Source organism: Devosia sp. Root635 (genome assembly GCF_001427605.1).
In the GTDB taxonomy this organism is placed as follows: Bacteria; Pseudomonadota; Alphaproteobacteria; order Rhizobiales; family Devosiaceae; genus Devosia.
In genome coordinates this window covers 56,496-112,963 of sequence record NZ_LMGZ01000005.1, presented here as the reverse complement: position 1 = coordinate 112,963, position 56,468 = coordinate 56,496, and the positions used below count along the sequence as shown (strand labels likewise).

General features: G+C 64.9%; 51 protein-coding genes and 1 tRNA gene (1 of these 52 only partly in view). 25 read left to right on the top strand and 27 right to left on the bottom strand.

Annotated elements, in window-relative coordinates:
• Positions 1-136: 136 nt before the first annotated feature.
• The 3 genes from ASD80_RS04220 (at position 137) to ASD80_RS04210 (ending at position 2,097) form a co-directional block, all read left to right on the top strand.
• Positions 137-1,369, top strand: coding sequence for an MFS transporter (locus ASD80_RS04220; RefSeq protein WP_200950225.1), 1,233 nt, complete (start codon positions 137-139; stop codon positions 1,367-1,369).
• Positions 1,370-1,462: 93 nt separating this feature from the next.
• Complete coding sequence (locus ASD80_RS04215) at positions 1,463-1,762, top strand: AbrB/MazE/SpoVT family DNA-binding domain-containing protein (protein WP_056229423.1); 300 nt, start codon at positions 1,463-1,465, stop codon at positions 1,760-1,762.
• A gap of 2 nt (positions 1,763-1,764) precedes the next feature.
• A complete protein-coding gene (locus ASD80_RS04210; RefSeq protein ID WP_056229422.1) occupies positions 1,765-2,097 on the top strand; it encodes a type II toxin-antitoxin system PemK/MazF family toxin in 333 nt (110 codons plus the stop codon).
• Between the two features lie 19 nt (positions 2,098-2,116).
• Here the strand turns inward: ASD80_RS04210 and rsmA are convergent, their stop codons facing one another.
• The 6 genes from rsmA to ASD80_RS04180 all read right to left on the bottom strand — a co-directional run bounded on the left by rsmA (position 2,117) and on the right by ASD80_RS04180 (position 9,428).
• Positions 2,117-2,959, bottom strand: coding sequence for a 16S rRNA (adenine(1518)-N(6)/adenine(1519)-N(6))-dimethyltransferase RsmA (rsmA, locus tag ASD80_RS04205; protein ID WP_056229419.1), 843 nt, complete (start codon positions 2,957-2,959; stop codon positions 2,117-2,119).
• Positions 2,956-3,954 (bottom strand): 4-hydroxythreonine-4-phosphate dehydrogenase PdxA, encoded by a 999-nt coding sequence (pdxA, locus tag ASD80_RS04200; RefSeq protein WP_056229416.1) that lies wholly within the window; start codon positions 3,952-3,954, stop codon positions 2,956-2,958. The genes rsmA and pdxA overlap by 4 nt, the downstream gene beginning before the upstream one ends.
• A gap of 51 nt (positions 3,955-4,005) precedes the next feature.
• On the bottom strand, positions 4,006-4,905 hold the full coding sequence (locus ASD80_RS04195; RefSeq protein WP_162247311.1) for a SurA N-terminal domain-containing protein: 900 nt from the start codon (positions 4,903-4,905) through the stop codon (positions 4,006-4,008).
• A 97-nt stretch (positions 4,906-5,002) separates the two neighbouring features.
• Positions 5,003-7,270 (bottom strand): LPS-assembly protein LptD, encoded by a 2,268-nt coding sequence (locus ASD80_RS04190; protein WP_056229410.1) that lies wholly within the window; start codon positions 7,268-7,270, stop codon positions 5,003-5,005.
• Between the two features lie 20 nt (positions 7,271-7,290).
• The gene (locus tag ASD80_RS04185; protein ID WP_056229407.1) at positions 7,291-8,361 is read right to left on the bottom strand and encodes an LptF/LptG family permease; all 1,071 of its coding nucleotides are present in this window, start codon (positions 8,359-8,361) and stop codon (positions 7,291-7,293) included.
• Complete coding sequence (locus ASD80_RS04180) at positions 8,358-9,428, bottom strand: LptF/LptG family permease (RefSeq protein ID WP_162247310.1); 1,071 nt, start codon at positions 9,426-9,428, stop codon at positions 8,358-8,360. Before ASD80_RS04180 ends, ASD80_RS04185 begins: the two co-directional genes overlap by 4 nt.
• Before the next feature lie 489 nt (positions 9,429-9,917).
• On the opposite strand from ASD80_RS04180, the gene ASD80_RS04175 reads away from it, so the two are divergent.
• Both ASD80_RS04175 and ASD80_RS04170 read left to right on the top strand, forming a co-directional pair.
• Complete coding sequence (locus ASD80_RS04175; protein ID WP_056229402.1) at positions 9,918-11,399, top strand: leucyl aminopeptidase; 1,482 nt, start codon at positions 9,918-9,920, stop codon at positions 11,397-11,399.
• Positions 11,400-11,581: 182 nt separating this feature from the next.
• A complete protein-coding gene (locus ASD80_RS04170; RefSeq protein ID WP_056229399.1) occupies positions 11,582-12,028 on the top strand; it encodes a DNA polymerase III subunit chi in 447 nt (148 codons plus the stop codon).
• Positions 12,029-12,034: 6 nt separating this feature from the next.
• Here ASD80_RS04170 and ASD80_RS04165 read toward each other — a convergent pair whose 3' ends face one another.
• From ASD80_RS04165 to ASD80_RS04150, 4 genes are all read right to left on the bottom strand, one after another.
• Positions 12,035-12,955 (bottom strand): ABC transporter substrate-binding protein, encoded by a 921-nt coding sequence (locus ASD80_RS04165; protein ID WP_056229396.1) that lies wholly within the window; start codon positions 12,953-12,955, stop codon positions 12,035-12,037.
• A gap of 80 nt (positions 12,956-13,035) precedes the next feature.
• The gene (locus tag ASD80_RS04160; RefSeq protein WP_056229394.1) at positions 13,036-13,896 is read right to left on the bottom strand and encodes a DUF4344 domain-containing metallopeptidase; all 861 of its coding nucleotides are present in this window, start codon (positions 13,894-13,896) and stop codon (positions 13,036-13,038) included.
• Positions 13,897-13,982: 86 nt separating this feature from the next.
• Entirely contained in the window at positions 13,983-14,414 is a 432-nt protein-coding gene (locus ASD80_RS04155) for a cupin domain-containing protein (RefSeq protein WP_056229391.1), read from the bottom strand.
• Positions 14,411-16,273 (bottom strand): ABC-F family ATP-binding cassette domain-containing protein, encoded by a 1,863-nt coding sequence (locus ASD80_RS04150; RefSeq protein ID WP_056229389.1) that lies wholly within the window; start codon positions 16,271-16,273, stop codon positions 14,411-14,413. Before ASD80_RS04150 ends, ASD80_RS04155 begins: the two co-directional genes overlap by 4 nt.
• 344 nt (positions 16,274-16,617) lie before the next feature.
• Here ASD80_RS04150 and ndk point away from each other — a divergent pair, with 344 nt between their 5' ends.
• The 3 genes from ndk (at position 16,618) to ASD80_RS04135 (ending at position 20,160) form a co-directional block, all read left to right on the top strand.
• The gene (gene ndk / locus ASD80_RS04145) at positions 16,618-17,040 is read left to right on the top strand and encodes a nucleoside-diphosphate kinase (RefSeq protein WP_056229386.1); all 423 of its coding nucleotides are present in this window, start codon (positions 16,618-16,620) and stop codon (positions 17,038-17,040) included.
• Between the two features lie 369 nt (positions 17,041-17,409).
• On the top strand, positions 17,410-19,356 hold the full coding sequence (locus ASD80_RS04140) for a DEAD/DEAH box helicase (RefSeq protein WP_082555039.1): 1,947 nt from the start codon (positions 17,410-17,412) through the stop codon (positions 19,354-19,356).
• Between the two features lie 3 nt (positions 19,357-19,359).
• A complete protein-coding gene (locus ASD80_RS04135; protein WP_056229383.1) occupies positions 19,360-20,160 on the top strand; it encodes a hypothetical protein in 801 nt (266 codons plus the stop codon).
• Here the strand turns inward: ASD80_RS04135 and ASD80_RS04130 are convergent.
• Both ASD80_RS04130 and ASD80_RS04125 read right to left on the bottom strand, forming a co-directional pair.
• Positions 20,157-21,377 (bottom strand): MFS transporter, encoded by a 1,221-nt coding sequence (locus ASD80_RS04130; RefSeq protein WP_056229380.1) that lies wholly within the window; start codon positions 21,375-21,377, stop codon positions 20,157-20,159. The two genes, ASD80_RS04135 and ASD80_RS04130, sit on opposite strands and share 4 nt — an antisense overlap.
• 94 nt (positions 21,378-21,471) lie before the next feature.
• Complete coding sequence (locus tag ASD80_RS04125; protein ID WP_200950223.1) at positions 21,472-22,086, bottom strand: MarR family winged helix-turn-helix transcriptional regulator; 615 nt, start codon at positions 22,084-22,086, stop codon at positions 21,472-21,474.
• Positions 22,087-22,218: 132 nt separating this feature from the next.
• Between ASD80_RS04125 and ASD80_RS04120 the strand changes: the two genes are divergently transcribed.
• The 4 genes from ASD80_RS04120 to ASD80_RS04105 all read left to right on the top strand — a co-directional run bounded on the left by ASD80_RS04120 (position 22,219) and on the right by ASD80_RS04105 (position 27,934).
• Entirely contained in the window at positions 22,219-23,772 is a 1,554-nt protein-coding gene (locus ASD80_RS04120) for an MDR family MFS transporter (protein WP_056229378.1), read from the top strand.
• 145 nt (positions 23,773-23,917) lie between these two features.
• Positions 23,918-24,232, top strand: a complete 315-nt coding sequence (gene sugE, locus ASD80_RS04115; RefSeq protein WP_056229374.1) for a quaternary ammonium compound efflux SMR transporter SugE — start codon at positions 23,918-23,920, stop codon at positions 24,230-24,232.
• Between the two features lie 383 nt (positions 24,233-24,615).
• The gene (locus ASD80_RS04110; RefSeq protein ID WP_156460321.1) at positions 24,616-25,242 is read left to right on the top strand and encodes a hypothetical protein; all 627 of its coding nucleotides are present in this window, start codon (positions 24,616-24,618) and stop codon (positions 25,240-25,242) included.
• Between the two features lie 598 nt (positions 25,243-25,840).
• The gene (locus ASD80_RS04105; protein ID WP_056229368.1) at positions 25,841-27,934 is read left to right on the top strand and encodes a molybdopterin-dependent oxidoreductase; all 2,094 of its coding nucleotides are present in this window, start codon (positions 25,841-25,843) and stop codon (positions 27,932-27,934) included.
• A 134-nt stretch (positions 27,935-28,068) separates the two neighbouring features.
• Here ASD80_RS04105 and ASD80_RS04100 read toward each other — a convergent pair whose 3' ends face one another.
• Positions 28,069-28,839 (bottom strand): sulfite exporter TauE/SafE family protein, encoded by a 771-nt coding sequence (locus tag ASD80_RS04100; RefSeq protein WP_056229366.1) that lies wholly within the window; start codon positions 28,837-28,839, stop codon positions 28,069-28,071.
• Between the two features lie 423 nt (positions 28,840-29,262).
• Between ASD80_RS04100 and ASD80_RS04095 the strand changes: the two genes are divergently transcribed.
• Positions 29,263-29,703, top strand: a complete 441-nt coding sequence (locus tag ASD80_RS04095; RefSeq protein ID WP_056229364.1) for a glyoxalase superfamily protein — start codon at positions 29,263-29,265, stop codon at positions 29,701-29,703.
• A 162-nt stretch (positions 29,704-29,865) separates the two neighbouring features.
• Positions 29,866-30,564 carry a glutathione S-transferase family protein gene (locus ASD80_RS04090; RefSeq protein WP_056229361.1) on the top strand — a complete coding sequence of 233 codons (699 nt, stop codon included), beginning with the start codon at positions 29,866-29,868 and terminating at the stop codon, positions 30,562-30,564.
• A 184-nt stretch (positions 30,565-30,748) separates the two neighbouring features.
• Here ASD80_RS04090 and ASD80_RS04085 read toward each other — a convergent pair whose 3' ends face one another.
• Entirely contained in the window at positions 30,749-31,261 is a 513-nt protein-coding gene (locus tag ASD80_RS04085; protein ID WP_162247309.1) for a DUF2147 domain-containing protein, read from the bottom strand.
• A 192-nt stretch (positions 31,262-31,453) separates the two neighbouring features.
• Here ASD80_RS04085 and ASD80_RS04080 point away from each other — a divergent pair.
• Positions 31,454-31,544 (top strand) — tRNA-Ser (locus tag ASD80_RS04080).
• 111 nt (positions 31,545-31,655) lie between these two features.
• Here the strand turns inward: ASD80_RS04080 and ASD80_RS04075 are convergent.
• The 7 genes from ASD80_RS04075 to ASD80_RS04045 form a co-directional block, all read right to left on the bottom strand.
• A complete protein-coding gene (locus ASD80_RS04075) occupies positions 31,656-32,582 on the bottom strand; it encodes an N-acetylglucosamine kinase (protein WP_082555037.1) in 927 nt (308 codons plus the stop codon).
• A gap of 8 nt (positions 32,583-32,590) precedes the next feature.
• Positions 32,591-33,256: an N-acetylmannosamine-6-phosphate 2-epimerase gene (locus tag ASD80_RS04070; protein WP_056229354.1), complete on the bottom strand. Its 666-nt coding sequence runs from the start codon at positions 33,254-33,256 to the stop codon at positions 32,591-32,593.
• The gene (locus ASD80_RS04065) at positions 33,253-34,116 is read right to left on the bottom strand and encodes a carbohydrate ABC transporter permease (protein WP_056229351.1); all 864 of its coding nucleotides are present in this window, start codon (positions 34,114-34,116) and stop codon (positions 33,253-33,255) included. Before ASD80_RS04065 ends, ASD80_RS04070 begins: the two co-directional genes overlap by 4 nt.
• The gene (locus tag ASD80_RS04060) at positions 34,113-35,033 is read right to left on the bottom strand and encodes a carbohydrate ABC transporter permease (protein ID WP_056229347.1); all 921 of its coding nucleotides are present in this window, start codon (positions 35,031-35,033) and stop codon (positions 34,113-34,115) included. The genes ASD80_RS04065 and ASD80_RS04060 overlap by 4 nt, the downstream gene beginning before the upstream one ends.
• A gap of 73 nt (positions 35,034-35,106) precedes the next feature.
• Positions 35,107-36,348, bottom strand: coding sequence for an extracellular solute-binding protein (locus tag ASD80_RS04055; protein WP_056229345.1), 1,242 nt, complete (start codon positions 36,346-36,348; stop codon positions 35,107-35,109).
• 30 nt (positions 36,349-36,378) lie between these two features.
• Complete coding sequence (locus ASD80_RS04050) at positions 36,379-37,455, bottom strand: ABC transporter ATP-binding protein (RefSeq protein ID WP_056229342.1); 1,077 nt, start codon at positions 37,453-37,455, stop codon at positions 36,379-36,381.
• 335 nt (positions 37,456-37,790) lie between these two features.
• Positions 37,791-38,639, bottom strand: a complete 849-nt coding sequence (locus ASD80_RS04045; RefSeq protein WP_056229339.1) for a MurR/RpiR family transcriptional regulator — start codon at positions 38,637-38,639, stop codon at positions 37,791-37,793.
• 215 nt (positions 38,640-38,854) lie between these two features.
• Between ASD80_RS04045 and murQ the strand changes: the two genes are divergently transcribed.
• From murQ to ASD80_RS04000, 9 genes are all read left to right on the top strand, one after another.
• Positions 38,855-39,790: an N-acetylmuramic acid 6-phosphate etherase gene (gene murQ / locus ASD80_RS04040; protein ID WP_056229336.1), complete on the top strand. Its 936-nt coding sequence runs from the start codon at positions 38,855-38,857 to the stop codon at positions 39,788-39,790.
• The gene (locus ASD80_RS04035) at positions 39,791-40,279 is read left to right on the top strand and encodes a GNAT family N-acetyltransferase (RefSeq protein WP_200950227.1); all 489 of its coding nucleotides are present in this window, start codon (positions 39,791-39,793) and stop codon (positions 40,277-40,279) included.
• Positions 40,279-41,301: a glycoside hydrolase family 3 N-terminal domain-containing protein gene (locus ASD80_RS04030; protein WP_056229442.1), complete on the top strand. Its 1,023-nt coding sequence runs from the start codon at positions 40,279-40,281 to the stop codon at positions 41,299-41,301. The genes ASD80_RS04035 and ASD80_RS04030 overlap by 1 nt, the downstream gene beginning before the upstream one ends.
• Positions 41,302-41,334: 33 nt before the next feature.
• The gene (locus tag ASD80_RS04025) at positions 41,335-42,990 is read left to right on the top strand and encodes an ABC transporter substrate-binding protein (RefSeq protein WP_056229331.1); all 1,656 of its coding nucleotides are present in this window, start codon (positions 41,335-41,337) and stop codon (positions 42,988-42,990) included.
• Positions 42,991-43,175: 185 nt separating this feature from the next.
• Positions 43,176-44,153 carry an ABC transporter permease gene (locus ASD80_RS04020; protein ID WP_056229329.1) on the top strand — a complete coding sequence of 326 codons (978 nt, stop codon included), beginning with the start codon at positions 43,176-43,178 and terminating at the stop codon, positions 44,151-44,153.
• A gap of 3 nt (positions 44,154-44,156) precedes the next feature.
• Positions 44,157-45,044 (top strand): ABC transporter permease, encoded by an 888-nt coding sequence (locus ASD80_RS04015; protein WP_056229326.1) that lies wholly within the window; start codon positions 44,157-44,159, stop codon positions 45,042-45,044.
• Positions 45,041-45,859: an ABC transporter ATP-binding protein gene (locus tag ASD80_RS04010; RefSeq protein WP_056229323.1), complete on the top strand. Its 819-nt coding sequence runs from the start codon at positions 45,041-45,043 to the stop codon at positions 45,857-45,859. The genes ASD80_RS04015 and ASD80_RS04010 overlap by 4 nt, the downstream gene beginning before the upstream one ends.
• On the top strand, positions 45,856-46,767 hold the full coding sequence (locus ASD80_RS04005) for an ABC transporter ATP-binding protein (RefSeq protein ID WP_056229319.1): 912 nt from the start codon (positions 45,856-45,858) through the stop codon (positions 46,765-46,767). Before ASD80_RS04010 ends, ASD80_RS04005 begins: the two co-directional genes overlap by 4 nt.
• Positions 46,768-46,771: 4 nt before the next feature.
• Positions 46,772-47,191, top strand: a complete 420-nt coding sequence (locus tag ASD80_RS04000; RefSeq protein ID WP_056229317.1) for a GNAT family N-acetyltransferase — start codon at positions 46,772-46,774, stop codon at positions 47,189-47,191.
• A 261-nt stretch (positions 47,192-47,452) separates the two neighbouring features.
• Here the strand turns inward: ASD80_RS04000 and ASD80_RS03995 are convergent, their stop codons facing one another.
• From ASD80_RS03995 to ASD80_RS03970, 6 genes are read right to left on the bottom strand one after another with little or no spacing between them, the layout of a single operon-like run.
• Positions 47,453-48,568 (bottom strand): anhydro-N-acetylmuramic acid kinase, encoded by a 1,116-nt coding sequence (locus ASD80_RS03995; protein ID WP_056229313.1) that lies wholly within the window; start codon positions 48,566-48,568, stop codon positions 47,453-47,455.
• 10 nt (positions 48,569-48,578) lie between these two features.
• The gene (locus tag ASD80_RS03990) at positions 48,579-49,580 is read right to left on the bottom strand and encodes a serine hydrolase domain-containing protein (RefSeq protein ID WP_056229311.1); all 1,002 of its coding nucleotides are present in this window, start codon (positions 49,578-49,580) and stop codon (positions 48,579-48,581) included.
• Positions 49,581-49,582: 2 nt separating this feature from the next.
• Complete coding sequence (locus tag ASD80_RS03985; protein ID WP_056229308.1) at positions 49,583-51,307, bottom strand: ABC transporter ATP-binding protein; 1,725 nt, start codon at positions 51,305-51,307, stop codon at positions 49,583-49,585.
• Positions 51,304-52,143 carry an ABC transporter permease gene (locus ASD80_RS03980; protein WP_056229307.1) on the bottom strand — a complete coding sequence of 280 codons (840 nt, stop codon included), beginning with the start codon at positions 52,141-52,143 and terminating at the stop codon, positions 51,304-51,306. The genes ASD80_RS03985 and ASD80_RS03980 overlap by 4 nt, the downstream gene beginning before the upstream one ends.
• Entirely contained in the window at positions 52,143-53,102 is a 960-nt protein-coding gene (locus ASD80_RS03975; protein WP_056229304.1) for an ABC transporter permease, read from the bottom strand. Before ASD80_RS03975 ends, ASD80_RS03980 begins: the two co-directional genes overlap by 1 nt.
• A gap of 50 nt (positions 53,103-53,152) precedes the next feature.
• Positions 53,153-54,667, bottom strand: a complete 1,515-nt coding sequence (locus ASD80_RS03970; RefSeq protein WP_056229302.1) for an ABC transporter substrate-binding protein — start codon at positions 54,665-54,667, stop codon at positions 53,153-53,155.
• 403 nt (positions 54,668-55,070) lie between these two features.
• Here ASD80_RS03970 and ASD80_RS03965 point away from each other — a divergent pair, with 403 nt between their 5' ends.
• Positions 55,071-56,468 carry the 5' portion of a Na/Pi cotransporter family protein gene (locus ASD80_RS03965; protein WP_056229299.1) on the top strand. 276 nt of this gene lie beyond the right edge of the window, so the window shows 1,398 of its 1,674 coding nt (coding positions 1-1,398); it begins with the start codon at positions 55,071-55,073; its stop codon lies beyond the right edge, outside the window.

Here is a 56,468-nt window from a genome sequence, read left to right as displayed (position 1 = left end):
CTGCCCGAGGACGGTCGATGTCTGCCCGGGAGCGCGGATGCGACCGCCTCCCGGGACATCTTAATCAGATTTCGTCGATACAAGCCCGAGGGTGACGCGTGGTGGAGCTGGTGATGTTCGTGAAAAGATGCCATCCATGACCACCCCGCCCGCCATCCGTCGCGGCACGCCCGAATTCCTCCGCGCCAATATCGCCTTCTTCCTCTGCGCCTTTTCCGTCTTCGCCTCGCTCTATTCGGTGCAGCCCCTGCTGCCCATGTTCGCGCAATATTGGGTGCGCGACGCCGGCACCGCCTCGCTGGCCCTCTCGGCCACCACCGCCACCATGGCCGTGGCCCTCATCCCCGCCAGCCTGCTGGCCGACCGCCTCGGCCGCCATCGCCTGATCGTCGGCGCGCTGCTCATCACCGCCATTCTCGGCATGCTGCTGCCCTTCACCCAGGTCTGGTGGCAGCTCATCACCCTGCGTACCCTGATGGGGCTGACCCTGGCGGGCATTCCCGCCGTGGCCATGGTCTACCTCTCCGAGGAAATGGCTCCGGAGGCCCTGGGCTATTCCATGGGCCTCTATATCGGTGGCACCGCCATTGGCGGCATGGCCGGGCGCGTCATTTCCGGCGTCCTGTCCGATGTCCTCGGCTGGCGCCTCGGCACCGGCATCCTGGCCGGGCTGATCCTTCTCGCCGCCATCGCCGTCGCCATCCTGCTGCCCAGGCCGCGCCACTTCGCCCGCGACCCCATCGGCCTTGCCACCCTCTGGCAGCGCTGCCGCGCCAGCTTCGACGATGCCGCTCTCCCCTGGCTTTTCGCCAGCGCCTTCCTGCTCATGGGCGGCTTCGTGACGCTCTACAACTATGCCGGCTTCCGCCTGGCTTTGCCGCCCTTCCTGCTCAGCCACTCGGCTATCGCCACCATCTTTCTCGTTTACCTCTTGGGCAGCGTCAGCTCCACCTGGGCCGGTTCCCTCTCGCAACGGTTGGGCCGGCGAAAGGTGTTCTGGGCGCTGGTGGCGCTCATGGGCGCCGGCATGGCCGTCACCATGGTCGACAGTACCATCATCGTCATTCTGGGCCTCGCCATTGCCACCATGGGCTTTTTCGCCGCCCACGGCATAGCCAGCGCCTGGGTCACCCGCCGCGCCCGCATCGGCAAGGCGCAAGCCTCGGCCATCTATCTTGTCTCCTACTATCTCGGCGCCTCGATCCTCGGCACGCTGGGCGGCTACGCCTGGACCGCCTGGGCCTGGCCCGGCGTCATGCTGGTCAGCGGCGGCGCGGCCCTGCTGGCGCTCCTCGTGGCCATCAGACTCGTCTTCGTGCCGGCGCTGCCGGTGCCGGAACATCCGCCGGAGCCGCCAGCGGGGGTGTAGTCGGCCCAGGTTTCAGCACGCTGCTGAGCTGTGGCCTTGTCGCCCTGACAATGCGATGTTACATAATAGTTCAACATTTTAGGATTGAATGTCATGGCGAAAACCATACGTGCGGCGCTATCTCCAGGCATTTTGAGCCATACGCGGCTCAAGAAGTCGGGCGGATCGCTGGTTATGACCGTGCCTGCAGCGGCGCGTGACACGTTGCATCTGCATGAAGGCCAGGAATTGACAGTCAAGGTCGAAGACCAAAAGCTCGTTTTGGAACCAGCAGTGCGGCGCCCGAAATACACGCTTGAGGAACTGCTGGCTCATTGCGATTTCGACGCCCCCCTTAGTGAGGAAGAACGCGCCTGGCTTGACGCTCCCCCCGTTGGCCGGGAACTCCTGTAGGAATGGAACGAGGGGAGATATGGCATTGCGATTTGTCACCGGCCGCCGGCCGCGAGCAGCAGGGTCCGCACTATGTGCTGATCGTGTCGCCTCGGGCCTTTAACAAGGGCGGTGTCCCTCTGGTCTGCCCGATAACCACTATCGGGAATTATAGCCGCATGAGGGGCTTTGCCGTGAACCTCTCTGGTGCCGGTACTGGCGTAACCGGCGTTATCCAGGTGGACCAGTTGAGTGCATTGGACATGATAGCACGCAAGGGCAAGCCCTCGGGCGACATGGTTCCGGACTTCATCATGGAAGATGTCTTGGCGAAGATTGCCACGATAGCGCAATAGGCTGGGATGGAAGCGGGGGTTACCGCAATCCCGGCAGCGCCCGCGCCATGGCCAGGAACGCCTCCACCGGCAATTCCTCGGCCCGCTCATCCCCCCTGAGCCCGCCCGCCGCCAACAACCCCTCCACCGGTACACCCGCCGCCTTGAGGCTCTGCCGTACCATCTTGCGCCGCTGCCCGAAGGCCGCACGGGTAATGTGCTCCAGGTTCTTCACCGTCACGTCGTCGCCCACCGCCTTGGGCACCAGATGCACCACCGCCGAGGTCACGTTCGGCGGCGGCACGAAGGCCTGGCGGCCCACATTGAAGGCAATCCGCGCCTCCGTCCGCCACCCCGCCAGCACGCCGAGCCGCCCATAGGGGTCTTCCCCCGGCCTGGCACAAATCCGCTCGGCCACTTCCCGCTGGAACATCAGCGTCAGGCTCTCAAAAAAACTCGGCCACGGGTCCAGCGTCAGCCAGCCCGTGAGCAGCGGTGTCGCGATATTATAGGGCAGGTTGGCGATGATCCGCGTCGGCCCGTCCGCCAGCAGCCGATAGTCCATCTCCATGGCATCGCCGCTGATCACGGTCAGCCGCCCCGGATAGGCCGCGGCGATCTGCGCCAGCGCCGGCAGCGCCCGCGCGTCGCGCTCGATGGCGATCACCTCGCGCGCGCCTTCCGCCAGCAGGGCCCGCGTCAGCCCGCCCGGTCCCGGACCCACCTCGATGACGCGCACACCCTCCAGCGAGCCCGCCACGCGGGCAATACGCGCCGTCAGGTTCAGGTCGAGCAGGAAATTCTGCCCCAGCTCCTTTTTGGCGCGCAGGCCATGCTCCGCGATCACCTCGCGCAAAGGCGGCAGCTTGTCGATCTGGCTCATCGCGCCGCCGTCATCGCATCGGCCACTCTGATGGCCGCGAGGAAGCTGGCGGGCGAGGCGCGGCCCGTGCCGGCCAGGTCGAGGGCCGTGCCATGGTCCGGCGAGGTCCGCACGATGGGCAGGCCCAGCGTCACGTTGACGGCCTCCTCGAACGCCACCGTCTTGATCGGGATCAGCGCCTGGTCGTGATACATCGCCACCACGGCGTCATAGCGCGCCCAATGGGTCGGGTAGAACAGCGTATCGGCGGGCAGGGGGCCTTCCACCCCGATCCCCTCGAATTGCAGTTGCGCCACCGCCGGCCCGACGATTTCCAGTTCCTCACGCCCGATGGCGCCGCCTTCTCCCGCATGCGGATTGAGCCCGGCCATCCCGATCTGCGGGTTGGCGATGCCGAAGCGGTGCCTGAGGTCATGCGCTACCACGCGTACCGTCTCGACGATCAGCGCCTTGGTCAGCAGCTCGGGCACATCCCTGATCGGCACATGGATGGTCACCGGTACGGCGCGCAGCCCGCCATGCGCCAGCATCATCACCGGCAGATGCGGCTTGCCGCCATTGGCGCACAATTCGGCGAGGAATTCGGTATGGCCGGGATGCCTGAACCCGGCATGGTAGAGCGCGCCCTTGTGGATAGGCGCCGTCACCAGCCCGCGACAGGCGCCGGCCAGCGTCGCCTCCACCGCCGCTTCGATGGAACGGATCACCGCCCCCCCCGAGACCGGCGAGATTTGTCCCGGATGATCGGGCATCAGCCCGTCTACCGCCACCACCGGCAGCGCCGAGCCGAAAGCGTCATTGGCGCCATCCGGGCCGGCCACGGCAATGTCGATCGCCAGGCCCAGCCGCTCGGCGCGTTGCCTCAGAAATTCAGGATGCCCGAAGACGCAGATGGGCGGCAGGTCCAGTTCGGCCCGCCGGGCATGGAGCGCCAGGATGATGTCGGGGCCGACCCCCGCGGGTTCGCCCATGCTGATGGCCAGCGGCTTGTCCATCTCGGCCCCCAGGCAAGAAGATTTCGGGCCCGCCTCGGCAGGCCCGAAGGCTTAGTTGAAGACGATCTTGGCGCGGGCGCGCAGGTTTGCCAGATAGTTCTGGACCTCGCCTTCGAGCGCCTCATTGCCTTGTGCGGCCCGCAGGTCACCCTTGACGAAGGTCAGGTCCTCGGCCTGCGTCTTCTCGCACACGGCGAGCATGGACACGCCCGATTCAACCACGCGCGGCTTGGTGATGCCGCCCACATTGAGCCCCGCCAGTTCCTTGGCGATGGCTTCCGGCAATTGCGTGGCATGGCGCCGGCCCACATCGATCACCGCCGCATCGGTATAGGCGAGCGACAGGTCGACGGCGGTATCGCAGCCGGCAAACTTGGACCGGTAATTGTTGGCCTGGCCCGAGCGTCCGCTCGAGCCCGCGCCCACGAAGATGATTTCCTTGAGGATATAGTCGAAGTTCTGGAAGGCCTGCATCTGGCTCTCGGCCTGCTGGTCCAGGGCCAGGTCGGAGATTTGCACCTGCGGCATGATGGCCTGCTCGGTCACCGCGTTCCAGGCGATGGCGGCGCGCAGCCGGTCCTTGAGTGTCTCGATGCTGACACCGCCCTGCTGCAGCATGCCCACCAGCTTGTCCTGGCTGACATTCATGTTGCGCGAGATTTGCAGCAGCGCCTCGTCGATCTGCGCATTGGAGACCGTCACGCCGAGCCGCTTGGCTTCCTCGATCTGCAGGGCCTCGTTGATCAACTGTTCGGTGGCGCCTCTTGTGCCGGTGCCGTTGCCTTCCAGCGCGAACAGCTTTACCCGCGCGGCCACCTGCAGGTCGGTGATTGGCGTGCCGTTGACGGTGACGCGTACACTCTGCGCCATCGTCGGCAGCGCCGCGGCCACGCTCAGGACCACGCCCATGATCACGGCGCCGGCAGCACGCCCCCAAACAGTCTTGGCCATCGTCATTATCCGCCTCGCGTCAATCCACCCGCCCTCAATGCGGCGGGAATGGCGCGCTGTCAATTGCCCGATGATTGAGGCCAAAATCGGTTGGCGCCTAGAAGTCCGGCAGCGGGATGCCGCCTTGGTAGCCGACATCGAGCCCGGCCGGCGCCTTCAGGCGGAAGGTCGCCGTCAGCCGCGTGTCATCGGGTGAGGTATGGGTCGGGCCGGTGCGCGTGGCATTGGCCCCGATCACCAGGTACCCGTCGTCATAGACCACGCCGCCGCCCACCTGCAGCCAGGTATTGGCCGTGAGGTCCCAATAGCTGCTGGCCTTGATCGACCAGTATTCCGCCAGCGGAACCGTAAGCTCCCCGCCGATTTCGTGCTGCGGCACCAGCATGCCCTGGCCCGGATTGGCGGCGCGATAGGTATAGTCGAACGTCGCGCCCCAGCCGTCGTCATGGCTGTAGCTGGCGCCCAGCCCGGCGCGCGCCACCTGCATCGCGCCCGTATCCACCTGCAGCTTGCCGCCGAATTTCAGCCCCGGCGTGAACGAGCCATAGGCCCCCAGCACCGCATAGGATGCCGCCATGTCCATGCCCGATCCTACTGCCGTCTGCGCCTGGCCCGGCGTGGCAAAGGCATTGGCGCCCGCCAGCTGGAACGATTGCCCGGCAATCACCTCGATATAGCCGCCGTCGGCGAAATTGGCCTGGTAGCGCCCGCCAACCGTGGCGCGCAGCCCGGTTTCCTGCCGGTCGCTGCCCGAAAAGCGGTTGTAGCTGAACAAATTCGTGTCATCGAAGACAAAGCTCTGCGCATCGTCATTGGTGATGCCGACACTGGTCGTGTTCGAGCCGCGATACACCACCTGCGCGATCGGCTCGATCAGATGCACCGTCGAGCCATCGCTGGCCGCCAGCGGAAAACGCACATCCATGGCCGCGATCGGCGTGGCGCTCCACAGGGTCGTCGCGCCGGGCAGCAGGGCGCTGGTGCCGTCGTAATAGGCCAGGTCCGCCCGCCCGCCCAGATAGGGCGTCGCCACGAACCCGCCAGCGCCGATCCATTGCGTCTGCCAGCCTGCCGTGAGGCTCAGATGCTGCTTGTAGCCTTCATAGCCCCACACCCGGGGTGCAGCGCCGGCATCGGCGCCCCGCTGCACGCCCAGCAGCCGCCCGCTGATCTCGATCCGGCCATTGCCGGGTCCCAGATCCTCGATATGCTCGAAGCGCACCACCGGCAGGGTCTTGCCCTGCTGGTCCTGCGCCGCCGCGGTCACGTTGCCGAGCTGATTGAATTGCTGCACGCGCGCATCGATGAACGTGTCGTTGGTCAGATGCGTCGCATAGACTTGGTTGACCGTCGATTTGCCCAGCGTGAGCCGGTAATCGGTGAGATAGGCCGCGTCGGTAAAGGCGGTATAGCTCCAGCCGACCGTCCAGTCCCGCACCGGCCTGAACTCGCCCGAGGTCTGGATGGCGCCGCGCCAGTCGAGGTCGCCCACCGTGCCGGCATAGGCCGCCCGATCCAACTGGTAGAGCCCCGATGCCTTGATCTGGAACGAGCCGGCATCGAACCGCTGGATCCATTCGGCGCCCATCAGGAAGCCCTGCCGGCTCATCACCGTCGGCGTCAGGATGATATCGGTCCAGCGGCTCGAATAGGCGTAGTAGGGCACTTCCAGCTTGTGCCCGGTCAATTCGCCATAGTCGTAGCTGGGCATCCGCATGTTGGCGAGCGCGGTTTCGCTGGTATCGGGCAGCCACAGGAAGGGCAGCCACGCCACCGGAATTCCCAATAGGGCCAGCGTCGGCTGCTCCAGATGAAGCGAGCCGTCTTCGGAATTGTAGGTGATGCGCGACGCGCTGACCGACCAGCCGATCCGCCGTCCGGCATGGTCGATGCAGTCGCCGCAGGGCGCGTAGGTCGCGTCTTCCATCAGCGTGCGCAGGGCCGTGTCATAGTCGACGCTGTCCGCCGTGATCCGCGCCCCGTCATAGGTGGTGATGGTCAGCGAATTCATGAAGGCCTGCTTCATGCCGCCGGTAACATCGAGATCGGCCATCTCCGCGACATTCCCGGCCGGATCGGTCACGCTGACATGGCCGACGAATTTGAGCGCCTTGCTGTTCCGGTCATAGACCAGGTTGTCCCCGGTCAGCGTATAGCCACCCTGGCTCAGCACCACGTCGCCATTGGCGGTGATGATGTTGGCATTGCTGTCGAAAGTCAGCATATTGGCTTCCACCGCGGCGGGTGCCGAGGCGTCGACCGGGGCATTGAAGAAGTTTCGCGGCACGATGCCCTGGGCGAAAGCGCCGGAGCTGACGCCAAGCGCCAGCAACGCGCTGGCCCAGGCCAGGCGGCGCGGCGACATCCCCCTTTTCGCCCTCATACTCACGCGCGTCCGTCTTCCTTGTGCAGCAACACCGTCACGCCGATGACGATGGCCACAAACGCCGGTCCGACTGCCGCGAACGTGGGATCGAGAACGCCGGTCGACCCGGCACGGTCGGCCATCTCGGTAATCACGAATACAACGAACCCGAGCACGATCCCGTAAAGGACCGCCGGACCATAATTAGAGCCTCTTCGATAACCTGCGGTAAACGCAAAAGCAATGAACAGCGACCCCGTCAGCACCAGTGGCAAAGCCAGCAGCTTGATCAGCCGCATGGTCGCGGCGGTGCGGATGCCGGCGTCCGAAACCCCCGATTGCAGCAGCCTTGCCAGCTCGAAAAAGGTCATGTCCTCGGTCGATGCCAGCTTGAGCCCCAGCTCGGCCGGTGACGAACTGGTTGGCACCCGATAGTCGAACACGGTCTCGGCCGGCTTGTCCGGGCTGCGCACGATGGCGGAAGCAAACACCCATTCGCCGTTTTCGAGCGTGGCTTCGGCGGTCTGGACGCGCTCCTGGCTGCCGTCGCCCAGGTGAAACAGCGTAACATTGCCGAGCACCGCACCGCCCGGCTGCATGCCGGTGGCCATCATGATGTAGTGGAACTCGCCGCTGCGCTGCTCCAGCCACACCTCGCCCGGCGGCGTCAGCATCGCGGCCTGGCCGGGCGGCGTGGGGTTGAGCTGCCGGTTGAGCTGGGCGCTGACCGTTTCGAGCCCCAGCGACACCGCCAGGCTCACCAGCGCCAGGGCGATGACCGGGGCCCGCACCGTGCGCCATATCGACATGCCGCTGGCCTGGATAACCGTCAGCTCGTGCCGGGCCTTGAGATCGAGAAAGCCGAGCGCCGCCCCCATCAGCACCGTCACCGGCAGCGTCTTGATTGTCCATTTCACCGCGCTCATCGCCACCATGACCAGCGCCATCGGCACGCCATGGGCGTTGGCGACGAAATTGAACCGCCAAGTGTCCAGCGATTCCACCAGCGCGATAAGCCCGTAGAACACGAAAACCGTGACCCCGATGCGGCTGCCCAGCCGCCCCAGCACCAGCCAGTCGATCCGGGTCATGACAATGCCACCAGGGGCAGGGGGCGGCGCCGCGCCCGGATCAGCAGCGCGATGCCCGCCACCGCGATCATCGCCAGGGCCCCCGTCGCCGTGCCCAATGGGCTGTAGGCGCTGACGCCGCGCTCCCCGAAGGCGATCAGCAGCACGCCCGCTTCCATCGGCACCGGAATGCGCGCCCGCCTTCCGCTGGGAAACCCCATGACCGCGAGCACCATCATGGCCATGCCGATCACCCGCAGGCCCTCGGCCATACGGTCGGTCAGCAGCGACAGCACGCCCGGCCGCCATTGGCCGCTCGCCATCGCTTCGGTGACCAGCGACACGCTGTCCTGTTCCAGCAGCGGGTTGCTCCGCGCCAGCGGCTGCGACAACTGGTCGACATTGATGTCATAGCGGCCGAAGGTGATTTCCGAGAACCGCCCGCTATCGCTGTTATACTGCAGCGATCCGTTGCGCAGCTCCAGCACATAGGCCAGCCCGTCGCTGGCCACCCGCGCCGACTCCGCGATATAGGTCCGTCGCATTTCGGGGTCGCGCCGGTCATCGGCGAAGAATTCCCGGATTTCCCCATCGGCCCCGCGCCCGCCGATCAGTAGCACCACGCCCGGCGTCACCTGGGTAAAGCGCCCCGGCCGCAGCGTCGAGCTGACCAGGTCTGCGGCGATGCTGGCGCTGAGGGCATTGAGCCGGCGATAGGCATAGGGGTCGACGAAGTTCGACAGCAGCAGCACGCCCACAACGCCGGCTCCGGCCACCACCGCCGTCGCCCGCCACAGCGAGCCCAGCCCGTGGCTGGTATGGATGATATGCAGCTCCTTGTTGGCCTGCAGCGCCTGCAGTGCCCGCGCCAGCCCGATGCCGATGCACACATAAAAGAAGGCGATGGCCAGCGGCGGCATCGTATAGAGCGCCTGCACCCCGAGCACGACTATGCTCTGCCCTTTGATCGACACCACGTCGAACGAGCGCAGGCAATTGACCAGCCACAGCAGGAAGCACACCACGCCGAACAGGATCAGCGCGTCCGTCACGAACATCCGTGCAAGATAGGCTGTCAGTCTCTTCATGCGGTCGGCCAGTGTCTCCCGTGCGAGCCGGACCTTGGTGCAGTTCGCCTTGCCGCACAAGCACACACCGTCCTGCATCCGGATTTGTCCGCCACCCTGTTGCGGTATTGCCCGCCGGGTTCCTTCTCCCCTTGGGCACTCGGTAGCTGCATTCCTCTATCGGCTCCTGCCCACCCTCCCCCTTGAGGGGAGGGTAGCGCCGCTCGGCCCGAAGGGCCGTAGCAGAGCTGGGGAGGGGGTGGTCTGGTGGACCGCTGAAGGACCCCCACCCTCGATCCCTCCCCTCAAGGGGGAGGGAGGCGATAGAGCCAGGCCCGGCGCATGAATGAAGTGCTCGGTGTAAAAACACTCCTCGTCGAGGATGAAGCGCCGCCACGCCATCGCCTGAGGACAAACCGGGTTCCCCGCTTTCGCAGCACCGACCCGGTGATAGTATCGGGCAATCGCATTCCACCGCGCGAATCCCGCCCGCTCTGCCCAAGGCCCCCAATGTCCCAGTCCATCACCATCCGCACCGCCGCCCATGCCGGCGTCCCTGCGGGCCTCACCGTCATCTACGTCGCCGAAAACGAAGCCCCATCGGGCGCCGCCGCCACCATCTGGGCCGCCACCGGCCTCGCCTGGGCCGAAACCGCCCAGGCTGGCGCCTTCAAGGGCAAGCAGGGCCAGGCGCTCGACATACTGGGCTCCGGCGGCAAGCGCCTGCTCGTCCTCGGTCGCGGCAAGGCCGATGCCGATATTCCCCTCAATGGCTGGACCGACCGCGGCGGTTCGCTTCTCGCCAAACTCGCCGCCACCCGCGCCGAAACCATCGCTGTCGTCATCGACGAGCCCGCGGCCACCCCCCTCGCCATCGGCGAACTCGCCGCAGGCCTGCGCCTCCGCCATTACCGCTTCGACAAATACAAGTCGGCCAAGCCCGACGACGCCCCCGCCGGCCTTGCCGTTACCCTCCACGTCGCCGATCCAGCCGCAGCCGATGCCGCCATTGCCGATCGCGGCGCTACCGTCGACGGCACCCTCCTGGCCCGCGACCTCATCAACGAGCCCGCCAATATCCTCGGCCCCGTCGAATTCGCCGCCCGCGCCGCCGAACTCGCCAGCCTTGGCGTCACGGTTGAAATCCTCGAACCCGCAGCGCTCGAAAAGCTCGGCATGAATTCGCTGCTCTGCGTCGCCCAGGGCTCCGACCGCCCGGCGCGCCTCGTCGTCATGCAATGGCGCGGCGGCGATGCCGGCACCGCCCCACTGGCCTTTGTCGGCAAGGGCGTGGTCTTCGATACCGGCGGCATCTCCATCAAGCCCGCTGCCTCCATGGAAGACATGAAAGGCGACATGGGTGGCGCCGCCGCCGTCACTGGCCTCATGCTGGCGCTGGCCACCCGCAAGGCCCCGGTCAACGTGGTCGGCGTCATCGGCCTCGTCGAAAACATGCCCTCCGCCAAGGCCGTCCGCCCCGGCGACATCGTCAAGGCCATGAGCGGCACCACCATCGAGGTCATCAATACCGATGCCGAAGGCCGCCTCGTGCTGGCCGACGCCCTCTGGTACACACAGGATCGCTTCAAGCCGCGCTTCATGGTCAACCTGGCGACGCTCACCGGCGCCATCATCGTCGCCCTCGGCCACGAGCATGCGGGCCTCTTCTCCAACAATGACGAACTGGCCACCCGCCTGCTCGGCGCTGGTCTGAGTGCCAACGAAAAGCTCTGGCGCATGCCGTTGGCCCCCGCCTACGACAAGGTGATCGAGTCCAGGTTCGCCGACATCCGCAATTCCGCCGGTCGTCCCGCCGGCTCCATCCTCGCCGCCCAGTTCCTGCAGCGCTTCGTCAACGACGTGCCCTGGGCCCATCTCGACATCGCCGGCACCGCCTTCGGCGCCGGCAATTCCGAAACCAGCACCTCCTGGGCCCCCGGCTTCGGCGTCGCGCTACTGGATCGGCTGGTAAGGGACTACTACGAAGGGTAGTCAGCCACGACATCCTCTCACCCCGGATCGTCACCCTCGGGCCTGACCCGAGGGCTCTACACTTGCTGAACATTCAGTAAGGCAACGCCCTCGGGTCAAGCCCGAGGGTCACGCGCGGTGGGTGGGTTGTATCCACCGATTCCATCTTCCACCCGCCCGCCCGAAAGGCTTAACTGCCCCCCATGACCGACATTCTCTTTTACCACCTCGAACCTCGCCCCGTCGAAGCGGTCCTTCCATCATTGCTGGAAAAGACCCTCGAACGCGGCTGGCGTGCCGTGGTGGAAGTCGGCTCCACCGAGCGGGCCGAAGCGCTCGATTCCCATCTCTGGACCTACCGCGAAGACAGCTTCCTCGCTCACGGTCTCGCCGGCGACGAAACCGACGCACATCAGCCCATCCTCATCACCACCGGAACGGACAATCGCAACCAGGCCAACGTGCGGTTTTTCGTTGACCGGGCAGTGCCCCAGTCAGCCGACGGCTACGAGCGGATTGTCTATATGTTCTCGGCACATGACCCCGATGCCGTCGCCGAAGCGCGATTGGCGTGGGTCGCGCTCAAGGGTAGCAGTCCGTTAACCTATTGGCAGCAGGAAGCGGATGGCCGCTGGCTCAAGAAAGCCTGACCACCATCACGCCATCTTGCCATAGAGTTCGTCCATGAACTTGGCGATCTGGATGGCCGAATAGATGCTGCCATAGTTGACATTGCCGTTGGAGTTGATCGTCGCCCCGGCCCGCACTGCGGGCAGGCGTTGCCAGGTGGTCATCTCGGCAACCCCGGCGACATCGGCATCGGTCCCTGTGACCAGCAACAGGCCATCGACATGCCCGAGCGCGTCGCCCAGCCCTTCGGCCGGAATCGCGTCGGTCATATAGGGCTGGTTGGCGCCGGGCGGGATGGTCTTTGCCCCGAGATCGGCCAGCACCTGCGTCGGCAGCATCGTCGTGCCGGTAGACAGAAAGACGTCGGCGGCGTTCGGCTGCAGCGTAACGACGGTCTTGGTCGCAATCTGCTCCGCGCGGCGCGATTTGATGTCGGCGATCAGCGCGTCATAGTCCGCCATGGCGGCATCGGCCTGGCCGTCCCGGCCAAGGACATGGGCGAGTTCCCGAAGCGCGTCCTTCCAGGGCAATTGCGCACTGGTCGGTACCACCGGGGCAACCTCCCGCAGGCGTCGCGCCGGCCACCAGCTGCTGTCCTGCTCCTTTTCGTAGTCGGCGCAGATGATCAGGTCGGGATCGGCGGCCAGCACCTGCTCGATGTTGATCTCGGCGCCGAAATATTCAAGTCCCTGCGTATTGGGCACCCAGCGGGCCGGCAGCGAATGGCCATGCCCGATCACCGGCAGGCCAAGCGCCAGCGCCGGTTGCAGGTCGAGCCGCGAGTCGACGGCGACCACGCGCTGCGGCGACGCCGGAATGTCATAGGTGCCGTAGATTGTGGTGACGGAACGGGTTTCCTGCGCGAAGGCCCGAACCGGCAGCATGGCACCAAGCGCCAGGCCAGCGGTTCCCAGGGTAAAGCTGCGGCGGTTGAGTCTGATGGACATTGTCGTCGATCCCGAGCGTTGCAATGGCTCGCTACTGGATCGCTTTTAGTTGACTGTCAATATCAACTTATTCCGAAGCGTCAGAATTTGGAGGTCTTTTCCTTGCCCGCGCCGGTCTGGCGCGGGGCAGGGGCCACGTCCGCGGGCATGTTCGCCTCGTAGAGTTCCATATAGTCGGCCATCAGTTCGTAGCAGAAGATCACTTCCACCGTTTCCGGGTCATAGAAGGCATTGGCCTCCCCACACCGTTTGGCATTGAACTGCACCGGCTGGCGCAGGCTGTAATTGTTGCGCAACTCGTCCGCTACCTGGTCGAACACGCCGCTCGACTTGAAAGCGTCGGCGGCTGCCTTCAGCCGCCCGCCGGCATCGTGATAGGTCACCACGACCTCGGTGCCTCGGCCGTTCTTGTTGCCACGCCCGCCCAGCAGCCCCTGGAAGGCGCGGTTGACCGTGTCATAATCCCAGTAGCAACTCTCCTGCCGGTCGCGGTCGATCCGGTATTCGTTGGCGATCGGCCGGAAGGCCGTATCGTCCATGCCCACCATCAGGCAGACGATCTGGTAGGCGCGTTGCTTGTCGAGGCTGTGGCCGGCGGCATAGTCGCTCTCGTCGCCGCCGCTGTCATAGGCGACGCCCGACAGGATCCAGCCCTGCGCCGCATCGGCCAGGGCCCGGTCGGTCTCCGGCGTTCGCTTGTTGAGCAGGGTCCAGGTGGCCATATTGTCCGCCGCATCCTCCTCCCGCCCCAGAATGGGCAGGTCGAGCTGGTGGAACAGCAGGTGGGCCACCTCGTGATAGAGCGTGAACAGGCTGTTATTATAGGCAAACCGCCGGATTTCGGCGCGCTGCGCCTTGGTCAGGTCCTGCGCCTGGGCGAGGCCGGGAATCCAGAGCAGGCAGACCAGCAGGGCAGCAACCAGCTTGGAACCAGGGCGCATGATGCACTTTCGGCGGCTTCTTGTGTCGCCAGCAAATGGCAATGCCGCGCAACTGTCAACGGCCCCCGCAATGCCGGCCTTAGGTCCTAGTCCTTTCCCGGCGCCCAGTCCTTGTCCGCCAGTTCGAACCCGGAAAACTGGAAGCCCGGTGCCACCGTGCAGCCGACCAGCGTCCAGTCCCCGGTGCTGACAGCCGCCTGCCAGGCCATGACCGGCACCACGACCTGCGGGCGCTGGCCGGCATCGAGGTCCGGCCCCAGCAGGTGCTCGTCGACGCTCTTCCCGTCGGAAATGCGCAATCGCAGCGGCGCCCCGGCATAATAGTGCCACACCTCCACCGCATCGACCCGGTGCCAGTGGGACGCATCGCCCGCTTCGAGCAGGTAGTAGATTGCCGTGGAGCGCGCCCGTCCGTCACCCTTCTCGCCATCCTCGAACGTGCGCGCATACCAGCCGCCCTCGGGGTGCCGCTGCATCCCCAGGGTAAAGATCACATCCTTGGCGGCGAGCTTGCTCATGCGCGCTCTGCGTCCTCCAGCTCGGCGCTGAGCGCCAGCCATTGTTCTTCGGTGGTTTCCAACTCGGCCGCAAAGCGCGCCTTGTCCCTGCCCAGCGCAATCAGCCGGTCGGGCGCGCCGTTGTAGACCTTGGGATCGGCAAGCTGGGTATCGATTTTGTCGATTTCCACCTTCAAACGGCCGATCTTGGTTTCCGCATCCTTAATGGACGTCTTCAGAGGCGCCACTTCGGCGCGCCGCGCCGCCGCCTCCTGCTTGCTCAGCTTGCCCTTGCCACCGCCGCCACCCTTGGGTTCCTTGGTCGAGGTGATGTTGCGCTGGTAGGTGTCCAGATCCTCGTCCAGCTCGCTGATCGTCCCGCCCTCGGCGATCCACAGCGTGTCGCAGGTCGCCTCGATCAGGTGGCGGTCGTGGCTGATGATCAGCACCGCGCCCTCATAATCGTTGAGCGCATGCACCAGCGCATCGCGGCTGTCGATGTCGAGATGGTTGGTCGGCTCGTCGAGGATCATCATCCCCGGCCCGTTGAAGGTGATGATACCCATCAGCAGGCGTGCCCGCTCGCCACCGGAAAGGTTCTTGGCCTTGGTATCCATGCGGCTGGTCGTCAGCCCCATCTGGTTGAGCCGGCTCCGGCGCCGCGCCTCATTGTCCTTGGGCATCAGGTCGACCATGTGCTCCAGCGGCGTCCATTCCGGCTGCAGCTTGTCCATCTGGTGCTGGGCAAAATGCGCGATTTCCAGCTTCTTGCCCTTGTTGAACCGCCCGCCCATCGGCGCGATATCACCGGCCAGGAGCTTCGCGAAGGTCGACTTGCCATTGCCGTTGACGCCGATCAGCGCGATGCGGTCATCGGGGTCGATGCGCGTGGTGATGTTGCGCAGGATGGTCTTGTCGCCATAGCCCGCCGAAACGCCGTCCAGCGTGATCATCGGGGTAGGGGGCTCGCTGCCCGGCTGCTGGAACTTGAACGGCGCCGCATATTCATCGAACATCGCCGCCGGCGGCTTCAGCTTCTCGATCATCTTCATGCGCGATTGCGCCTGCTTGGCCTTGGTCGCCTTGGCCTTGAAGCGGTCGACGAATTTCTGCAGATGCGCGATCTGGTCCAGCGATTTCTCGCGGCTCTTGTTATTGAGCTCCATCTGCAGCCGGCGCGTATTCTCGAACGTGTCGTAATTGCCCTTGTAGAAGGTCAGCTTGCGATGCTCGAGATGGATAATGGAACTGACCGACTTGTTCAGCAGGTCGCGGTCGTGGCTGATCATGAACACGGTATAGGGATAGGTGGCCAGATACTTCTCCAGCCACAGCGTGCCTTCGAGATCGAGATAGTTGGTCGGCTCGTCCAGCAGCAGCAGGTCGGGCTGGCTGAATAGCACGCCCGCCAGCGCCACGCGCATGCGCCAGCCGCCGCTGAGTTCATGTGTCGGCGCATTCTGCCGGTCCTGCTCGAAACCCAGCCCCTTGAGAATGGCCGAGGCGCGCCCTTCGGCCGAATAGGCGTCGATATCGGCCAGCCGCGTATAGATATCGCTGATCCGGTGCGGATCGGTTGCAGTTTCCGCCTCCGCCAGCAGCGCCGTACGCTCCTTGTCGGCCGCCAGCACCACGTCGAGCACGCTCTCGTTGCCGGCCGGCGCTTCCTGCGCCACAGCGCCGATCCGCGCCTTCTTGTTGAGCTCCATCGACCCCGAATCCGCCCCGATATGCCCCTGGATCAGGTGGAACAAGGTGGTCTTGCCGGTGCCGTTCTTGCCGACGAAGCCGGTCTTGGACCCCGTCGGCAGCACCACCGAGGCGTCTTCGAAAAGCTCCCGGCCCTGGATGCGGTAGGTAAGGTTGTTGATGGTCAGCATGGTCAGGCAATCTGAGGAGAGGGCAGGATGCAGGGAGCAACGGGTAAAACTGTGGCAACCGGCCTGCGACAAAGTGTTTGCCGTTGGATAGAGTTAAGCGACCCTTATGGCAACCGGCTTAGGCGCAAGGGTGCCACGCCCTCGTGGTTCGAGGGTCGCTTCGCTCCCGCCTCACCATGAGGGCTACAGATACACCGCACTCAAAGTAGCCCTCATGGTGAGGTGCGAGCCCTTCGCGAGCCTCGAACCACGAGGGCGTGGCACCAAGGCCCGTCTTGCGCCCGTCAAACTCTCCCGTTACAAGGCGCCACCTTTCCAACAGACCCATTCAAGGATCGACCCCCATGGCGCTCGAACGCACCTTCTCCATCATCAAGCCCGATGCCGTCCGTCGCAACCTCATCGGCAAGATCATCGCCAAGTTCGAGGAAGCCGGTCTCCGCCCGATCGCGCTCAAGAAGATCCACATGACCCGCGCCCAGGCCGAAGGCTTCTACGGCGTCCATAAGGATCGCCCCTTCTTCGGTGAACTGGTCGAGCAGATGATCGCCTCGCCCGTCGTCGTGCAGGTGCTGGAAGGCGAAGGCGCCATCCTCAAGAACCGCGAAGTCATGGGCGCCACCAATCCCGAGAATGCCGCTCCCGGCACCATCCGCAAGGAATTCGCCCTCTCGATCGGCGAAAACTCGGTCCACGGTTCGGATGCTCCCGAGACCGCCGCCACCGAAATCAAGTTCTTCTTCAACGACGACGAACTGGTTGGGTGAGGCCCGACGGCTGGCTTGCCAGCCGGCAAATCGCTCGAGTGGAGCGATTTGAGGGGCGAACGCCCGGAGCCTTGCGAAGGGCCGGTTCGGCCTTTCCACCCTTTCGATGTCGTCCCGGCGTAGGCCGGGATCCATCCTGAGGTCGCGCCAACGTCTACCATCTCAGGATGGATCCCGGCCTGCGCTGGGATGACATGGTGGTAGTTTCGATATTCCTAGGCCGCCCGCCGGGCGGCCTTTTTGCTTGCTTGTGCTATGGTGCCGGTAGCGCCACAGCCTCATTCCTACCGAACCGACCGCGAATGTGGGACATCCTGCCAACGCGGAACCTGACGCCAAACGATTGGTCGGCGTCCATAAAGGCCAAAAATGTCCCTTCCCGAAACCATCCTCCCCCCGCTCGCCCGCGCCCTCGCCGCCAAGGGCTACGAAACCCTGACCCCGGTACAGGCCGCCATCATCGAGGATGAAACCGCCGGCCGCGACCTGCTCGTCTCCGCCCAGACCGGCTCGGGCAAGACCGTCGCCTTCGGCATGGCCATCGCCCCGACCCTCCTGGGCGAAGCCGAGCGCTTCACCGAAATCGGTGCCCCCTTGGCCCTGGTCATCGCCCCGACCCGTGAACTGGCCCTGCAGGTGCAGCGCGAACTCGACTGGCTCTATGCCGAGACCGGCGCCCGCACCGCCTCCTGTGTCGGCGGCATGGATGCCCGCACCGAGCGCCGCGCCCTCGAGCGCGGCGCCCAGATCGTCGTTGGCACCCCCGGCCGCCTGCGCGATCACATCACCCGCGGCGCCCTCGACATGTCGGCGCTGCGCGCCGTCGTGCTCGACGAGGCCGACGAAATGCTCGATCTCGGTTTCCGCGAAGATCTCGAATTCATCCTCGACGCTGCCCCCGAGGACCGCCGCACGCTACTGTTCTCGGCGACGGTGCCAAAACCCATCGCCCAACTCGCCAAGACCTTCCAGCGCGATGCCCTGCGCGTCGCCGCCAACAATGCCGCCGAGCAGCATGCCGATATCGACTACAAGCTGATGCTGGTTCCCGCTGCCGAGCGCGAAAACGCCATCATCAACACGCTGCTCTACTTCGAGGCCGTCAACACCATCGTCTTCGCCTCTACCCGCGAGGGCGTGAAGCATCTCTCGGCACGGCTGCACAATCGCGGCTTCGACGTGGTGACCCTGTCGGGTGAACTCTCCCAGGCCGAGCGCACCAATGCGCTGCAATCCATGCGCGACGGCCGCGCCCGCATCTGCGTCGCCACCGACGTCGCCGCGCGCGGCATCGACCTGCCCAATCTCGATCTGGTCATACACGCCGACCTGCCGACCAATCCCGATACGCTGCTGCACCGTTCCGGCCGCACGGGCCGGGCAGGGCGCAAGGGCACCTGCGTCATCATCTCGCCGATGCACCGCCGCAACGTCGCTCAGCGCGTGCTCAAGGTTGCGCGCATCGATGTGTCGATGATGCAGCCGCCTTCCGCCGAGGAAATCGAGGCCCGCTACCGCGAGAGCATCCTGTCGAGCGAGGCGCTGACCGCACCCGCCACCGAGGAAGAGACCGCCTTCATCGCCCAGCTCATGGCGCGCCACACGCCCGAGGCCATCGCCGCCGCCTATCTCCGCCAGCAGCTTGCCGCCCGCCCGGCGCCCGAGGATGTGTCGGACGCTCCGGTCTTCGACAAGCCCGGCGATAAAGACCCGCGCACCCGCGAACGCTTCGAGGGCGGCACCTGGTTCAAGGTTTCGGTCGGTCGCAAGCACAAGGCCGAGCCGCGCTGGCTGCTGCCCATGCTGTGCAAGGCCGGCGGCGTCACCAAGACCGCCATCGGCTCCATCCGCATCTTCGATACCGAATCCATCTTCGAAGTCGCCGCCCAGAAGGCCGATGCCTTCGCCAAGAGCATCGAGAAAAACGGCTCCGGCGAGCGCGGCGTCACTATTGCGCCGGTCGACGGCCCCGGCGAACGCCGCTCCGGCCCGCCGCCGTCCCAGCGCCGTCCGCCTGGCCCGGTGGAACGCTACGACCCCAACGCCCCGCGCCCCGAGCGCGCCGACCGCAAGGCCCGCTATGGTTCGAGCGGCCTGCGCCCCGACGATCTCGAAGCGCCCGCAACGACCGGCGGCTGGAGCCCCGCCGCTGCCGACGAAGCCCCGCGCGCGCCAAAACCCGATTTCGACAAGCCCCGCCCGCCCAAGGTGAGCAAGGCGCCTGTCAGCAAGGACAAGGGCAAGCCCAAATGGGCGGCCAAGGATGGCGCCAAGGCCAAGAAGGACCACAAGCCCAAGCGCAAGCCGCAGATCTGATCGATGACCGGCCTGCCCACCATCTTCAGCTTCTGGCACGGGCCGATGAGCTGGCTCGAAGCCCTGTCCATCGCTTCGTTCAGCCGTTGCGGTCACCGGGTCGAAGTCTATTCCTACGATCCCATCCCCGATCTGCCGGCCGGGGCGGTGGCCTGCGATGCGGCCGACATCCTGCCGCGCGAGCGGCTGATGTTTTACAAGGGCCGGGGCACGCCGGGCGTCTTCTCCGACCTCTTCCGCATGACCGGCCTGCGCCAAAGCCGCGGCGTCTATGCCGATCTGGACGTCTATTGCGTCCGCCCGATCGCCGGCCCGCCCGATTATCTCATGGCCTGGGAGCGCCCCGGCTCGGTCAATGGCGCGGTGCTCCATATCCCGGCCGATGCCCCGTTGCTGGATGACCTGCTCGGCATTTTCGCACCTGGCCCGCGCCCGCTCCTGGAGCCGCACCTGCCGGTCTTCCGGCGCCTCGAAGTCGCGGCTCGGCGGCTGATGGGCCAGAGGGTCACTCCTGAATTCATGCAATATGGCGCCACCGGCCCCATGGCCCTGACCCACTACGTGCGCCAACGCGGCCTTTCCGGCCAGGTCCTGCCCGCTTCGGCGCTCTATCCGATCCCCTATCAGGGCATTCCGGCGCTCATGCAGCCCGGCTCCAGCGTCGACGGCGCTGTCGCGCCGGACACGCTGGCGATCCACCTCTGGCGCAGCCAGCTCACCAATCGCGGCCGCGCAGACATGCCACCACCACCCCTCGACAGCGCCATGGCCGAACTCTGCCGCCGCGAGGGGGTCGTGTTCTAACCTTCGGCCACCGTGGCGGCCCTCAGTCGCCCCAGCTTTGCAGCATTGCCCAATGCCATCGTGGCCGCACCTGCCGCTGCAACCGCCGCGGCCACCATCAAGGCAAAGCGATAGTTGCCGCCCGAGGTCAGCACGGCAAAGCCCGTCGCGCCCAGCAGGTTGGCTGAAATGGCGATCAGGTCCAGCAGCGACGTGGAGAGGCCGACACGCCCCTTGATGGCGTCCTGCGCATAGGAAATGGTGATGCTCATCATGGCGGCTGTCCCCAGCCCGTTGAGCACGAGCAGCCAGTAGAGCGCCGAAACGCTGCCCAGCAGGCTGGTGCCGAGCATGAAAAGCGCCATGACCAGGCCCGCCGAAGCCAATAGGGTTTCCTTGGTGAACTTGGTTGTCAACCACGCCCAGAGCAGCATGCAGGGCGCTTCGATCGCCGCCGTGATGCCGGCGAAAAATCCCACATGCGTAATCGTGCCGCTCAGGTCGTTCACAATGAAGAGCGGCACGGTGAAGCTCATGACGCGCGTACCGGACTGGATGATGACCAGTCCCAGCAGCCCGGCCAGCGTGCCCATCGGCAGGGCAAAGGTCGAGAGCAGCGACGCGCCTTCCCGCCGCACCACCGGTTGGGTCTGCACCTGTGCCCGCGGGTTGCCCATCAGGACGGCAAAGGCCCCGGCGATCAACGCATAGCTGATCGCGGATGCCAGATAGACATCGAAAATGCTGAACTCTGCCGCAACCCAGCCCGCGACGGGTGGTACGATGATCCAGGCCACGGTGAAGACCGTGCGCAGCGCCGTCACCATGAAATCGGCCCGCTCCGGCCGGTTCTGCATGTAGTAGACCCGCACATAGGCCAGCGTCTGCGAAAAGCAGGCCAGCCCGAACGGCATGATCACCGCCATGGCGATCGTAAAGCCGGCCTGGCTTGGCCAGAGATAGATGAGCCCGTGCCCGATCATCCCCGCCAGCGCCGTCAGCAGCACCAGCAGCCGGCGATCCCGGAGCTTGTCGGAAACATAACCCAGCAGCACAGCTGTAAAGGTGCCGATCACCGACCCGGTGGCCATGACGGCGCCGAACCAGCCCGGCGACATGCCCAGCGTATCCACGCCCACCAGCGAGGCATAGGGCATGGTCGCGGCATAGGTCACGCCGGAGAAGAACATGTTCATCCCCAGCAAGGCGGTCACCGGCACGCGCGCAAGCCCGACCATGAATCATCCCCCCGAGCAGGCCAATGACCTAGCCCGCGCCCTTCCGATCTGTCCACTAAATCGTTTCCAGTGGGCAAAACGGCCCTTGTTTGGGTCAGGCCGGTTCGGCCTGCTTCCGGTCCGCCGCAATCTGCTGCGCCAGCAGCGCAATGTCATCGGCGAACTTGTTCGTACCGGCCTCCAGGTGCTCCGGCCATTGCCCGAACTTGCGCAGCAGCGGCACGAAGCGCTCCACGTCCTGCTTGTCCCACCCGCCGATGAAGTCCCCCAGAATCAGGAACTTATACGCCCGCACCGCCTCGATGATGCCCTGTCCGGCATCGGTCAGCTCGATAATGGTGCGCCGTGCATCGGCCTGGCTCACCGCCCGCCGCGCATAGCCGGCTTCCACCATTTCGCTGACGATACGGCTGGCGCGCGACGGATCGATCCCCAGTCGCTCGGCCACGGTCGCCACCATGGTCTCGCCCTCGCTGTCGCCGAACTGCACGACCGGGGCCTCGATTGCGACCAGCACGTCGAACTGCGCCAGGTCGATGCCGATCCTGAGGTCTTTCAATGCCTTGTGCCCCAATTCCCGGCGCATGATACGCCGCCGCCAGTTCTGCATCAGCGCATCGATACGGATGACCGCATCCACGGTCGCCTCTTCGATGCCGGCTTTGCGCAGCAGGGTGTTGATATCGGTCTTGCCACCGGATTGGGGCATGGCAGTCCTCGCAATTTCGCATGCTTTCGACAATTACATGCTATTGACATGTAATTGCTGCGAGCAGATATATGCCGCAATAATTCATCCCGCAAGTGGGCATCGATGCCCGCGGGGTCAAAGGATCGTCCAATGTCTCAAGCTGCACAATCCGCCGAAGAGCCGCAGGCTCAGTCGGTGGGCCTCATTATCGGCGCTGTCGCGGTGACGCTGCTGCTGGCCTCTCTCGGCCAGACCATCGTCTCGACCGCCTTGCCCACCATCGTCAGCGAGCTCGGCGGCCTGGAGCACCTGACCTGGGTGGTCATCGCCTATCTGCTCAGCTCCACCGTCGTTGCCCCCATCTATGGCAAGCTCGGCGACCTCTATGGCCGCAAGATCGTGCTGCAGGCCGCCATCGTCATCTTTCTTATCGGGGCAGGGCTCTCGGCCTTCGCCAATTCCATGAACTTCCTCATCTTCGCCCGCACCGTGCAGGGCCTGGGCGGCGGCGGCCTCATGGTCGTGGCCATGACCGTGGTTGCCGATGTCATTCCCCCGCGCCAGCGCGGCAAGATCCAGGGCATTTTCGGCGCCGTATTCGGCGTCGCCACGGTGGTCGGCCCGCTGCTGGGCGGCTTCATCGTCGAGCATCTTAGCTGGCACTGGATTTTCATCATCAACCTGCCGCTCGGCCTGCTGGCATTGGTGGTGATCGGCTTCGCCCTCAAGCCCAAGGTGACCCGCGTCGCCCACCAGATCGATTATATGGGCTTCGTCCTGCTCACTGCGGCCCTGTCGGCTTTCGTGCTGGCCACCAGCCTGGGCGGCAACACCTTCCCCTGGTTCTCGGTGGAAATCATCGGCATGGTCGCCCTGTCGGCGGTGGCCATTATTGCCTTCGTCTGGGTTGAGTCCCGCGCCGCCGAGCCGGTGCTGCCGCTCCAGCTCTTCCGCAACAATACCTTCGTCGTCACCAATTCGGTCGGTTTCCTCGTCGGCATGGCCATGTTCGGCTCCATCACCTTCCTGCCGCTCTATCTGCAGATCGCCAAGGGCATCTCGCCCACCAATTCGGCCTTCCAGCTGCTGCCCATGATGGTCGGCCTCATCGGCGCTTCGACCCTGTCCGGCTTCGTCATGAGCCGCACCGGCCGCTACAAGCTGCTGCCCATGCTGGCCTCGGCCGTGCTGTTCGGCGGCCTGCTGCTGCTGGGCATGATGCAACTCGACACCCCCGATTGGCAGATCGCGCTCTATATGTTCGTCGTCGGCGTCGGCATTGGCCCCATCAACAGCGTCAGCGTCACCGCCACGCAGAATGCCGTGCCGCGTGAACTGGTTGGCGTTGCCACGGCCGGCAGCACCCTGTTCCGCCAGATTGGCGGCTCCATCGGCGTGTCGGTCTTTGGCGCCATCTTCTCCAGTGGCCTGGCCAGCCAGCTCGGTGGCACCATGCCTACTGGCGGCGGCGCCTTCAACGCCCAGGCCATCCAGTCCCTGCCCGAGGCTGTACGCGCCCAGGTGCTCGAAGGCTTCGCCACCGCCCTGCACCCGGTCTTCCTCACCGCCGCCGCGGCCGCCCTGCTGGCCTTCGGTCTGACCTTCCTGCTGCGGGAGATTCCGCTCGCCACCACCCTGCGCAAGGAGCCCGAAGCGGAAATCGAGGCCGAGGAAAACGCCGCCGCTGCCGCTGTCGGCGCCTGATCCATGCGTCGCCGGACCATGAGATGGTCCGGCGACGCACTTCACCTCCGCTTCGATATGTCCTATCTCAAGGCGGCGCGTGGACGACCCCGCGGCCTTTCCCCTATCCCGGCCGGGACGACCCGCCATACCAAGGAGAGATCCCATGGCTTGGGTCTATCTCGTTATTGCCGGCATCTTTGAAATGGGTTGGGCCATCGGCCTCAAATATACCGAAGGCTTCACCAGGCTCGTCCCCACCTCGCTGACCGTCCTCGCCATGGTCATCAGCGTCGCCCTACTGGGTCTGGCCCTGCGCGACCTGCCCGTGGGCACCGGCTACGCGGTGTGGACCGGCATCGGCACCGTCGGCACGGCTTTGCTCGGCATGTATCTGTTCGGCGATCCGGCCACCGCGGCCCGCCTCGCCAGCATCGGCCTCATCGTCGCCGGCATCATCGGCCTCAAGGTGCTGTCCTAGACCCGGCGTCATTCCCGAAAGCGGGGAATCGCCCTTAGTCTTCACGCTCACCCATCCACAATCGCTTCCCCCGGACTTGATCCGGGGGTCTTTCGCCGCGCGTGCTGAATTGCGAATGCTAGCCGATCAAGTCTGCGGAAAAAACCTTGTATTATCAAACATTTGTGCCCGCCCGCGGACTCGCTCTGCTACCCCCATGAATCACCGCGCGAAGCCCTTGAATCACTTTCTCAACTCGCCGCGCCCGTTGCAAAAAGGCTGATGTTCTACGCGAACGGGCTCGCTCCCAAAATTGTTAATGGTCAAATCAGCCAACCTTGCTAGATTCACCTCATAGATTGCCGACCTAGCGTCGCCGGCGCCCCTATCTTTGGAGAGCAATAGTGCCCTTGCGCTGGCAGGAAGTGGCTGTGCCACTTGTCGTAGTCGTTTCGCTGATCGTCCTCAAATACGTTCCCTTCACCTCAGGTCTGCCCCTTGCCCGCGCCGCCGGCGTGGTCGCCTTCGGCTATGCCGCCTTCCTCGCTCTGCGCCTGGTCCAGAGCGAAGAGGCCGTCAGCGTCGATGGCTGGTCCGAATTGCGCCCGTCCATGGTCGAATATTTCGCCTGCTACGGCGCTGCGGCTTTGGCCGTGGTGCTGATGAGCGCCATCATCGTCATCGGCGGCAGCCGCCATGTCGAGCCCACCCAGATGATCGCCACCTTCATCGCCTCTCTGCTGCTCGGTGGCGGCGCTGTCGCCATCGGCCTCGGCGGCCTCTTCACCCGCGTTCGCTGGAACAATACCCAGCTCGAACATCGCTCCGCCTTCGGCCGCGAAACCAAACTGGCCTGGTCCGATGTGCGCTCCGTCCGCCCCAACTGGCGCGGCGTCACCATCGCCACCCACGACGCCAGGCGCGTCACCTTCTCCCAGTTCCATTCCGGCGCCGCCCAATTGGCCAAGCACGCCACCAACCGCGCCCGCCGCAACACGGAAGCCTCCGCCAAGGCCTTCGCCACGCTCTGAGCCGGGAATGACGCCTCGTGGGCACAACGCTGCCCCACGCTCGATGTCATCCCGGCCTTGAGCCGGGATCCATCCCGAGATCGCGCCTCGGCCGCAAGGTAGGTCGGGCCAAACGCCCCCAACTTCATTCCCTCCCTCTTGTGGGCTTCGAACCGGCCGTAGGCAAAATCGCGCCAGTGGAGCGATTTTAGGTGAGAAGGAATGAGGGTGGGGGTAGGCCACAAACACCAACTTGCCCATCTTATCCCCCTCGCCAAAACCGCGCGTATCATCCCCCCATCTTCCGGGATACGGGCGGCGCTGCAGCGACGGGCGTCCGGAAGCCAGCCGGGGGAGTTTGGGCGGGGTGCTACGGCTAACCGCCAGGGTCTGCGATCGCGCCGTCCGAGCAAGTCCCGGCATCCCGAGACGGCTTCCGTCTCATTACTAAATTTATCAGAGGCGAAGGCCGTCTCGGGATCCGCACGCTGCCAGTTTTGGCATGCGACTATCCGATAACCGCGTTGCAGGCGGCGCTTTGCCATGCATTCACGCCCCGAATATCACCCATCACCCCAATTCAATTGAGCGCCGGTCCACGCTCCGGTAATCTCGCGCCATGAACCAGCCCGTCGCCATCCGCACCGCCCGTTCGGTCTGCCCGCATGACTGCCCCTCCGCCTGCGCGCTGGATGTGGACATTGTGGACGACCACACCATCGGCCGCGTGCGTGGCGCCAGGGACGACCCCTATACCGCCGGCGTCATCTGCGAAAAGGTCGCCCGCTATGCCGAGCGCGTCCACCACCCCGAACGCCTGCTGCATCCGCTGCGCCGCACCGGCGCCAAGGGCAGCGGCCAGTTCGAGCCGATCACCTGGGACGAGGCGCTCGACGAAATCGCCGCCCGCTTCACCGCCATCGAGGCCGAGCACGGCGCTGAAGCCATCTGGCCCTATTTTTACGCCGGCACCATGGGCCATGTGCACCGCGACGGCATCGACCGCCTGCGCGCCGCCAAGGGCTATTCGCGCCAATACGAAACCATCTGCATCGGCACTTCCTGGCCTGGCTATATCGCCGGCACCGGCCTTTTGGGCGGCGTCAATCCCGAGCAGATGGCCGAAAGCGACTGCGTCGTCATCTGGGGCACCAACGCCGTCCACACCCAGGTCAATGTCATGACCCACGCCATGCGCGCCAAAAAAGAGCGCAAGGCCAAGGTCGTCGTCATCGACATCTACGAAACCGCCACCATGGCTCAGGCCGATCTCGGCCTCGTGCTCCGCCCCGGCACCGACGGCGCCCTCGCCGTATCGGTCATGCACATCCTGCTGCGCGACAATCTGGCCGACCGCGCCTACATGGCCCGCTACACCGATTTCGGCCCCGATTTCGAAGCCCATCTGGCGACGAAGACGCCCGAGTGGGCTGCCGCCATCACCGGCCTCACAGTGGATCAGATCACCACCTTCGCCCATCTCGTCGGCACCACGCCGCGGAGTTATTTCCGCCTCGGTTTCGGCTTCACCCGCCAGCGCAATGGCGCCACCGCCATGCACGCCGCCCTCTGCATTCCCGCCATGACCGGCGCCTGGCAGCATCGCGGCGGCGGCGCCTTCCACTCCAATTCCGGCACCTGGCAGCTCGACAAATCGGCCATTACCGGCGACGCCATGCAAAAGGGTGAACCGCGCTGGCTCGACATGTCCGAGATCGGCCCCATCCTCACCGGCGACGCCAAGGCGCTGAAAGGCGGCGGCCCGGTCAAGGCCATGATCGTGCAGAACACCAACCCGGCCGCCGTCGCTCCCGACCAGACCCTGGCCCATGCCGGCTTCGCCCGCGAAGACCTGTTCCTAGTGGTCCACGAGCAGTTCATGACCGAGACGGCCGAATTCGCCGATATCGTCCTGCCGGCCAGCATGTTCCTCGAACACAACGACTATTACACCCGCGGCGGTCATACCCGCGTGCTCTACGGCCCCGCCGTCATCCAGCGCCCCGGCGAAACCCGCTCCAACCACGAAGTCATCAACGCCCTGGCCCTGCGCCTCGGCCTTGACCACGACAGTTTCCGCACCGTGGATCGCGACGTCGTCGCCGAAACCTTCCGCCGCTCCGGCTATCCGGCGCTGGCAGAGGTCGAAAAGACCGGCTTCATCGATCGCGAACGTCCCGACGCCGCCGCCCGCTTTGCCGACGGCTTCGCCTGGCCCGACAAGCGCTTCCGCTTCGCGCCGAACTGGCAGGATGTCGCCGACCGCAAGGGCTATCTCTGGGTCTGCGACCCCCAGGACATGCCGCTTTTCGCCGACCACTGGGCCATCAACGAGCCCACCAGTGCCGAGCATCCATTCCGCCTCGCCACCAGCCCGGCCCGCGCCTTCCTCAATTCGACCTTCAACGAAACTCCCGGCAGCCAGAAGCGCGAAGGCATGCCCTCGCTCTTCATCCACCCCGAAGACGCGACCCGCCTCGGCATCGAAGATGGCGAATTCGTCACCGTCGGCAATCGCCGCGGCAGCGTCGATCTCACCGCCCGCATCCGCACCGGCCTGCCCACCGGCGTCGTCATCGCCGAAGGCCTCCACCAGAACAGGGCCCATCGCCGCGGCAAGGGCATCAACACCCTCACCAACGCCGCCCCCGCACCCCCCTTCGGCGGCGCCACCTTCCACGATGCGGCAGTCTGGGTCAGGCGGGCAGACTGACCTGCCACGCCCTCGTGGTTCGAGGGTCGCTGCGCTCCCGCCTCACCATGAGGGCTACTTTTAGCTCGGTGCCCCAGTAGCCCTCATGGTGAGGTGCGAGTTCTTCACGAGCCTCGAACCACGAGGGCGTGGCACTAAGCCAAATAAGCCCCCCAAAAGAAATACCCGGTCATGATGACCCCATATACAATCACCGCCATCCGTATCCACTGCGTCGGAATTCGATGGGCATTCTTGGCGGCGAGATAACCACCAATGGTCACCCCCACCAGCGCAATGGAGCCATGATACCAGTCGATCGACCCGCTCAGCGCAAACCGCGCCACGGCCACCAAAGCCACGATGCTCGACACATAGAGCTTGAGCCCGTTCATGGCATGGATATCGCGCATCCCCGCGGTCGCCAGGAACGCCAGCAGCAGGATGCCCAGTCCGGCATTGAAGAACCCGCCATAGATGCAGACGCCGGCGAGGAACGCCATCAGCAGCACGCTGCCCAGCACCTTCATGCCGCGCCCGCCACCGCTCCGAGCGGCAACAAACCCGTTGATCTGGTTGCCGAAGACGAACAGCAGCACGGCAAAGGCCATCAGCCAGGGCACGACCAGGTCGAACAACTCGTCCGACACCACCAGCAGCAGTTCCGCCCCGATATAGCCGAACACCGCCGACATCACGCCATAGAGCACCAGCCGGTCCTTGTACGGCGCCATGGCGTGCCAATAGCCCGCGGCCCCGCTCGCATAGCCGGGCAGGGCGGCATAGGTGTTCGACGCATTGGCAATGACGGGCGGTATCCCGACGAACAGCAAAGCTGGAAACACGATGAACGAGCCGCCACCGGCCAGCGAATTGACCGCGCCGCCCAACAGGCCGGCAATCAGCAGAAACAGCGTCTCGATCATCCCAATCTCCTGGTGACGGGCCCCGACCCCTCCCACCCACAATCGCTTCCCTCGGACTTGATCCGAGGGCCACTCGCCGCTTGTGCCGCGTTGAGGCCGACCCGCGGATCAAGTCCTCGGGAAGCGCCTATGCCCCGGGGGGCACATGGTTCAATACTGCGCAAGGTATCACGGCGCCCAACACAAATCGCTGATCGCCCCATCACCGGGATTGATCGCATACAAGCCATGCCGTTGACAAAAGGTCCCCTCGCGCGCATATCCCGCTCAGGTCGCTGGCACCCGCCGCTCGCCGGAAGAAATTCCGATGGTGAAGCCCAGTTTCCGAGCAGGACACGAACTCCGGTTCATCTTTGCAAGGCGCCTCATGGCAATGCGAGCCCCCATGGAACAGTCGCCTCATTGCAAATGAGAGGACCTATCATGTCGTTTTCACTCGATACTCCATCCGCCCAGACTCTGAAATCGGAAGCCAGGGCCCTCCGCGCCGAGCGCGAACGGGCAGGCGAAACCCTGTCGCATGGCGCCGCCCTCGAACAGGTCGCCCGCACCCACGGCTACCGTGATTGGAACACCGCCCGCGCCGCCTTGCCCGATCGCGTGGTGTCGCCCTGGCAGGTCGGTATGCGCGTTACCGGGCTCTACCTCGACCAGCCCTTCGCCGGCATGCTCATCGGCGTCCAGCTCCTCGGCAACATGCAGAGCTACACCGTGACCATCCAGTTCGATGAGCCGGTCAATGTCACGCCGACCTTCATGTTCGCCGCCTTGCGCCATCGCGTGGTGTCCACCGTGGATATCCACGGCATTTCCAGCGCCATGCGCGGCAACGGCAATCCGCAGATGGTCCTGCGGCGGGCCTGACCGTGACGATCATTAGGAGCGCTTTCAGGAAAAGTGGTCCCGGTTTTCCGCTTCGAAAGCGCGACAAGTTTAGTATCCGAGGGCAGGGCGGCGGCAAGCCGCCTTGCCTTTCATCGTAAAACGCCGATATATGGGAGCGTATCAATCTAACGGAAGCCGGCAATGACCATTCAGACCAAGCCGATCGAGGCCTATTCCCTGCCCACCCCCAATGGGCAGAAAGTCCACATCATGCTCGAAGAGCTTGGCGTCCCGTGGACCTACCACCGCATCGATATCGGCAAGGGTGACCAGTTCAAGCCCGAATTCCTCGCCATCTCGCCCAATAACAAGATTCCGGCCATCGTCGATCCCGAAGGTCCGGGCGGCCAGCCGATCTCCATCTTTGAATCCGGCGCCATTCTCAAATATCTCGGCCTGAAATTCGGCCGGCTCTACCCCACCGATCCGCGGAGCCAGGTCAAGGTCGACGAATGGCTGTTCTGGCAGGTCGGCGGCTTCGGCCCCATGCTGGGCCAGAACCACCACTTCGCCATCTACGCGCCCGAGCGCATCCCCTATGCCACCAAGCGCTATATCGACGAAACCCACCGCCTCTACGGCGTGCTGAACAAGCAGCTCGAAGGCCAGGACTATATCGCCGGCGACTATTCCATTGCCGATATCGCCGCCATCGGCTGGGCCCAGGGCTGGGAACGCCAGGGCCAGGACATTGCCGATTTCCCCAATGTAAAGGCCTGGCTCGATCGTCTCGGCGCCCGCCCCGCCGTGGCAAGCGGCCTCGCCTGGGGCAAGGATACCCCCTCGGCCGACCTGTCCAAAGACAAGGACGCCCAGAAAGTCCTCTTCAACCAGCGCTGAAAAAGCCCCGCGCCATCAGCCCTGCCACCCTCCCCATGCGGGCGGGTGTGCCGGCCTCATTTGCCGTAGGAAGCATCGGCTCCTACCCACCCTCCCCCTTGAGGGGAGGGTAGCGCCGCTAGGCCCAAAGGGCCGTAGCAGAGCTGGGGAGGGGGTGGCTTCGTGGTCCACCAAGTGACCCACCCTACTCAGCAACCACCGCTTCAGGCACCACCCGGACCCACTCCTGCCCCTGGCAGATGATGTTGTACAGCACGCAGCCATTGAGCCGGATCAGGTCCGGCCCAAGCATTTCGACATAGCCCGAATAGGTATTGCCGTCCTCGGGATTGTAGATTTCCCCGTCATAGATGGCCGGCTTCGTGCCGGGCAGCAGCGTCAGCAGTTGCAGCCCCAGCATCGGCCGGCTGCGCAGCGTCGGATCGGGGTTGCGCATATCGGTATAGCTTTCGGGGGGCATTGCCAGCGCGGCGGCATATTCCGCTTCCGTCAGCCCCTCGCGCGGCACCACGATCTTGCTCAGCGTCCCGCAAAACCCGTCCGGGCACAGCGTGATGGTGATCTGCGACAGCTCAAGGGTTTGCCAGTTGCCCTCGATCGGGTCGAGAACCCGGTCGGGATCGGGCACGAATGGCTCCTGCGCCCCGACACCCGCCATGCCGGCCAGCATCACGCCCGCCCCGATCCAAAGCCTCAAGCCGCCGTTTGCCATGTATTCCACCCACCGCCTGAGGACCAGCCGCGATTCGCTGCGCCACACGATCTAGCCGCCATTCATGGCGGCCATAAAGCAAATACCGCGACAATCCGTCCGCGCCGCGCCAAGCGCCGCACCCATGGCAAAAACCGCTTGCCATGCCTCACCCCGCCCGCTATCCAGCCCCCTGACGGAGAGGTGGCCGAGTGGCCGAAGGCACGCCCCTGCTAAGGGCGCAGATCTCAAAAGGGTCTCGTGGGTTCGAATCCCATCCTCTCCGCCACTTTCCCCTGCAACTTTCACGGTGTCGTGCCCGCGCAAGCGGGAACCTCTGTGGCGATGCAGCAAGTGGAACCGGGCTCACGCCTTCGCGGAAATGACCGGTGATATGCGGCTAAGCAATCGATGCGCGCCCGGCCAGCACCCGCCGCCATCTGTCATCCGCCAAAGTCTGCGTCCGCGCTGCCGCCAGCGCTGCGTCGGCGCTGACCAGCCTGACGTCATGGCCATCGAGCTGGCGTCGGATTTCCGCGCCAATGCTCGGATGCAGCGACAGCACGCCGCCAGCAAAGCCGATCGGCCGCCTGCCGGCGCGCGCCGTTAACGCCTCGGCCAGCCGCGCCAGCTCGGCTCCGGCCTCGCGCAGGATGGTGGCTGCAACGGCGTCCCCGTCTTCGGCGGCGCGGGCCACGGCCACGGCCAGCGTGCCGATGCGCCCCCGGTCGCCGGCATAAATGAACTGGCGCGTGGCATGCCAGTCCGCGCCGCCGACCTGTGCCTGCAGGTTCTGCGCCAGCCCGCTCACGGCGTCGAACGAGCCGTCGTGGTCCAGCACGCGATAGATGCGGTCCAGCGCCCGCAACGCGATCCAGCTTCCCGAGCCGGCATCGTCGATCAAGATGCCTCGGCCACCGACACGGACGAAATCCCCATCCGCGCCAATATGGATGCCGATCGAACCCGTGCCGGCCGAAACCAGGTGCCCCTCGCCAGGTGCGAAATTGGCGAGATAGGCCAAAGCCACATCGTCGATGAGGATGATGGCATCGGGCGCGACGCCGAACACCGCCCCTGCCAGCGCTGTCACTTCGTCCGAAACCGCAGCGCCATAGCCGGTCAGGCCTGCCGTGATGCTGGCAATGGTGTAGCCGTCCGCTGCGATGGCGGCAGCGATGATCGCCAGCGTATGGCGCAGCCTGTCCTTCTCGGCCGGGTTGAACACATGCCCGGTGGCGCCTGGCGCCTTGCCGCGTGTCAGCTCCCGCCCATCATCGCCACACAGCACGAAGCGGCTGGCCGTGCCGCCAATGTCGAGCCCCATATGCACATTCAAACCGGCACACCCTGGGCAACGAACATGCGCGTGATCTCGCGGGGATTGGTAATCATGGTTCCGACAACAACCGCATGCGCGCCGGCCTCGAAGGCCTGCCGCACCAAAGCCGGCCTATTGTAGCGCCCTTCGGCCACCACCGGCACGCTCAATCTGCGCGCCAGCGTTTCGAGTAATTTCAGGTCCGGTTCTTCGGGCTTGGGCTGGGTCGCCTCGGTATAGCCCGAAAGCGTGGTCGCCACATAGGTCGCGCCAAGATCGGCGGCGGCCAGCCCTTCGTCAATGGTGGAGATATCGGCAAAGACCTCGGCGTCCAGCTCCTCACTGATGCGGCGCACCAGCCGGGCAGGGGGCTCGCCATCGCGCGGCCGGTCGGTGCAATCGAGCGCCACGATCCCGGCCCCCGCCGCCACGATGGCCTCGGCAGCGGCAAAGTCGGGCGTGATATAGACCGGATAGCGCTCCGAAAACACCTTGTGGATGCCGATGACCGGCAGTCCCGCCGCCTTCACCGCACGGATATCCTCCGGGCCGTTGGCGCGAATAGCCACCGCCCCGCCATCGCGCGCCGCCAGCGCCATGGCGCCCATGAAGTGGGGACCATGCAGGGGATTGTCCGCCCGCGCCTGGCAGGAGACGATAAGACCGCGTTTAAGCCTCATTTCACCGCCCCCGACGTCATGCCAGCGATGAACTGCCGGGACAGCACGATGTAAAGGATCACGATAGGGGCCGCCGACAGCGTCAGGCCCGAGAACAGCACGCCCCAGTCGGTGGTATATTCGCCCATGAAGGTGGTCAGCCCCTGCGGCAGGGTTTTGAGATCGTCGTTCTGGATGAAGACCAGCGGAAAGAAGAAGTCGTTCCAGATCGGCACCACGTTCTGGATGCCGGCAATCACCATGGCCGGCCGCACCAGCGGCAGCATGATTGACCACATGATGCGCGCCTCGCTGGCCCCGTCCATGCGCGCCGCATCTTCCAGCTCGCTGGGCAGCGTGCGGATGAACCCGGTCATGATGAACACCGTCGTCGGCAGGCCCATCGCCGTATAGACGAAGATCAGCGACAGCTGGTTGTTGAGGATGGAGAGGTCCCGCATCAGCATGAATAGCGGGATGATGGCGAGCTTGAGCGGTAGCGTCAGCCCCGCCAGGAAGAACATCAGGATGAAGCTCGCCCCGCTGAACTGGTAGCGCCCGATGGCATAGGCCGCCATGGTGCCCAGCGTCAGGATCAGCACCATCGAGGCGCCGGTGACGAAGAACGAGTTCAGCAGGTACCGCAGGAAATTGGTCTCTGTCCAGATTTTGGCGAAGTTTGCCACCTGGCCGAAATCGGGAATGCCGAAGGGCGACTGGAAGATTTGCGGCGTCGTCTTGAAGGCCGAAAACACCATGATGACGATGGGTGCCAGCATCAGGATGGTATTGGCGATGAGGATGATCTGCAGCAGCCCGTCGCGGCCCAGCGTGCCGAGCAGTCCCCGGCGGTCGTAATAGGTGGTGCCGGCGGCGCTCACAGCTGGATCTCCCGTGCGCGCAGCCGCACCGTGATGATGCCGGCAATGACGGCGATGAACACGAAGATCAGCACTGCCAGCGCACTGCCGAGGCCGAAATCCTGCTGGCCGGACGACACATTGCCAAAGGCCGTGCGGTAGAAATAGAGCCCCAGCACGTCAGTCGAGCCAAACGGCGAGCCATCGAGCCCCGCCATGATATAGGGCAGCTCGAACCAGTTGAACGCCCCCACGAACAGCAGGGTGAAGACGATGGTGGCGCTGGGCGCGACCAGCGGCCAGACCACCTTGGAGATTTTGACCCACTCGCTTTCGGTCTCCATGCGGACAGCGTCGAGAATTTCCCCCGGAATGCGCTGCATGCCGGCGAGGAATACCAGCGTCGGGAAGCCCACCATGTGCCAGGACTGCGCCGCGATCAGCGACCACAGCGCCGTGTCGCTCTGCCCCAGCCACGGCTGGGCCAACCAGCCCAGCCCGATGCCCTTGAGGCTGACATTGACCACCCCGAACAGGGGATGCAGGAACAGCTTGAACAGATACGCCACGATGATGGTGGACAGCACCACCGGCAGGAACACCGCGATACGGTGAAAGCGCGCACCCGGCAATTCCCGCCATAGCGCATAGGCGAGGATGAAGCCCAGCCCGTTCTGCAGCACCATCAGCGCGAAGAACACCACGATATTGTGGCTGAACGCATTGATCGTCCAGCTCCGATAGGGCTCGACGAACAGCACGGTGAAGAAATTGTCGAAGCCGACGAATTCGCCCCGGCGCAGCCCCTGCCAGTCGAAGAAGGCATAGGCGAAGGCTGAAAATATTGGATAGACGATGAATACCGCCACGAAGGCCAGCGGCGGCACGATGAGCGCGGTAATCCACAGGCCTCTGCCGGTCATCCGAAGGTGGGGCATTTGGGTCGCTCTCGTGTCGCGAGAAAATGCCCCTCCCCCGGGACAGGGGAGGGGCGCCGCCGGGAGGGCAGGCTTACTTCTGGAAAGGCGCGTACCAGGCCGCCAGGCCGGTGGTCAGCGCCTCGCCGATCGCTTCAGGCGTGGTTTCGCCCGCGAACAGCTTCTGCATTTCGCTCTGGATCAGCACCGAGCCGGACGGCTCGCCATAGCGGAAATGCGCCAGCATCAGATAGGGGATCGAGGACTTGTTGAGCTCGTTGACCTCGGCCAGCAGCGGGTTGTCGAAGCTGACGCCCGGAATGGTCGAGATATTGCTCAGCGTATTGGCGAAGGCCTGGCCGAATTCCTTGCTGGCAAGGTAGTTGAGGAACTTGATCGAGGCTTCCTTGTTGGCGCCCGCAGCATTGGCCGCATAACCGCCGTCGAAATAGAGCCCGACCAGCTTGGCATCCTCGGCGGTCTTGCCCGGCGCGGCGAACACGCCCAGCTCGATATCCGGATTCTGCGCCTTGAACGTCGCCATTTCATACGACCCGCCGATGAACATGCCGGCCATGCCCGAGCTGAACAGCTGCTGAGCCGAGGGATAGTCGAGGCCGATAAAACCATCGGGGAAGTAGTCCTGCGCCACTTCGTTGACTGCCGCCAGCGCGTCGGTAAACCGTGCGTCGGTGAAGTCGGCGGTGCCGGCCATCAGCTCGTCATAAAAAGCCTTGCCCATCAGCGAGGAGCCGAGCCCGAAAGTCACGGTCTCGTTCTGCCAGGCGGTCGCCGTACCATTGGCAAACGGGATGACGCCGGCATCCTTGAGCGTCTGGCTGGCGGTCACCAGTTCGTCCCAGCTCTGCGGTTCGGCAAGCCCGTTGGCATCGAAAATGGCCTTGTTGTAGATGACCAGCTGGGTCTGGCTGGCAAACGGCACGGCATAGATCGTGCCATCCGAGCGCATCGACTCCGCGGCCACGGCAGGCGCGGCGAACTCGGCCAGCGCCGGTACGGATTCGGTGGTGAGCGGCTCCAGATACCCGGCCGACGCCACGTTTTCCAGCCCGCCATAGGCGCGCACCATCATCACGTCGGGCCCCACGCCGCCGGCCAGGGCCGTCGACAGGATGGTGTTGTAGTTCGCCGCCTCGAAGGTCTCGAACTTCACGGTGATGCCGGGATTGGCCGCCTCGAACGTATCGATGAACTGTTCATAGGCGGCGCGGTCCTCCTGGCGCCAGCTCCAGAATGTCAGGTCCTGGGCGAGCGCCGGGGCGGCGATGAGCACGGCCCCCAGGGCCGCGCCGATGCGGATGAGATTGGTCTTCATTTTTCTCCCTCACTTTTATCTGGCATGGACTTATTCTGCCGCTTGTGGCGTCAGCCGCCGGCCATCCTCGGCGGAAAAGAAATGCACCGAGGCCGGATTGACCGTGACGGTCACCGTCTCATCGGGTGCGAAACTGTCATTGGGGGCGGTGCGCGCCGCCAGCAGCGTGCCATCGGCCAGGCGCACATAGACATAGGCATTGTCGCCCAGATATTCGGTGTAGACGACCTGTCCGGCAAAGCCCTCGCCCTGGCCCTTGGCCAGCCTGACCGCGTCGGAGCGCAGGCCGAGCCTGAAGGCCGAACCCGCGGGCAGGGCGCCCACGGCCACGCCGCCGCCACCATCCGCCATCGCCAGCCGCTCATCCTTGCGCGTCACGTCGAGCAGCGTCATGCGCGGCGAGCCGATAAAGGTGGCAACAAAAGTATTGGCCGGCGTCTCGTAGAGTTCGCGCGGCGAGCCGACCTGCTCGATCCGCCCGGCATTCATCACCACGATCTTGTCGGCCAGCGTCATCGCCTCGACCTGGTCATGCGTCACATAGATCATCGTGCCGCCGATATCGTGATGCAGCCGGGCAATCTCCAGCCGCACTTCCGAGCGCAAGGCCGCGTCGAGGTTCGACAGCGGCTCGTCGAGCAGGAACACTTCGGGCTTGCGCACCAGTGCCCGGCCGATGGCCACGCGCTGCCGCTGCCCGCCGGAAAGCTCGCGCGGCTTGCGCTGCAGCAATTCCTCCAGCCGCAGCATCCGCGTGGTTTCGGCGATCCGCCGCTCCACCTCGGCCTTGTCGAGCCCCATCAGCCGCGCGCCGAAGGCCATGTTTTCGTAGACGTCCATATGCGGATAGAGCGCGTAGCTCTGGAACACCATGGCGATACCGCGCCGCGATGGCGGCACCTCGTTCATGCGCTGGCCGTTGAGCAGGAATTCGCCATCCGTCATCGGGTCGAGCCCGGCGATCAGCCGCAACAGGGTCGACTTGCCGCATCCCGACGGTCCCACGAACACCACGAATTCCCGATCCCCGATTTCGAGGTCGATGCCGTGCAGCACTTCGGTATTGCGGAAGCGCTTCTTGATGCCGCGGAGTGACAGTTGAGCCAAGTTTCCTCCTTGGCCGCCGCCGATGGGCAAGCATGCCAATGCGGCCACGCCTCTCCTGGGCGCGTTGCCGACGATTGGAATACTGAATTCCAAAATAGGCGACTGTCAAGAATAGAATATTACAAATCGTTGGACACATCCAAACCCACCGCACCGCCCTCAGGCTCGACCCGAGGGCCACTCTCCGCCCTCAAAGGGAACGAATGTGGAGTGGAGCGCAACTCACCCGCCCCCGAGGGAGAGGTCGGCGCGCAGCGCCGGTTGAGGGGTTCACCCTCGCGGCTCGGGCCGAGGAGCCTTTACCCCTCACCCCCGCTTTGCCAGGCCGTCGGCCCTCAAGCCTTCAGCACGGTCACCGCGCTTTCGCTGTTATGCACATAGTCATGCGCATCGGCCTGCTGCCGCACCAGCAGGATGAACAGCATGTCCATCAGCGTCAGTTGCGCGTCGCGCGAGGTGATGGCCGAGGAGCGCACTCTTTCCTCGTCGGCGACGGTGAACAGGTGGATATCGGCCAGGTCGAGCAGCGGATTGGGTTGCAGCCCGGTCACCGAAATCACCTTGGCTCCCCGCCGTTTGGCGACTTCGGCGATGCGCAGCGTTTCCAGGCTCCGTCCCGAATGCGACAGCGCCATCAGCGTATCCTGTCCATTCAGCGCCGAGGCATTGGCGATCTGGATATGGCTGTCGCTGTCCATCAGCACCGAGCGCCCCAGCTTCAGCAGCTTGTAGGAAAAGTCGCGCGCCACCAGCGACGACGCACCCACCCCGGCGAGCTGGATTTTGCGGGCATTGCCCAGCGCATCCAGCGCCGCGTCGATCGTGTGTTCGTAATTGGCCGCCGAGGTTTCCCGCATCGACAGCAGCTTGCTGCCGATCAGCTTCTGCAGGATCGTCATATAGCTGTCGCTGGCATCGATTGTGCCGTGGATCACCCCGCCCGGCGCCTGCCATTCCAGCGCCTTGGCCTTGTTCACCGCCAGCTTGAGCTGCTGGTAGCCGCCGTAGCCCAGCTTCTGGCTGAACTTCACCACGCTCGATTGGCTGCGCCCCGTCGCTTCCGCCAGCGCCGCCGAGGACATGGCCAGCATCTCGTTGGGGTGGTCGATGATGAACTGCGCGATCTGCCGGTCGGCGGCGGTCAGGGAATCGAGTTGAGCACTGAGAGCCTTGAGTATCGACATGCCTTCTCCCTTGAGCCGCCGGCAACCGGGTCGGACAGGCGCCAGCACTAGTTCCGTTGCCCCCTCGCTGGCAATGGCGCTCTGCTTCGGCGGCCCGCGGTCGGGCCGGGTGCATTGTACACAGGCAGGCGGCAGGAGGAATACAATATTCTGCACTTCGTTGACTTGAGGAATAATCGCTCCTAGCATCCTGTCGAATTTGACGTGAGGACACGATGGCGAAGAGCGTTCTGATGGCCGAGCTGGAGCAACTGGTTTCGGAAGCCAGAAACCCTGCCACGGTGCAGATCGACCTCATGTCGACCCAGCAGATTCTCGCAGCCATGAATGCCGAGGACGCGCAGGTCTCCGGCGCCGTCCAGCAGGAACTCCCCCATATCGCCGCGGCCGTCGACAAGATCGTGGACGCTTTCAAGGCCGGAGGCCGGCTGGTCTATATGGGCGCCGGCACCAGCGGCCGGCTCGGCGTGCTCGACGCCTCCGAATGCCCCCCCACTTTCGGCGTGCCCGAGGGTATGGTGATCGGCCTCATCGCCGGCGGTGATCGTGCCCTGCGCCATCCCATCGAAGGCGCCGAGGATGACCGCGGCGAGGGTCGCCGCGACCTCGAAAAGATTAGCCTGTCGGCAAAAGATGTCGTAGTCGGCATCGCCGTCAGCGGCCGCACCCCCTATGTCATCGGTGGGCTGGACTATGCTGCAGGGGTCGGCGCCACCACGGTCGCGCTGTCCTGCAATCCGGATTCGGCTATTGCGCGCATGGCCGATATCGCCATTTCCCCGGTGGTCGGCCCCGAAGCCCTCACCGGCTCCACCCGCCTCAAGTCGGGCACGGCGCAGAAGCTGGTGCTCAACATGCTGACCACCGCCAGCATGATCCGCATCGGCAAGTCCTACGAAAATCTCATGGTCGACCTGTCGGTCAGCAATGAAAAGCTGGCCGCCCGCGCCACCCGCATCCTGGTGGAGGCGACTGGCTGCACCACCGAAGAGGCTGAGCGCTATCTCGCTGAAAGCAGCAACAACGTGAAGCTCGCCATCCTCATGGCTCTTACCGGCCTCGACGCGCGCGCCGGTGAAGCGGCGCTGGCCGAAGCCGACGGCTTCCTGCGCCGGGCCGCCGCGCAGCATCAGCCGCGCGCAGCGAGCTAGATCATGGACCTGCTGGTCAATCTCTATGGCCGCAAGCTCGACGACCTGCGCCAGCGCGTCGAAGGCGTCGCCGCGACCATCCGCGTCGCCCTGCCGCCCGAGCAGCACATCATCAAGGACTGGGTGCGCACCCATTTCAGCGAATACTGGGTCAGCGAAGTCAGCGCCGCCATGGCGCACCAGCCGCCCGGTTGCCTCATCGCGGTGGTCGATGGCGAACTGGTCGGCTTTGCCTGCTACGACGCCACGGCCCGCGGCTTTTTCGGGCCGACCGGGGTCTCCGAGAGTCAGCGGGGCAGGGGCATCGGTCTGGCTCTGTTTCATCGCGCCCTCGTCGCCATGAAGGCCCAGGGCTATGCCTATGCCGTCATCGGTTCGGCCGGCCCCGTCGATTTCTACGTCAATGCCGCCGGCGCCATGCCCATCCCCTCCGACAAGGAGGACATCTACCAGGGCCTGCTGCGCCTCAAGCCGAGGGCGGCAGGCTGATCATGTCCACGCCACTCGCCCTCTTCGTCGGCATGCCCGGCTATGACCTTTCCGCCGACGAAATCGCCTTCTTCCGCGAGGTCAATCCGTTCGGCCTCTTCCTGTTCCGGCGCAATATCGACACGCCCGATCAGGTCCGTCGCCTCTGCGCCCAGTTCCGCGAGGCCGTGGGCCGCGCCGATGCGCCGGTCTATATCGATCAGGAAGGCGGCCGCGTGCAGCGGCTCGACAATGGCAATTGGCCGAGCTTCCGCAATCTGGGCAGCTTCGGCGCCCTGGCTCGCAAGGATCTCGAACTCGGCAAGCGCGCCATGCGCCTCTCGACCCTGGCCATGGGCTCGATGATGGCCGAGCTGACCATCGGCAGCGGCACCACGCCCGTCGTCGATCTGGCTCGATCGGGCACGCATGACGTCATAGGCGGCCGCGCCTTCGGCGACGATCCCGATCTGGTCATCGCCATGGGCCGCGTCGTCATCGAGGCCATGCTCGAAACCGGCGAAATGCCGATCATGAAGCACATTCCCGGCTATGGCCGCGTCACCGTCGATCCGCATTTCGCTTGCCCGGTGGTCGAGGCATCTGTCGAGGACATGCGGCAAACCGATTTCCGCCCCTTCATCGCCCTCCGGGACACGCCCTGGGCCATGGTCGCGCACCTGATCTTCACCCGCATCGATCCCGATCGCCCGGCCTCCGTGTCGCCGCTCGTGTGTGACCTGATCCGCCGCGACCTTGGCTATGATGGCGTCCTGATTACCGATTGCCTCACCATGGAGGCACTGAAAGGCACCTGGCCGGAGCGTGTGCGCGCCGCCCTCGATGCCGGCTACGACATTGCCCTGCACAGTCAGGGCGATCTGGCCGCGAGCTATGCCGCGGCCAATGCAGCGCGGCCGTTGACCGAGGAAAGCCTCGGCCGCATCGCCCGGGCCCAGGCCCGGCTCGGCACTGCCAGGGTGGACGTAAAGGCACTCCACGCCGAAGTGGAACAGATTTTCAGGGAGAACGGTTTCGCTTAGCGCGCGGCCGGAAATAACAGAGGAGAAACTGCAATGCTTAGAACTTCGCTGATCGCGGCCGTGTCGGCCGCTCTACTGGCCTCGGTGGCCCCCGCCAGCGCCCAGGCGGTGCTGACGGCCAGCTCCGAACAGACCACGACCTATGTGCGCAACTTCAACCCCTTCGGCCAGACTTCGGCCCGCGCCACCACGCTCGATTTCATCTATGAGCCGCTGGTGGTGTTCAACCGCCTCAAGGGCAACCAGCCCCATTTCCGCCTGGCCGAGAGCTTCGAGCTGGCCGACGACCTCAAGTCGATCACCTTCACCCTGCGCGATGGCCTCAAATGGTCCGACGGCGAGGCGCTGACCGCCGATGACGTGGTCTTCACCTACGACTACATCAAGAAATTCCCGGCCCTCGATTTCATCTCCGTCTCGGCGCTGCTGACCTCGGTGGAAAAGCTCGACGACCGCACCGTGCGCTTCAACCTCAACGAGCCCAATTCGTTGATCGCCAACACCATCGTCGGCATGCCCATCGTCCCCGAGCACATCTGGGCCGATATCGCCGATCCGGTGACCTTCGCCAACGAAAACCCGGTGGGTTCCGGCCCGCTGACCGAAATCACCCGCTTCACCCCCCAGGTCTACGAGCAGTGCCGCAACCCCAACTATTGGGACGCGGACAACCTGGCCGTCGACTGCATGCGCCTGCCGCAGCTTGCCGACAACCCGCAGGTACTGGCGGCCCTGGCCGATGGCACGCTCGATTGGGCCACGAGCTTCATCCCCGACATCGACAACACTTTCGTCGCCAAGGATCCAGAGCACCACAAATACTGGTTCACCCCGTCCAGCCTGGTCTCCTTCCAGCTCAGCATGGTCACGCCCGACGAGAACAACCGCAAGGCGTTCACTGACGTCAACTTCCGTCGCGCCCTCTCCATGCTGGTCGACCGCCAGACCATCATCGATATCGCCGGCTACGGCTATCCGCTGATCAACGACGACCCCTCCATGCTGGGCGAGCTCTACAAGTCCTTCGCCAATCCCGAAGTCGCCACCCAATATGGTCAATACGGCAAGTTCGACCTCGATGCCGGTGTCGCCGCGCTCGATGCGGCCGGCTATGTCGATGCCGATGGCGACGGCTTCCGCGACAATCCCGATGGCACCCCCATCGCCATCGATATCGAAGTCCCCAATGGCTGGACCGACTGGATCGACGCGGTCCAGATCACCATGGAAAGCCTGACCGAAGCCGGCCTCAACGTAAAGATGAGCACCCCCGAAGCCGCCGTCTGGACCTCGGACCTGATCGAGGGCAAATATTCCATGACCCTCAATGCCCTGGCCTCGGCCGCCGATCCCTACTTCCCCTACCGCCGCTCGTTCAATCCGGACGATTTCGGCAAGAGCCGCTTCACCGCCCCGCATTGGGAAAATGCCGAGGTGATGGACCTGCTCGACCAGTATTCGCAGATCAAGGACCCGGCCGAGCAGAAGGCGATCATGGACAAGATCCAGCTCATCGTCGCCGAGGCCATGCCGGTCATCCCGGTCTATAACAGCCCCAGCTTCTACGAATACAACACCACCCGCTTCACCGGTTGGGCCGATGCCGACGACCCGAAATACTCCCCGGTCGTCTCCAACGCCAACCCCGCCCGCCTGCTGCAGCTGCTGGATCTCGATCCGGTGGAATAGGCTGATCGCAACGTTCGCAGTCGACACCCTCCCCCTTGCGGGGAGGGATCAAGGGTGGGGGATGTTTAGCCCCGATATCGGTGCACCCCACACCCCCTCCCAGCCTCCCCCGTCAAGGGGGAGGTGCCGCCCGGTGGGCGGGTGAAACCCGGCCCAACCCGCAACCCGAAAGGAACACATCACCCATGGCCTTTCTGCTGCGGCGCCTCGCCTTCTACCTCGCGGCCTTCATCGCCGCCGCCACCATCAACTTCTTCCTGCCCCGCCTGATGCCGGGCGATCCCATCGAGATCATGTTCGCCAGCGCCGGTTCGGAGCTGTCGCTGGACAATCTCAACGCCCTCAAGCTCACCTTCGGCTTCATCGACGCGCCGCTGCACGAGCAGTATCTCTCCTACCTCAAGAGCGTCTTCACCGGCGATCTGGGGCGCTCCATCAAATATTTCCCCCTCCCGGTTACCGACCTGCTGGGCCGCGCCCTGGTCTGGACCGTGGGCCTGGTCGGCATCGCCACCCTCATCAGCTTCACCCTCGGCTCCTTCCTCGGCGTCATGGCCGCCTGGCGCCGCGCCACTCTCTTCGACTCCATCGTCTCGCTGGCCGCCATCTTCTCCAGCTCCGTTCCGGCCGTCGTCGTGTCGCTCATCATGCTTTTCGTCTTCGGCTACACGCTGGGCTGGTTCCCCAATGGCTATGCCGCCGATCCCATGCTCGATCCCGGTTTCGACTGGACCTACATCTCCAGCGTGCTCCATCACGGCACGCTGCCCATGCTGACGCTGGTCATCGTGCTGACCGGCGGCTTCGCCGTGACCATGCGCAACAACATGATCAACCTGCTGGGCGAGGATTACATCGTCATGGGCCGCGCCAAGGGCCTGACCGAAGACAACGTCATGCTGTGGTATGCCGCCCGCAACGCCCTCTTGCCCACCGTATCGAGCCTCGCCATTGCCGTCGGCACCATCCTGGGCGGCTCGCTGGTGACCGAGGTGGTGTTCAACTATCCCGGCCTCGGCAACACGCTCTACCAGGCCATCCTCGCCCGCGACTATCCGGTCATCCAGGGCCAGTTGCTGATCATGACCGCCGCCATGCTCATCTCCAACTTCGCCGTCGATCTGAGCTATGTCCTGCTCGATCCGCGCCTCAAGAGGGCCTGATCGATGAAGCTTGTCACCCAGTTGCTGCATAACCGCAAGGCCATGATCGGCCTCTCTATCCTGCTGCTGGTCATCCTTGTGGCCATCTTCGCTCCGCTGCTCACCGAATATAGCCCGGTCAAGCGCGTCGGCCGCCCGCACCAGCCGCCCTCATGGGAACACTGGCTCGGCACCACGCGCATCGGCCATGATGTCTTCTCCCGCCTGGTCCACGGCGCCCGTGTCTCGCTGGCCGTCGGCTTCGGGGCTGGGCTGTTGATCACCGTTATCGGCACCGTCCTCGGCATCATCGCCGGTTACAAGGGCGGCGTGGTCGACGAAGTCATCAACTTCTTCACCAACATGGTGCTGGTGGTGCCAAACCTGCCGCTGCTGCTGGTATTGGCCGCCTTCATCGGCCAGGCCAGCCCCCTGGTCATCGCCATCATTCTGGGTTTCACCTCCTGGGCCTGGGGCGTGCGCGTCACCCGCTCGGAAACGCTCTCCATCCGCCAGCGCGATTTCGTCAAATCCGCCGAAATGCTGGGCGAGCCCGGCTGGCGCATCATGGCCTTCGAGATTTTCCCCAATCTCATTTCCATCGTCGGCATCAATTTCATCGGCAGCGTCATCTTCGCCGTCATCACCGAGGCGACCCTGGAATTTCTCGGCTTGGGCGATCCCAACACCGTCTCCTGGGGCATCATGCTCTACAATGCGCAGAATGCCTCGGCCCTGTCGGTCGGCGCCTGGTGGGATTTGCTGTCGCCCTGCATCGCCCTGGCAGTACTGGGCCTCGGCCTTGCCCTCATCAATTTCGCCATCGACGAAATCGCCAATCCGCGCCTGCGCACCGGCGGCATGCTGAACCGCTGGACCCGCATGGTCCGCCTCGGGGAGGGCAAGCTGTGAGCGACCCGGTCCTCTCCATCCGCAATCTCGATATCGACTATGTCGGCGCCGAAACCGACTTCCATGCCGTGAAAAATGTCAGCTTCGACATTGCCCCCGGCGAATTCTTCGGGCTGGCCGGCGAATCCGGCTGTGGCAAGAGCACCATCGCCTTCGCCGTCAGCCGGTTGCACCGCCCCCCGGCGCTGATCCGCGCTGGTAGCCGGATTCTCGTCGGCGGCCGCGACGTGCTGGCGCTCGATGACGAGGAGCTGCGCCGCTTCCGCTGGCGCGAGGTCGCCATGGTGTTCCAGAGCGCCATGAACTCGCTCAATCCGGTGCTGACCGTCGAGGACCAGTTCTACGACGTGCTCAGGGCCCACGGCAAAATCACCCGCGAAGCCGCCCGCGCCCGCGCCGCCGAACTGCTCAAGCTGGTCGATATCGCCCCCGATCGCCTCTCGTCCTATCCCCATCAATGCTCAGGCGGCATGCGCCAGCGCATCGTCATCGCCATCTGCCTCGCCCTCAGCCCAAAACTGCTGATCATGGACGAACCCACCACGGCGCTCGACGTGGTCGTGCAGCGCGAGATCCTCCAGCGCATCGATAAGCTGCGCAAGGAATTGGGCTTCTCCGTCCTGTTCATCACCCACGATCTGGGCCTCATGGTGCAGGTTAGCGACCGCATCGGCATTATGCTCGAAGGCGAACTGGTCGAGGTCAACGACGCCAGGACCATCTATCGCGCCCCCCAGCACGACTATACGCGCCGCCTCTGGGCCTCCATGCCCAAGCTGCATGGCGCACAGATCCGCCAGGAGGCCGGCGCATGAATGAGGCACCGCCCATCCTGGCGCTCGACAATGTCTCGAAAGTCTTCGGCCATGCCGACCGCCCGGTCTATGCCGCGCGCGCCGTCTCCTTCGCCCTCCATTCCGGCCGCACGCTGGCGCTGGTGGGGGAATCGGGTTCCGGCAAGACCACGGCCGCCCGCCTCATCATGCGCGAATACCAGCCCGATGGCGGCCAATTGCTGTTCCGCGGCACGCCGCTGGGCAAGGGCGATGCCCGCGCCCTCAAGGCCTATCGCGCCTCGGTGCAGATGGTGTTCCAGGACCCGTTCTCGTCGCTGAACCCGGTCCACACCATCCGCTACCACCTCGAACGGCCCCTGCGGCTGCATCAGCCACGCCTCGACGGGGCAGGGCGCACCGCTGCCATCGCGGAACTGCTGGAGCGGGTCAAGCTCGATCCGGCCTTGATGATGGCCAAGTACCCGCACGAACTGTCCGGCGGCCAGCGCCAGCGCATATCCATCGCCCGCGCTTTGGCGGTCAATCCGCAGGTCATCGTGGCCGACGAGCCCACCTCCATGCTCGACGTCTCCGTGCGTCTGGGCATCCTCAATCTGCTCAACGACATGAAGGCCGAACTCGGCCTGGCCCTGCTCTACATCACCCACGACATCGCCACCGCCCGCTACGTGGCCGAGGACATCATGGTCATGTATGCCGGCCAGATCGTCGAATGGGGTGCCATGGAAAGCGTGCTGGGCGATCCCCGGCACCCCTATACCCGCCTGCTGCTCTCAGCCGTGCCCGACCCCGACCGCCCGTTCGCCGAAACCCCGCCCGACAGCGAGTTGAGCCGCATCGAAACCATCCGCCGCCAGGCTGCGTTACCCCAGCCCGAAGTTCAGCAGGTGGCCGAAAACCACTTCATCCGTCCCATGCCGGAATAGGGCCATGCCCCTCACCCTTGCCGCGACAGCCGCCCCCACCGCCGATGAACTGGCCACGATCGGCGACAACCTCACCCACTTCAACGAGGCCGATGTCGGCCCCGCCGACCGCCAACCCCTCGCCGTCCTGTTGCGCGACGACGCCGGCCCCATCCTCGGCGGTCTCTCCGGCTACACCGCCTGGGGCTGGCTCTATATTCAATGGCTCTGGCTATCCGAAGCCCAGCGGGGGCAGGGCTGGTCCACCCGCCTCCTCACCGCCGCCGAAGCCGAAGCCCGCCACCGCGCCTGCCACGGCGCCTATATCGACACCTTCAACCCCGTCGCCCTCAAGGTCTACCAGCGCGCCGGCTACACTCCCTTCGGCAGCCTCCCCGACTTCCCCAAAGGCCGCACCCGGACATTCCTGCAGAAAGTGCTTTAGCCACCAGACCATGAGCTCCTGCCCACCCTCCCCCTTGAGGGGAGGGTAGCAAAGCTGGGCCGGACGGCCCTAGCGTCGCTGGGGAGGGGGTCCTTCACTGGCCCTCAGGTGGCTTTGCTGATCGCAGAAAATCCCCACCTCACAAAGGGGCCAGCATGGGATGGCGCAGCACCCTCACCCGGTTCTTCCGTTGGACGCGGAAGAACCGCCCTCTCCCTCAAGGGGAGAGGGAGGAATGAACGTCACCCCTGAGGCAAAGACCTACCCCGCAATCCTCCCACCCGTCATCGGCTTCGGCGCGCCCGTCGTCGTCGGAAAGCTGATCGGCAACCCCCGCAGCACCCGCGCCGCCAGAAACGCAAAGCATTCCGCCTCGATGGCATCGCCGCGCCAGCCGACGCCGTCGGCATTCACCACCGTAACGCCGGCCCGCTCGCCCAGCATTTTCATCAGTGTCGGATTGTGCCGCCCGCCACCGGATACGATCAGCCGTCTGGGCCGCTGCGGCAGCAGGTCCAGCGCCTTGCCCACAGCGCTCGCCGTGAACGCCGTCAGCGTAGCCGCCCCCGCCTCCAGGTTGAGACCGTCGGCCATGCTGGCGGAAAAGTCGAAACGATCCAGCGATTTGGGGGAGGGGGCAGCAAGATAGGGATGCTTCAGCAGTTCCCGCAACCGCGCCTCATCCACCGTTCCACGCGCCGCGATCGCGCCGTCCCGATCCATCTCGCCCCGCCCATTCGCCTTGACGAAATCGTTGATCGGCGCATTGGCCGGCCCGGTATCGAAGGCAATCAGCCGGTCCGCGCCATCCCACCAGGTCACATTGGCTACCCCGCCCAGATTGAGCACGGCCGTATCGCCATGGGTCCCCAGCCGCCGCAGCAACGCCTGGTGATAGGCTGCCGCCAGCGGCGCGCCCTGGCCACCGGCCCGCACATCCGCCGTGCGGAAATCATAGACCACCCGCGTCCCCAGCATCTCGTGCATCAGCGCGCCATCGCCCAATTGCCGCGTATCGCCGATGCGCCCCGGCTGTGGTGCCCTGTGCAGCACCGACTGGCCATGAAAGCCCACCGCCCCGATATCGCTCATCTGCATTCCTGACGCCTCGACGAAGCGCCGCACCGCTTCCGACTGCGCCCGCGTCAGCGCCTGTTCCGCCCGGCCGAAAATTTCCGGTTCCGGCCCCCCGAAGTTCCACCGGCGCGCCTGTGCCAGCGTCTCCTCCAGCAGCGCCCGCACCTCGGCGCTATAGGGCGCCAGCGTATAGGGGCCGAAGCTCTCGATGCTCTCGCCGTCGGTTTTGACCATGGCAATGTCGATATTGCCGTCCAGCACCGTTCCGGTCATCAGGCCGATGGTCCAGATGGGGTCCATCACACGTTCCTCAGTTCTGGTTGATGGCGTCACCCACGGCCCTGCGCAGCGCCAGGATGCCGCTGTCGAAATGCCGTGTCGGATGCACACGATTGGTCAGCAGGGTCCAGGCATGGCCCCGCTCGAAATCGATCCATAGTCCCGTACCTGTGAAACCGGTATGGCCGATCGTGCCCGCCGAGCAATGCTCGCCGCCCGACCATCCGTCATAGGGCCGCTCCCAGCCATGGGTCCGGCGCGCGCTCAGTGGTTTTCGCATCAGCGCGACGCTCGATGCTAACAGTCCGCTAGCATTAAGCGCCCCAAATGCGAATTCCAGCACCGCCGAAGTGGTGCCGAAAAGCCCCGCATGGCCCGAGCCTTGCAAAGCCGCGCAATTCTCGTCATGCACCTCCCCGCACAGCACCCGCCCGCGCCACGGATCGCTCTCCGTCGCCGCCGCCAATGCCGAGTCGGCGCTCCACGCAAACCCTTGTCCAGGCTCGATTTTTCGGATCGTCTTACCCTCCAGCCGCTCGATGGCAATGCCCAGCAGGATGTAGTTGATATCTGAATAAACTGCTGGTCCGGCCGGCCAGTCCCGCTGCAAAACGAAATGCCGCAGCCGGTTGGGATCATCGCCATGGGTATAAAGCGGAAACACCCCCGGAAACGGCGTCTGGTGCCCAAGGCATTGGCGGAACGTAACTTTTCGCTGCCAGTTATCAGGATTGTATTGCGCGAAATCCGGTATCGCACTGGTCAGCGGCGCATCCAGATCGATCCGCCCGGCCTCGGCCAGCGCCAGGATACGCGGCGTCGTGAACAGCACCTTGGTCAGCGACGCCAGGTCGAACCAGGTCTCCTCGGTCATCGGTCGCGAAGCCGGGATTTTCTGTGCTTCCCCGATCGCCCGCGTCACCCGCTGCCCCGCCGCATCGACCATGCCCAGCACCCCGCCAGGGATTTTTCCGGCGGCAATTGCCTCGGCCAGCGGCGCGAAAGCGCTGTCAAATCTTTGCTCTAAGTCCATGATTATTCTACTCTTACCCGATGGCCAGGCCCCGCGTCGACCCAGTCCGCCCGCGGCGGCTCGTAGCCCCGCGGCCGCACCAGCGAGGGGACCGGTGTCGTATCGACATCATAGCGCTGGCGGCGACGATCCATGCCGGGCACGGCGGCGATGAGCCGCCTGGTATAGCTGTGCTGCGGCCGCGACAGCACCGCGCCGGCATCGCCGATTTCCACGATCTGTCCGGCATACATCACCGCCACGCGATGGGCGATGCGTTCCACCACCGCCATGTCATGCGAAATGAAGAGATAGGCCAGCCCGAATTCTCTTTGCAGATCAATGAGTAGATCGAGCACCCGCGCCTGCACCGAAACATCGAGCGCCGATACTGCCTCGTCCAGCACTACCACATCGGGGTTGAGCATCAGCGCCCGCGCAATGCACAGCCGCTGCCGCTGTCCGCCGGAAAACTGGTGCGGATACCGCGCCAGGCAATCGGTCGGCAGGCCCACCTTTTCCAGCAGGAACGTCATGCGCTCCCGCAGCGCGGCATCGACCCGCCGCCCGGCCGCGATCGCCGGCTCGGCCAGCAGGTTTTCGACATCGAGCCGCGGATTGAGCGAGGCAAAGGGGTCCTGGAACACCATCTGTATCGGCCTGTCGCCATGCCCGCTGGCGGCATCGATCGTGCCGCGCGTGGCTTCGACCAGCCCCAGAATAGCCCGCGCCGTGGTGGATTTGCCCGATCCGCTTTCCCCCACGATAGCCAGCGTTTCGCCCTGCACCAGGTCGAAATCGACCCCTTCGACGGCATGAACGGCGCCAGGATTGCGGGAAAACAAGCCGCGCCCCACCGGAAACCGCACCATCAAATCCCTGACCGCCACCATCGGCTTCGCGCGGCCTTCGGTCCTTGTGCCATCATCGCGCGCCGCCCGGCCACCATCGAAATGGGGCACGGCATTCAGCAGGTGTCGAGTATAATCGTGCTGCGGTGCGTCGAGCACGGCGTCCAGCCGCCCCTGTTCCACCGCAACACCATTTTGCATCACCAGCACGTCGTCGGCTATGCCGGCGACAAGGCCGATATCATGGGTGATGAAGATCATCGCCATGCCCATTTCGGCCTTGAGCTCGGCCAGCAGCGCCATGATCTGCGCTTGCACGGTCACGTCCAGCGCCGTCGTCGGCTCGTCGGCGATGAGCAGGCGCGGATTGCCTGCCAGCGCCATGGCGATCATCACCCGCTGCCGCATGCCGCCGGAAAGCTGGTGCGGATAGTAGCGCAGGCGTTGCCCTGCATCGGCAATCCGCACCCGGTCCAGCGCCTCCCGCGCGGCCTGCCGGGCCGCCTGACCCTCCAGCCCCCGATGCAGCCGGAATGCCTCCTCGATCTGCGCCCCCACCGTGTGGACCGGATTGAGGGAGGTCATCGGCTCCTGGAAGATCATACCGATCTCCCGTCCGCGTATGCCCACCAGTGTCTTCTCTTCGGCCTGCGACAGTTCCAGCACCGCCCCATCCGGGCGAGTCAGGCCCATCGAGCCGCCCACGATACGGCCGCCACCGAAATCCACGAGCCGATTGATCGACAGCGCGGTGACCGATTTCCCCGACCCGCTCTCGCCCACGATGGCCAGCGTTTCGCCGGGCTTGAGGTCGAAGCTCACGCCCTTGACCACCGGCTGGCTGGCATCCTTGCCAAAGGCAACGGTGAGGTCGCGCACCGACAGCAGCGGGTTCATGCCGTCCTCCGCTGGGTTCGCGGATCGAGGATGTCCCGCAGGGCATCGCCGAACAGGTTAAAGCCCAGAATGCCAAGCATGATGGTGAGCCCCGGAAACACCAGCAGCCACGGGGCCTGCTGCATCAGGTTGCGCGCCTCGCTCATCATCAGGCCGAGCGATGGTGCTGGCGGTTGCGTGCCCAACCCCAGGAAGCTCAGTCCGGCCTCGGTCAACAGTGCCCAGGCCAGCGCCAGCGTCACCTGCACGGTCAGCGGCGCCACCAGGTTGAGCAGCAGGTGGCGGCTGAGGACATAGCGCTGCGAACTGCCGAAGGTCCGTGCCGCATCGACGAAGTCGCGCCGCTTGAGCGACAGCGTCGGCCCGCGCACCACCCGCGCGAAGATCGGCGTATAGACGATGGCGATGGCGGCAATGCTGGTGAAGGTGCCGGGGCCGGTGACCGCGATGATAAGCAGCGCCAGCAGGATCGCCGGGAAGGCCAGCAACACGTCCATGGCGCGCATGAACAGCCCGTCGGCCAGCCCGCCCCACCAGCCGGCCAGCAGGCCGATGAGCGTGCCGAACAGCGTCGCCAGCCCCACCGACGCAAAGGCGATGATAAAGGAATGGCCGATGCCGATCATCAGCCGGCTCGCCGTATCGCGCCCGAACAGGTCGGTCCCCATCCAGTAGGTCGCGCTGGGCGGTTGCAGCCGGTCGATGCGGAACTGCTGCAACGGGTCATGCGGCGTCAGCCCCAGCGCCCCACACAGCGCCAGCACCAGATAGAGCAGGATGATGGCGGCACCCACCCGGCCGGTCGGATGGCTGGCGATGTCCCGGATGATCCGCATCAGCGCGCACTCAGCCGGATGCGCGGGTCGAGTGCGGCATACGCCAGGTCGACCAGCAGGTTGACGATGAGGAAGTTGAGGGCGATGAACAGCACGCAGCCCTGCACCAGCGCATAGTCGCGCTGCCCGATGGCGTCGAGCGTCAGCCGCCCCAAGCCGGGCAGGGCGAATATCTGCTCGACGATGACCGCGCCGCCCAGCAGGTAACCGAATTCGACCCCGCTGAGCGTCACCACGGGAATGAGTGCATTGGGCAGCGCGTGATGCCACACCACGCTGCTCCCTGACACGCCCTTGGCCCGCGCGGTGCGGATATAGTCGTCGCTCAGCACGTCGAGCATGGCCGAACGTGAAATGCGGGTCACCGAGGCGGCAAAGGCAAAGCCCAGTGTCACGGCGGGAAAGATCAACTGGCCCAGATTGGCCAGCGGATCGGCCCAGAGCGGGGTAAAGCTGCCCATGGCCGGGACGAAACCGAAATAGACCGACAGCACATAGATGATGACGAGCCCGACGACGAAGCCGGGCGTCGATTGGCCCAGCATGGCGAGGATACGCACGACGACGTCGGTTGATCGCTCATTGTTGGTTGCCGCCAGCACGCCGGCCGGGACACCAATGCCCAGCGCGATGACCATGGCAAGCAGTGCCAATTCCAGCGTCAGCGGAAAGCGTTCGAGAATGACGGTGAGCACCGGCTTGCCATAGGTGACCGAAATACCCAGGTCGCCTTGCAGCAGCCCGGCAAGCCAGCGGCCATATTGCACCACGACCGGCTGGTCTATGCCGAAATAGGCGGCAAGCGCCTGCCGCTGCACCGGCGTCAGCAGGCCCGCCTCGGTGCCGAGCATGGCGGTGATGGCGTCGCCGGGAATCATCCGGATCGAGAAAAACACCAGCAGCGATACGCCGAGCAGGATCAGCGGGAAAGTCAGCAGCCGCCGCGCCAGGTAGTTCATGAATCCAGCCCGATTGGTGACGGGGCGGGCCGTAGCCCGCCCGATTTGGCTTACTGGGCCAGCGTGACTTTGGTCAGGCCGAAAAGCGTGCCGGTAGCCGACGATTCGAAGCCGGACACGGTCTTGAGCTGCGCCGTGTAGAGGTTCGAGGTGGACAGCCAGATCCAGGGCGAAAGCTCGGCCAGCCGGGCTTCGAATTTCTGGAAGATTTCCTTGCGCTTGGCGATGTCGGTTTCGACCCGTCCCTGCTGCAGCAGGCTGTCGATCTCGTCGTCGGTAAAGTTCGACACCTTCACCAGGTTGCCATCCTTGGTGAAATACCGGTTGTACATCGGATAGGGGTCAGGGCGGCCGCCATTGAGGGCCACGGCCATGTCGAAATCGCCGGCCAGCCATCGGTCGACATAGACGTTGAGTTCCATCAGCTCGATTTCGAGCGTGATGCCGATTTCGGCCAACTGGCTTTGCAGCACTTGCGCCTCGGCCGAGGCAACCGGCGGTTCGCCCGTTGCGGCAATGACCTTGGCCGTAAAGCCCTCGACGCCGGATTCGGCCATCAGCGCCTTGGCCTTTTCGAGGTCCTGCTCATAGCAGAACAGGGTCGATGGATCGCTGGCATAGGCGGGCATGGTCAGTGGTCCGGTCACCTTGCCTTCGCCCACTAGGGCCGTATCGAGAATGTCCTGGCGATCCACCGCACAGGATATGGCCTGCCGCAGCTTGAGATTGTCCATCGGCGTCCGCGACGGGTTGAGCTGCAACACGTTGTAGGCGAGGCCCGGCACCGCATTGAGCTGCAGGTTGGGCTCATTGGGCACCAGCGTTGCCACCAGCGGATCGTTGAGCAGGGCAAAGTCCGTCTGGCCGGCGCGCAGCGAAGCCAGAATGGCCGTCTCGTCCGGCAGCACCGAAATGGTGATGCCATCATAGGCGATGTCGCCACCCGCCCAGTTCGGATTGACGCTCAGCACTTCCTTGGCATTGGGATCCCACTGGTCCAGCACGAAGGGGCCCGAACCGAGCGTGACCGTGGCAATGGAGCCATCGGCGATGGCCTTGGCGGGCACGACTGCGGCGTTGATGGTGGCCATGGCCACCAGGATCGGTGCATCAGGCTGCGACAGGGTAAAGACCACCGTGGCCGGATCGGGCGCATCGATCGCCGAGATCGACAGGAAGTTGGACCGCGCTGCGGCCGCAGTCGCTTCGTCGAGCAGGCGCTCGAACGAGGCCTTGACGTCCTCGGAGGTGACCGCCGTGCCATCGCTGAACTTGGCATTGGCGTCGATCTTGAAGGTCAGGGTCAGCCCGTCGTCGGAAAAGCTCCAGGACTCGGCCACCGCCGGTACGACATCGAGCTTGGCATCGAGGCGCACCAGCGGCTCATAAATGAGTTCCAGCAGGCGCAGCGATGAAAACGCGGTCTGCGTATGCGGGTCGAGACCGGTCGCATCCTGCGACCAGGCCATGCGCAGCTCGGCCGCCTGCGCAGGCAGCGCCAGCGCCGTGGACAGCAGCATCGCGGCCATGCCGGCAACAACGGTTTGGGTGAATTTCATGTGCATTCTCTTCCCCTTGGAAGTGCATGTTTTTCGGGCGCCAGGCCGCACTTCGATGACCCTGCGCCGCCAGACTGCCCTTCGCCTTTATGCTTGTGGCGCCATGTATCCCAGATGCCCGCCGCAGGCGGGGCTGTCTGATATCGAGCTTATGCGATCCATGGCCGATGTCGAGACTGGTACTACACTGGTCTGCATTTGGATTGCATTTTCCGGTTCTAACCCGCCTGCCGCGCGGTTATGCCGCCGCCTCGAAGGCGGCCCTGGATCATCGTTTCGCCCGCATCTGGGCCGATGATTGCAATTGCGCACGGCCACCGGAAATCCAGGCTGACCGGTGCGTGAATTCGGTCGACAGATCAGGGAACTGGCGTACAATGTCTGTTCCATACGGGTTCGGTAAGGGAACATGCATTCTACGATACAGTTGATCGACCTGCTCGGCGCCGGGGCTCTGTTGCTCTGGGGCCTGCGGATGATCAAGACCGGCGTCATGCGGGCGTTCGGGGCGTCGTTGCGCCTGTGGATCGCCAAGGGCACGGGTAATCGATTCACCGCGGTTCTATCGGGCATTGTGGCGACGCTGGCGCTGCAATCCTCCACCGCCACTGCGGTCATCACGGCGAGCTTCGCCTCCAATGGGGCGATCAAGCCGCGCATGGCGCAGGCGGTGATGCTAGGGGCCAATGTCGGCACGTCCATTGCGGCGGTGATCCTGTCGCTCGATGTCCACTGGTTCGGCTCGGCTATGATCCTGGTCGGCGTCACGCTGTTTTCGCTGAGCAAATATGCGCGCGGCAAGGGTGTTGGCCGCGCCGTTCTCGGCCTCGGCCTGATGCTGCTGGCGCTGCAACTGGTCGGCAATGTCACCGATCCCCTGCGCGAATCCGAGGTGATGGCCGCCATCCTCTCGGGGCTGAGCGATGCGCCGGCCTTCGCGCTGATCCTCGCCGCGGTGCTGGCTTTCGTGTCCTCGTCGAGCCTCGCCGTAGTGCTATTCGTGGCCCTGCTGGCCTCGGCCGGCATCGTGCCGCCGCCGCTGGCGGTGACGCTGGTGGCGGGCGCCAATCTCGGCGGCGCCATTCCGCCGCTGCTGGCGACGCTGCATGAGGGCACCGAGGCGCGCCGGCTGACGCTGGCCAATCTGGTGGTCCGCGCTATCGGCGCTATCGTGCTGACCATCTTTGCCGTGCCGGCTGCGGCGCTGCTGCAGACCATTCTGCCGGATGCGGACGATCTGACCATTGCCGCTCATATCGGCTTCAACCTTGCGCTGCTGGTGCTGTTTCTGCCACTGCTCGGGCCGATCGGCAAGCTGGCTTCCTTGGCCATCCCCAAGCCTGCGGCGCCGGAGCGCGGCACCCGCTATCTCGACGACACCGTGCTCGACACCCCCACCATCGCACTGGCGGCGGCTGAGCGCGAAACGCTGCGCGTCAGCGATATCGTGCTGCGCATGCTAGAAGGGAGCCTGGACGCCCTGCGCAAGCCGGGGCCGGCCACCCGGAGCACCGTATCGCTGCTCGATGACGATGTAGACGCCTTCAACCAGGCCATCAAGCTCTACCTGACCCGGCTCGACCAGACCGAGCTGGACGAGGACGATGCGCGCCGGTCCGCCGAGATCATGAGCTTTGCCATCAACCTGGAACATGTCGGCGATATCGTCGAAAGCGGGCTCTGCGACGTTGCCGGCAAGATCGCCAAGCGGCAGCTCAAATTCTCCGCCGACGGCCTGGCCGAAATTGTGGCGCTCTACGAAAAGACCATTCTCAACATGCAGTTGAGCCAGACGGTGTTCATGACG

Excerpts from the sequence above, each read along its gene's own strand:
- ASD80_RS04220 (WP_200950225.1), top strand. The coding sequence starts at position 137 with ATGACCACCCCGCCCGCCATCCGTCGCGGCACGCCCGAATTCCTCCGC.
- ASD80_RS04215 (WP_056229423.1), top strand. The coding sequence starts at position 1,463 with ATGGCGAAAACCATACGTGCGGCGCTATCTCCAGGCATTTTGAGCCAT.
- ASD80_RS04210 (WP_056229422.1), top strand. The coding sequence starts at position 1,765 with ATGGAACGAGGGGAGATATGGCATTGCGATTTGTCACCGGCCGCCGGC.
- rsmA (WP_056229419.1), bottom strand. The coding sequence starts at position 2,959 with ATGAGCCAGATCGACAAGCTGCCGCCTTTGCGCGAGGTGATCGCGGAG.
- pdxA (WP_056229416.1), bottom strand. The coding sequence starts at position 3,954 with ATGGACAAGCCGCTGGCCATCAGCATGGGCGAACCCGCGGGGGTCGGC.
- ASD80_RS04195 (WP_162247311.1), bottom strand. The coding sequence starts at position 4,905 with ATGGCCAAGACTGTTTGGGGGCGTGCTGCCGGCGCCGTGATCATGGGC.
- ASD80_RS04190 (WP_056229410.1), bottom strand. The coding sequence starts at position 7,270 with ATGTCGCCGCGCCGCCTGGCCTGGGCCAGCGCGTTGCTGGCGCTTGGC.
- ASD80_RS04185 (WP_056229407.1), bottom strand. The coding sequence starts at position 8,361 with ATGACCCGGATCGACTGGCTGGTGCTGGGGCGGCTGGGCAGCCGCATC.
- ASD80_RS04180 (WP_162247310.1), bottom strand. The coding sequence starts at position 9,428 with ATGAAGAGACTGACAGCCTATCTTGCACGGATGTTCGTGACGGACGCG.
- ASD80_RS04175 (WP_056229402.1), top strand. The coding sequence starts at position 9,918 with ATGTCCCAGTCCATCACCATCCGCACCGCCGCCCATGCCGGCGTCCCT.
- ASD80_RS04170 (WP_056229399.1), top strand. The coding sequence starts at position 11,582 with ATGACCGACATTCTCTTTTACCACCTCGAACCTCGCCCCGTCGAAGCG.
- ASD80_RS04165 (WP_056229396.1), bottom strand. The coding sequence starts at position 12,955 with ATGTCCATCAGACTCAACCGCCGCAGCTTTACCCTGGGAACCGCTGGC.
- ASD80_RS04160 (WP_056229394.1), bottom strand. The coding sequence starts at position 13,896 with ATGCGCCCTGGTTCCAAGCTGGTTGCTGCCCTGCTGGTCTGCCTGCTC.
- ASD80_RS04155 (WP_056229391.1), bottom strand. The coding sequence starts at position 14,414 with ATGAGCAAGCTCGCCGCCAAGGATGTGATCTTTACCCTGGGGATGCAG.
- ASD80_RS04150 (WP_056229389.1), bottom strand. The coding sequence starts at position 16,273 with ATGCTGACCATCAACAACCTTACCTACCGCATCCAGGGCCGGGAGCTT.
- ndk (WP_056229386.1), top strand. The coding sequence starts at position 16,618 with ATGGCGCTCGAACGCACCTTCTCCATCATCAAGCCCGATGCCGTCCGT.
- ASD80_RS04140 (WP_082555039.1), top strand. The coding sequence starts at position 17,410 with ATGTCCCTTCCCGAAACCATCCTCCCCCCGCTCGCCCGCGCCCTCGCC.
- ASD80_RS04135 (WP_056229383.1), top strand. The coding sequence starts at position 19,360 with ATGACCGGCCTGCCCACCATCTTCAGCTTCTGGCACGGGCCGATGAGC.
- ASD80_RS04130 (WP_056229380.1), bottom strand. The coding sequence starts at position 21,377 with ATGGTCGGGCTTGCGCGCGTGCCGGTGACCGCCTTGCTGGGGATGAAC.
- ASD80_RS04125 (WP_200950223.1), bottom strand. The coding sequence starts at position 22,086 with ATGCCCCAATCCGGTGGCAAGACCGATATCAACACCCTGCTGCGCAAA.
- ASD80_RS04120 (WP_056229378.1), top strand. The coding sequence starts at position 22,219 with ATGTCTCAAGCTGCACAATCCGCCGAAGAGCCGCAGGCTCAGTCGGTG.
- sugE (WP_056229374.1), top strand. The coding sequence starts at position 23,918 with ATGGCTTGGGTCTATCTCGTTATTGCCGGCATCTTTGAAATGGGTTGG.
- ASD80_RS04105 (WP_056229368.1), top strand. The coding sequence starts at position 25,841 with ATGAACCAGCCCGTCGCCATCCGCACCGCCCGTTCGGTCTGCCCGCAT.
- ASD80_RS04100 (WP_056229366.1), bottom strand. The coding sequence starts at position 28,839 with ATGATCGAGACGCTGTTTCTGCTGATTGCCGGCCTGTTGGGCGGCGCG.
- ASD80_RS04095 (WP_056229364.1), top strand. The coding sequence starts at position 29,263 with ATGTCGTTTTCACTCGATACTCCATCCGCCCAGACTCTGAAATCGGAA.
- ASD80_RS04090 (WP_056229361.1), top strand. The coding sequence starts at position 29,866 with ATGACCATTCAGACCAAGCCGATCGAGGCCTATTCCCTGCCCACCCCC.
- ASD80_RS04075 (WP_082555037.1), bottom strand. The coding sequence starts at position 32,582 with ATGGGGCTCGACATTGGCGGCACGGCCAGCCGCTTCGTGCTGTGTGGC.
- ASD80_RS04070 (WP_056229354.1), bottom strand. The coding sequence starts at position 33,256 with ATGAGGCTTAAACGCGGTCTTATCGTCTCCTGCCAGGCGCGGGCGGAC.
- ASD80_RS04060 (WP_056229347.1), bottom strand. The coding sequence starts at position 35,033 with ATGCCCCACCTTCGGATGACCGGCAGAGGCCTGTGGATTACCGCGCTC.
- ASD80_RS04055 (WP_056229345.1), bottom strand. The coding sequence starts at position 36,348 with ATGAAGACCAATCTCATCCGCATCGGCGCGGCCCTGGGGGCCGTGCTC.
- ASD80_RS04045 (WP_056229339.1), bottom strand. The coding sequence starts at position 38,639 with ATGTCGATACTCAAGGCTCTCAGTGCTCAACTCGATTCCCTGACCGCC.
- murQ (WP_056229336.1), top strand. The coding sequence starts at position 38,855 with ATGGCGAAGAGCGTTCTGATGGCCGAGCTGGAGCAACTGGTTTCGGAA.
- ASD80_RS04025 (WP_056229331.1), top strand. The coding sequence starts at position 41,335 with ATGCTTAGAACTTCGCTGATCGCGGCCGTGTCGGCCGCTCTACTGGCC.
- ASD80_RS04020 (WP_056229329.1), top strand. The coding sequence starts at position 43,176 with ATGGCCTTTCTGCTGCGGCGCCTCGCCTTCTACCTCGCGGCCTTCATC.
- ASD80_RS04015 (WP_056229326.1), top strand. The coding sequence starts at position 44,157 with ATGAAGCTTGTCACCCAGTTGCTGCATAACCGCAAGGCCATGATCGGC.
- ASD80_RS04005 (WP_056229319.1), top strand. The coding sequence starts at position 45,856 with ATGAATGAGGCACCGCCCATCCTGGCGCTCGACAATGTCTCGAAAGTC.
- ASD80_RS04000 (WP_056229317.1), top strand. The coding sequence starts at position 46,772 with ATGCCCCTCACCCTTGCCGCGACAGCCGCCCCCACCGCCGATGAACTG.
- ASD80_RS03995 (WP_056229313.1), bottom strand. The coding sequence starts at position 48,568 with ATGGACCCCATCTGGACCATCGGCCTGATGACCGGAACGGTGCTGGAC.
- ASD80_RS03990 (WP_056229311.1), bottom strand. The coding sequence starts at position 49,580 with ATGGACTTAGAGCAAAGATTTGACAGCGCTTTCGCGCCGCTGGCCGAG.
- ASD80_RS03985 (WP_056229308.1), bottom strand. The coding sequence starts at position 51,307 with ATGAACCCGCTGCTGTCGGTGCGCGACCTCACCGTTGCCTTTGGCAAG.
- ASD80_RS03980 (WP_056229307.1), bottom strand. The coding sequence starts at position 52,143 with ATGCGGATCATCCGGGACATCGCCAGCCATCCGACCGGCCGGGTGGGT.
- ASD80_RS03975 (WP_056229304.1), bottom strand. The coding sequence starts at position 53,102 with ATGAACTACCTGGCGCGGCGGCTGCTGACTTTCCCGCTGATCCTGCTC.
- ASD80_RS03970 (WP_056229302.1), bottom strand. The coding sequence starts at position 54,667 with ATGCACATGAAATTCACCCAAACCGTTGTTGCCGGCATGGCCGCGATG.